Source organism: Nocardiopsis sp. iso_186, from assembly GCF_056173365.1.
In genome coordinates, this window is the sequence record NZ_CM149670.1 from 1206587 (window position 1) to 1263097 (window position 56511).

Sequence of the window (56511 nt, forward strand, 5' to 3'; positions counted from 1 at the left end):
CAGTGCCACGGTCGCCTTCGACATCCTCACCCCCGGCAGCCGGATGGCCGCCGGATTCGTCGAACTGCCGCTGCGCTGCACCACCGACCTGGAGATCACCCTGATCGCCAACCTCATCTCCCTGACCCCCGGGACCGTCACCGTGGCCGTGCGCGCCGAACCCGCCACCCTGTGGGTGCACGGCATGTACGCCCCCGACCCCGACACCTTGCGCGCCGAACTGCGAGCGATGGAGACCCGACTGCTCAGCGCCATGCGGCCCAGCGGCGAAGCGGGCCCCGTCCCGGCGGACGGCCACGGCGAAAGCGGGGCCCGGCCATGATCCTCATCAACATCGCCCTGGCCGCGGTGGTCCTGGCGATGGTCGCCGCCCTCTACCGCATCGCCAAGGGCCCCTCCGATGCCGACCGCGGAGCAGGCGCGGACCTGGTGTTCTTCGGGTTCGTGGCCGTGGTGGCCCTGATCGGCGTGCGCCTGGACACCGACCTCGTCATCGACATCGCACTCGCCTGCGCCCTGATCGGGTTCCTCGCCGCGTTGTCCACCGCCCGCCTGATCACCGGAGGCAAACGATGACCGCGCTCTTCGCCCACCTGGGGACCGGACTCATCACGATCGGCGCCGCCGCGTTCGTCATCGGCGGTCTGGGATTGTTGCGACTTCCCGACTTCTACGCGCGCCTGAGTGCGGTGACCATCGCCGGGGGGACCGGCACCTGCCTGGTACTCGTCGGCCTCCTGCTGCACTACCCGGGCCCCGCCAACGCGCTGAAGATCACCCTGGCGGTCCTCATCCAGCTCGCCACCGCGGCTGTCGGCGGAAACGCGATGGCCAGAGCCGGATACCTCACCAGGACACCGCAGAGCACCGCCACCAAATTCGACGAATTGGCCGCCGGTACGACACGACAGACCCCGCCCCGCCACGATCCCGCCTGCGAGCCGCGCGACCCACTGCCCCCCGCGGCCGACCCCCGCAGCACTCCCGGCTGACACTTCCCCGAAAAACCGGACCTCCCCCGTCATGGAGAACCGCTTCGCGCCCGAACAGCCGCCGATTTCTATCCGCGGTCTTTTCCGCCCGACCGCACCCCCGCTGTTCCCACATCCCAGAAGCCAAGGAGAGGGCGATGGACGACCTCTTGGTGCCAGCACAGGTCCTCACACTGCTCGCCGCGGTGCTGAGCCTGTTTCCCCTGAACCGGGCCATCAAGGCCAGGCGGTTGAGGACCGACCTGCTCCAGACCCCCCACCTGCCCATCGGGTCGCTCGCGACAGCCTGTTCGCGAGAAGGAACGATTCCGGTGGTGGTTGACGGAAACGCCGAACCGGGGCCCCAAGGCATCCTCCACGCACCCCAAAGCGGTCGGGCCTGTGTGTGGTACCGGGTGGAAGTCTGGTCCCACCGGCCCAAAAACGGCCACCCGGGCAATCGCATACACGTCACCCGGACCACCGTCCGCCAGAGCAGCCGCTCCTTCGCCCTTCGCGACCGCACCGGCGAGGTCGCCTGTAGACCAGGTAGAGCGGAGCCTAGACTGACCGGCTCCATCCACCAGGAATTCGTTCCCGACCCCGGCCGTGTCCCCGACGCCCCCCGCCACCTCGGCCCACGCGACCCCGAAAGAACGGAAACGTCCCTCGAACCGGGGAACTCCTACCGGGAACGGGCCGTCAGCCCTGGTGCGCGCCTGCTCGTCAGAGGCCATGCCCGCATCGACGGTGAAACCGTCGTCCTGGAGGGCACCGACGAAGAACCGCTGTTCTTCTCCACCCTCAGCGAGCCCCATCTGCTGGAGGCGAACCAGCGCCGCGAAATAGTGGGCTTCACCCTGTTGCCCGCCACCCTGGTGGTCCTCGCTGCCCTTGCCGTTGGCGGGCAGGAGTGACCTCCTCCGCAAACACGGCACCGGGCCTTTGCTCCGGAAGGGTGGGACGCGGGCCGGTCCCGGTCCAGGGGGCCGCCCGCACCGCTTCCGCGCGAGAACATCGGGGCACGGCGGTCCTGTCATCGGTGGAACCTGCCTGCGGTGCGGCACGGTGACCGCGCAGGTCCGGCCGCTTGACGAACCCCTTGGTGTTTTTTGATGGTTTGCAGGGTTTCGCGAGGGGCAGCGAACAGCACATGAGTGCTGCGAGCGGTGCCAGAGAAGCGGGTGACAAGGCGCAGAAAGCCGGGCGCCAGGCGGGGCGGGCCGGACGTCAGGCCGCCAACAACAAATGGCTGTTACGCCTGGCCAGACTCGGTCTGGCGGCAAAGGGCCTGCTTTACCTGATCATCGGCTACCTGGCGGTGCAGATCGCCTTCGGCAGCTCCGACGAGCAGGCCGACAACTCCGGCGCGCTCCAGATGATCGCCGACAACACCGGCGGCCAGATCGTGCTGTGGGCGGCGGCGCTGGGCATGTTCGGGCTGGCGCTGTGGCAGTTCACCGTGGCGGCCTTCGGCAGCCGGCTCGGCCTGGACAAGGCGAGCAAGCGCGCCCTCGCGGCCGGGCGGGCCCTCACCTACGGCTCGCTGTGCGCCACCATCGTCACCTTCCTCCTCGGCTACAGCCAGCCCAGCTCGCAGGACAGCCAGTCCAAGGAGATGACCGCGACGCTGATGGAGCTGCCCGCCGGGCAGTTCGTGGTCGGCGCCGTCGGCCTCGGTTTCATCGTCGCCGGTGTGGTGATCGCCTGGGGCGGCGCGACCCGAAAGTTCGAGAAGGACCTCGCCGTCGGCGCCATCCCGGCCACCGCGCGCAAGGCCGTCATCGGCCTGGGCGTGGCGGGAACCGTCACCAAGGGCATCATCATCAGCGCGGCCGGCGTCCTCATCGGCTGGGCCGCGGTGACCTTCGACCCCGACAAGGCGCAGGGCCTCGACGGTACGCTGCGCGCGTTGGCCGACACCCCCGCCGGACCGTGGCTGCTGGCCCTTGTCGCCTTCGGTGTCCTGCTCTACGCCCTCTTCTGCTTCTGCCAGTCGCGCTGGGCCCGCGTCTGAGCGTCCGGGCCGGTGCGGGCGCCGCTGTGCCACTGACCGAGGAAGGACGCCACGAAGCCGTCGGCGTGCTCGATCAACTCGCTCGTGGACCGGGCGCCCGGATCGGCCAGTCGGCGCCGCGCCATTCCGGCCAGTGAATCGGCCGTCTCGTTGAGCAGGTGACCGGAGTGGCCTTTCACGGCCGTCACCTGGATTCCGGGGCGTTCGGCCATCGCCTGGCCGAGGCGCACCAGGCTGGGGAGCCTGCCCGCGCGGCGCGGCGCGGCGTCGTAGCCGGCGGGCAGCTCCGGGGTCCCGCCCGACTGCCACAGCCGCAGGTAGCGTCGCGCCACCGCCGAGTCCACCAGGAGGACCGCGGGCGTATCGGCCACCAGGACCTGAAGGAGCAGCGCGACGGCGCGCAACTCCTGGACCAGTACCCGTGAGGGGCCGCTCGGGTCATGGGCGCTCGAACCCCAGGAGCGCATCCCCCATCTCCCATCGGAGGTCACGTACCCCATGCCGGCATGGCGTCCCTTGACGCTGGCGTCGGTGGCGGCGACCAACGGTGTCGTCCCGCTCCACCGCTGCACCCTGCCGTGGTGTCCGCTGAGTGTCCGGGCGGCGCGGCGCGCGCTGATCTCGGCGTCCAGGGCCTCGGCCCGGGCCAGCATCGACTCCGCCGCCGCGAGGTCGCCCACGTGTGCGGCGTCGAAGGCCAGTGCCATCGCCTCGGACACGCTCCTGCGACGCGGTCCGGCGGGGGAGTAGACGACGTGGCCGCGCAGTGCGCGGGCCCGTCCGGCCAGTCGCGGGGGGAGCCGCCCGGCGCACGCGTCGAACTCGTCCGGAGCCACGCCCGCACCACCGTCCCCTCCGCGCCCGGAGAAGAGTCCTTGTCCCTGACTAGGATTTATATGGCCGCACCCCGCGTAGCGCAAGACCTGCGCGCCGTGCATGCGACCAACGGTCCTACCAGTTCGTGGTGATCGCTTCCCCTACCTGGTCGAGATGGTCCAGCATGGTCGCGACCAGTTCCTTGAGATCGGTGCGCCCGGAGCGGCACCAGGCGGTGTGGCCGTTCTGGACGGTGGCGAAGAAGACCGCGGCCACGAGCCCCGGGCGGGGGTCGGTCGCCGGGTCCACCCCGGCGCGCTCGGCGAGCAGGGCCGCCAACTGCTCCTGCCGTTCGTGGCAGTAGCGCAGCTGGGCCGCGAGGAGGTCGGTGTTGGTGTCGATCAGCCGCAGCGCCTCGCCCTGGGCGTGCATCACCGCGGTGTCGGATAGCTCCCATTGGTCGCGCAGCGCGTTGCGCGCGGCGGTGAGCGCGCACTCCTGGAGGGGGCGCGCGCGTACCGCTTGGTAGAGGAGTTCGTCCATGCCCTCCTGGGCGGCCAGGACGAGCTCCTCCTTGGAGCCGAAGTAGCGGAAGAAGGTGCGCTGGGAGACGTCGGCGGACGCGGCGATCTCCTCGGTGGTCGTGGCCTGGTAGCCGCGTTCCCCGAAGAGCCGCATCCCGGCTTCGACCAGGGCTTCCCTGGTGCGGGCCTTCTTGCGTTCGCGCAGCCCCGTGGGCCGGTGTTCGGCGATTGCGGTACCCATGCCGGCCTCCCGGGTGTCACGTGCTTTACCGGGGAGGATACACGCGTGGAACATTGGCGTCATAAGTTGCCAAATGTCAGTGACTGACATACTCTCCATGAGGTTTGCCGGCTCCACGACACCCGCAGGGGGATACATGACGACCACCGCCGCGCCGCCGGTCGCGCAAGCGACGGGCTTGCGTGCCAGCCCGTGGGGGACCCTGGTCGCCATCGCCTTCGGTGTGATGATGGTGGCCCTGGACGGCACGATCGTCGCGGTGGCCAACCCCGCCATCGGTGCGAGCCTGGGGGCCTCCCTCGCCGAGCTCCAGTGGGTCACCCACGGCTACCTGCTCGGCCTCGCGGTCTTCCTCATCACCGCGGGGAGACTGGGCGACCGCTTCGGCCACCGCAAGATGTACCTGGTGGGAACGGTCGGCTTCGTGCTGGCCTCGGTCGCCATCGCCCTGTCCGCCGGTGTCATCATGCTCATCGCGTTTCGCATCCTGCAAGGCGTTTTCGGTGCCCTGCTGCTGCCGTCGGCGATGGGACTGCTGCGCTCGGTCTTCCCCCCGCACAAGCTCGGCCGCGCCTTCGGCGTCTTCGGCAGCCTGATCGGCGCGGCCACCGCGGGCGGCCCCATCATCGGCGGCCTCCTCGTCGGCTCCTTCGGCTGGCAGGCGGTGTTCTACATCAACGTGCCGGTCGGCGCGGTCGCCCTGGGACTGGGGCTGTGGCTGCTCGCGGCCAACCGGCCCACCGATCCCGGGTCCCGGCTGGACGTCCCCGGCATCGTACTGCTCAGCGTCGCGATCTTCGCCCTGGTGTGGGCGCTCGTCGAGGCTCCGGCGGTGGGCTGGACCCACCCCGTCACCCTCGCCTCGCTGGGTGCCGCACTGCTGTTCGGGGCGGCCTTCGTGCTCTGGGAGCGTCGCCCCGCCCATCCGCTGCTGCCGCTCGGGATCTTCGCCAACCCCTCCGTGTCCATCGGCACCGTGCTCATGGTGCTCATGGCCCTGGGCCTCATGGGCTCGCTCTTCTTCATCACCTTCTACCTCCAGGGTGTGCGGGGCATGTCGCCGGCCCAAACCGGTATGCAGCTCATCCCCATGACCGCGATGATGGCGATCACCTCGCCCATCGCCGGGCGGGTGCTGGACCGCTTCGGCGCGCGCATCCCCACGGCGCTGGGGCTCGTGCTGTCGGCACTGGGGATGTTCCTCCTGTCGCGACTCGACGCCGACAGCGGAGTCGCCCACATCTCCATCGGTTTCGTGCTCCTCGGCGTCGGCCTGAGCCTGGTGATGACCGGCGCCACCGCGGCGATCATCGGCAACGCCCCGGTCCGTTTCGCCGGGGTGGCCTCCGCCGTGCAGCAGGCCGCGATGCAATTGGGCGGTTCGCTGGGGACGGCGGTCCTCGGCGCGGTCATGTCGGCGACCATCGTCTCCACCCTCCCCGGGCACTACGCCGCGGCAGGACTGGACGTACCGGCCGGCGAGGAACTGGCCGGGATGCAGAGCCTGGTCGCCCAGGGCGGCGCGGCGCTGCCGGAGGGCGTCGCCCCGGAGACGGCCCAGGCCATCACCCAGGCCAGCAATCTCGCCTTCCTGGACGGAATGCATCTGGCCTTCGGGATCGCCGCCGTCGTGATGACGTTCGCCGCCGTATTGTCGCTGGCGATGCGCTCGGGCACGACCACCGGCGAACCGGCCGTGCACGTCTGACCCCGGGGCCGGACGTCACCGGCCCCGGTCGTAGGCGCTCACCAGGGAGCGCACCCGGGCGGGGGTGGTGGCGCCGTGCAGCGCCGCCAACCGCCCGGGGGAGTCCAGCATCGCGGTCAGTTCCGCCAGCACGGCGCAGTGGCGGTCCCGGTCCACCCCGGCCAGTCCGATCACCAGCCGCACCGGATCGTTCTCGGGGTGACCGAAACGCACTGGGGCGGCCAGCCCGGCCAGTGACAACCCGGTACGCAGCACGGCGCGGCACGGGCGGGCATGGGCCAGCGCGAGGCCGGGGGCGACCACGATGTAGGGCCCGTGCGTCTCGACCACCCGCTGCATGCGCACGATGTAGTCCTCGGTCACCGCCCCGACGGCCATCAGCAGCCCTCCTGCGGCACTGATGGCGTCGCGCCAGTCGGTGGCTTCGACACCGGTGGCGACCGCCCCTTGGCAGAGCAGGCCGGACAGTGTGGTTCGGGCCATGTGTCCCCCTCCCGGCAGCCGGACCGCCCGCGCTCACGGCGTCGCGGGAGGTGATCGGGTCAGGCTAGGCGCAAGAGGGCGATTTCGGCCCGGTCCGCCGCCCTATGGCGGGTCCGGATCGGGTGAAATATCGGTAAGCGTCGCATTACCGCAGGGAGGTACTCATTCCTCACCCTTGGTGATCTTGGCCGCGGTGCGGTCGCGGTGCTCCAGGGTGTTGCTGGTGGTGCGGGCGTGGGCCCGCATCAGCCGCCGGGCGTCGTCGGCGGCGGCGCGTGCGCTCTCGGGCCGGGCGGCCTGGCCGCGCGGCGCGTCGTCGCGGGGCAGGCCGATCCCCTCGGGAAGTCCGGAGCGGCCCACTACGCGCAACTGGGCGTTCTCCTGGGAGACCGAAGGACGGATATCACCGGTGGGGGTCTTCCAGTTGCGCAGCCGATGGTCCAGCCACTCCGGCCCCTGGTAGCCCTCTCCCCGCGCCCAGGGGGCGCCATCGGGCCGCATACTCAACGCGTGCAGCAGGTCGGCGATCGACCAGCCGGCGGAGAAGAACCGCGACGCCTCGTCGCGCAACCTGGAGAACTCCACGCCGTAGAGCGATGCATCACGCCTGCGCAGCAACTCGCACGCCTCGTGGACGTCGCTGCGGGTGTGCACCGGCTGGTTCATCGGATCGGCCGCCGTGCGGGTCAACAGCGCGTCCTCGACGGTCAGGATGACCTCTCCGTCGCGCTTGTCCCAGACGCTGATCCGCTCGCGCGGCCACCCCTGGGACTCGGCAAGAGCAGTGGCGAGCTTGCGCAGGTCAAAGCCGTCACCGGAGGAGATTCGCAACTCCGCCATGGGGTGCCTCCCGACTTCCTCGTCACACCGGTCGGGCCCAGCCTAGGACACCCCGGGGACAAGAACCGGGCCCGCGTGAGCAGGCCGGTTCCTCGGCCTTGTCTTTTGCGTCCGAGTGGATTAGACCGATTCGTGACTGCGTGAACCGGAAAAAGTGGCCGCTGGGGACAGCGGTTGACGACGATGCGGGGTGGACATGGCCGACGGCAGGGTCTGCGGACACCGGTCCGACGTGCTCCCGGAGGTGGGGCTGGTGGACCTGGACGGCGACACGCCCGTTGTGGCGGCGCTGCGGGCGGCGGTCATGCGGCACCGGCTCGGTCCCGGCCAGCACCGCTTCGTGCAGTCACCGGTCAGCACCCTGCCCCGAGCCGACGCCGACCCCAACCGCACCCCCTTCGCGGTCGTGCACGAGGGCGCCGCGGTGGGTTTCGGCATTATCGACCGGGACGGTCAGCTCCGCGAGATCGCCACGGACCCGGTCCACTCCGTGCTCCTGCGCGCCTTCTACATCGCCCCCCGCTGGCAAGGGCGCGGCCTGGGCCGCGCGGCCTGCGTCGCGGTCCCCGCACTGGTGACCGCCATCGTCCCGCACGCCAGGGCCGTGCTGCTCACCGTCAACGAGGCCAACCCGGCCGCCTACCGGACCTATACCGCTGCGGGCTTCGTCAACACCGGCCGCCGCTACCTCGGCGGCGACGCCGGACCCCAACACGTCCTGCAGCACACCATCGGTGGCTGAGAACGGCCCGCGCCGTGCGTCGGGCACCGCGTCGAGCGTGTCCGGCCTCAGACCGCCTACCCGTTCGCGACCGGCCGATAGGGTGTGACCCCGCGGATCGACAGCGGCCCACGCCGCGCAGGTCACGGTTGCGGCTGGTTATCGAGTCCCCCGCGGTTCGGCGTTGCGACCGGGCCCCGCGCCGGACAGGATCGGTCGCACGGTCCGCACCGCCATAGAGCCACCACGAGGAGAGCCGCCTGTGAGTACCACCGCCCACGACCGCGCCCGGGAAGCCGCCGACGCGCTGCGCTCCCGCACCGGTGTGGACTCCTACAAGGTCGCGCTCGTCATGGGTTCGGGCTGGGCCCCGGCCGCCGACCAGTTGGGGGTCGAGGGGGAGGAGTTCGAGGTCAGCGAACTCCCCGGGTTCCTCGCGCCGACCGTGCAGGGGCACAGCGGCAAGGTGCGCAGCATCATGGACGCCCAGGACGGGGCGCTCCTGGCCTTCCTCGGCCGCACCCACCTCTACGAGGGCCACGGCACGGACGCCGTCGTGCACGGGGTGCGAACGGCCGTCGCGGCGGGCGCCACCACCGTCATCCTCACCAATGCCGCGGGGTCCCTCAACACCGACCTCGGGGTCGGCCAACCGGTTCTGATCAGCGACCACCTCAATCTCACCGCGCGGTCGCCGATCGTGGGCGCCAATTTCGTCAACCTCACCGACACCTACGCGATCCAGCTGCGCAAACTCGCCCACGAGGCGGTGCCGGACCTGCCCGAGGGCGTCTACGCCGCCATGCCCGGTCCGCACTACGAGACCCCGGCAGAGATCCGCATGCTCCGCGCGATGGGCGCCGACCTGGTCGGCATGTCCACCGCGCTGGAGGCCATCGCAGCCCGTGAGCTGGGCGCCTCCGTCCTCGGCCTCTCCCTGGTCACCAATGTCGCCGCCGGACTCACCGGCCAGCCGTTGAACCACCAGGAGGTCCTGGACACCGGCCGCGACGCCGCAGCCGATGTCGGCCAGCTCCTCGCGGCCATCGTCGAGCGCATCTGACCCCGGCGCTACTCCCCACACAGAGAAAGGGCGGCACGGCGCGATGACGGTGACCCACCAGCGACAGGCCGAGCAGTGGCTTGCCCAGGACCCCGACCCCGAGACCCGAGCCGAGCTCAAGGCACTTCTCGATGCCGGGGACGGAGCCGAACTGGCCCGTCGGTTCTCCGGGCGCCTGCAGTTCGGCACGGCCGGGCTGCGGGGGGAACTGGGGGCCGGTCCCACTCGGATGAACCGGGTGACCGTCATGCGCGCCGCTGCGGGGCTGGCGTCCTGGCTCCCCGACGGATCGACCGTGGTCGTCGGTCACGACGCCCGGTACCGCTCCGCCGATTTCGCCCACGACACCGCCGCGGTCCTGACGGGGGCCGGTCACCGGGCGCTGCTGCTGCCGGGCCCGCTCCCCACCCCGGTTCTCGCCTACACCGTGCGCGCCCACGGCGCCGATGCGGGCGTCATGGTCACCGCCAGCCACAACCCGCCGCGCGACAACGGGTACAAGGTCTATGTCGGCGGCGCCGCCGACGTGGCCGGCAGCCAGATCGTGCCGCCCGTGGACACCGAGATCTCCGCGGCCATCGACGCCGTGGGGTCGGTGGCCGACCTGCCGCTGCGCACCGACTACACGGTTCTCGGCCCCGAAGCCGTGGACGACTACGTCGCGGCCGTGGCCGCACTGCCGTTGGGAGCGGCCCGCGATCTCCTTGTCACCTACACGGCGATGCACGGGGTGGGCACCGCGGTCCTGCTCGCCGCCTTCGAGCGGGCCGGCTTCGCGCCGCCCCGACTCGTTCCCGAGCAGGCCGATCCCGATCCCGACTTTCCCACGGTGGCCTTCCCCAACCCCGAGGAACCCGGCGCGATGGACCTCGCGCTGGCTGCCGGGCAGCTGCACGGCAGCGACCTGATCCTGGCCAACGACCCCGACGCCGACCGGGTCGCGGTGGCGCTTCCCGGCCACGGCCTGCTCACCGGTGACGAGGTCGGCGGACTGCTCGCCGAGCACGTCCTGGCCCGGACCACGGGCGCCGACCGCCTGGTGGCCGCCAGCATCGTCTCCGCGAGCCTGCTCCCCAAGATCGCCGCCGGCCACGGCGTGCACTTCTCCGAGACCCTGACCGGGTTCAAGTGGCTGGTCCGGGCCGGCGGATACGACGAGCTGGGCCGCCCACTGCGCAACGTCTTCTGCTACGAGGAAGCCCTGGGCTACTGCGTCAGCGGGGACGAGGGCCGCCCCGTCGCCGACAAGGACGGCATCAGCGCCGCACTGGCCCTGGCCTCCTTGGCGGCCGAGGCCAAGCAGGAGGGCCGGACCCTGCTGGACCTCCTGGACGACCAGGCCCGCCGCTACGGACTGCACCTGACCCGTCAGCTTTCGGTCCGGGTCAGCGACCTCGACCTGCTCACCTCGACCATGCGCGGGCTGCGGTCCCGGCCGCCGCTCGCCTTCGGGGAGCTGAGGGTCAACGCGGTGGAGGACTTCGCGGAGGGCAGGGGCGCGCTGCCGCCCACCGACGCCCTGCGCTACCGCCTGAACGGTCCGCTGCGTGCCACGGTCACGCTGCGCCCTTCGGGTACGGAGCCCAAGCTCAAGGCCTACCTGGAGGTGGTCCTGGCCGATCCCGGGGAGGACGTGCCCGCCGCCCGTCGCGCGGCCGAGGTGCGGCTGGAGGCGCTGCACGAGGCAGTGGCCGCCCTCATCCGGGGATGAACTACTCCACCCGTTCGATGACCAATGGGCGGGGCGTGTACGCGCCGCCGATCGTGTAGCTGCCCGCCAGGGACTCCTCGGCCCGCTCGAAGCGGTCGGGGTCGTCGGAGTGCAGGGTGAACAGCGGGTCGCCGGCCCGTACCTCCTCACCCGGTTTGACGTGCAGGGTGATTCCCGCACCGGCCGAGACCGGGTCCTCCTTGCGTGCGCGTCCCGCCCCCAGGCGCCAGGCGGCCACGCCCACCGCGTGCGCGTCCAGCCGGCTCAGGACACCGCTCCCGGAAGCCAGGACCTCGCGGGTCCGCGCGGCCACCGGCAACGGCGCGTCCGGGTCGCCGCCCTGGGCCGCGACCATGCGACGCCAGGAATCCATCGCCGAGCCGTCGCGCAGCGCCTCTGCCGGATCCTTGGCCCCGGCCAGGCCGGCTGCGGCCAGCATCTCCCGTGCCAGTGCCACCGTCAGCTCGACCACGTCGGCGGGGCCGCCCCCGGCGAGCACCTCCAGGGACTCGGTCACCTCCAGCGCGTTGCCCACGGTACGGCCCAAAGGCGTGTCCATCGCGGTCAGCAGGGCCACCGTGCGCACCCCGTGATCGGTGCCGATGTCCACCATGGTGCGCGCCAGTTCGCGCGCGGACTCCCGGTCCTTCATGAACGCGCCCGCCCCCACCTTGACGTCCAGGACCAGCGCACCGGTCCCCTCGGCGAGCTTCTTGGACATGATCGAGCTCGCGATCAGCGGGATGGACTCCACCGTCCCGGTCACATCGCGCAGCGCGTAGAGCTTGCGGTCGGCCGGTGCCAGCCCGGTGCCCGCCGCGCACACCACCCCGCCCACGTCGGCCAGGATGCGCTGCATCTCCGCGGGCGACACCTCGGCGCGCCAGCCCGGGATGGATTCAAGCTTGTCCAGGGTGCCACCGGTGTGCCCCAGCCCGCGCCCCGACAACTGGGGTACGGCCGCGCCGCAGGCGGCCACGGTCGGGGTCAGCGGAAGCGTGATCTTGTCGCCCACGCCGCCGGTGGAGTGCTTGTCGGTGGTCGGTCTGTCCAGACCGGAGAAGTCCAGGCGCTCGCCGGAGGCGAGCATCGCCTCGGTCCAGCGCCCCACCTCCGAGCGGCTCATCCCACGCCACACGATCGCCATGTTCAGCGCCGCCATCTGCTCCTCGGCGACCTCACCACGGGTGTAGGCGTCGATCACCCAGTCGATCTGGTCGTTCGACAGCTCTTTGCCGTCGCGCTTGGTGACGATGATGTCGATGACGTCCATGCGCTACATCAGCCTTTCTCGCGTCGGGGCCCCGCGCAGCGCGCGGTCCTGTCCCCATCAAAAACCGAAGGGCCCTCCCGGTCCGCGCGGCGCGCGGACCGGGAGGGCCCCGTGTCCTGGTCCGATCTCATCGGGGTCGGTCGAGGTCGTCCGGCCCGAACGCCTGCGGGAGGAGTGCGCCCAACGGCAGCACGCCCTCGGGAGTGTCCACCAGGAGCTGTGTCCCGCCGTGCTCGTGGAGCAGCTGGCGGCAGCGTCCGCACGGCATCAGGGCGTTTCCCGCCCCGTCCACGCAGGCGAACGCCACCAGGCGCCCGCCCCCGCCGGCGTGCAGCGCCGAGACCAGGCCGCACTCCGCGCACAGCCCCAACCCGTAGGAGGCGTTCTCCACGTTGCAGCCGACCACCGTGCGTCCGTCGTCCACCAGTGCCGCGGCGCCCACCGGGAAATTCGAGTACGGCGCGTACGCGCCGTGCATCGCGGTCGTCGCCGCGGCGCGCAGCCCCGGCCAGTTGACCTCGTGCGGGCCCGTCACGACTTGCCTCCCGGGCGCCACTGCCGGCCCACGGCCGCGGGGGGCCGTAGCCGCTGGGTGGCCAACGCCATCACCAGCAGGGTCGCGATGTGCGGGCTGTAGGTGACCAGTTCGCGCGGCAGCGTGTCGGTCAGCGCCCACCACACCACCAGCAGGGCCGCGACCCCAAGCGAAACGACCGCGCTCAGCCGCTTGCCGCGGGTGAACTGCCAGATCGCGACCGCCACCAGGACGGCGGCGACCAGCAGCAGCAGCGCGTGCACCGCCGCACCCGAGCCGCGGACCTGGAGGGCGTCGGTGAACCCGAACAGGCCCGCGCCCATCGCCAGACCGCCCGGCCGCCAGTTGCCGAAGATCATCGCGGCCAGGCCGATGTAGCCGCGCCCGCCGGTCTGGCCCTCCTGGTAGATGGAGGAGGACACCATTGCCAGGAACACACCGCCCATCCCGGCGAGACCACCCGAGACCAGCACCGCGACGTACTTGTAGCGGTACACCGAGACACCCAGGGACTCCGCGGCCTCCGGGCTCTCGCCGCACGAGCGCAGCCGCAGTCCGAACGGCGTCTTCCACAGGATGTAGTAGGAAGCCGGGATGAGCAGGATCGCGACCAGGGTCAACAGGGAGATCCCGGTCGTCAGGCCCAGCACGAGCCCGGCCAGGTCCGAGACGAGGAACCAGCGCTTGTCCTCCAGCGGACTCAACAGGCCCGACACGAAGGGCAGGTCCACGAGCGGGAAGCGCGGCAGCGGCGGCGACTGGGCCGCACCGCCGCCCGGCTGGTCCTGGAAGTACAGGATGGACAGGTAGCGCATGGCGCCCACGGCCAGGATGTTGATCGCCACACCGGAGACGATGTGGTCCACCCCGAAGGTCACCGTTGCCACGGCGTGCAGCAGACCGCCGATGACACCGCCCAGGACGCCTGCGACCAGGCCCGCCCACGGGCTGCCGGTGTTGTAGGCGGCGAACGCCCCGGCCCAGGTGCCCAGCACCATCATGCCTTCGAGGCCGATGTTGATGATGCCGGCGCGCTCGGCCCACAGGCCGCCCAGTCCGGCCATCGCGATGGGGATCGCGAAGGCGAGGCTGGCCTGGATCGTGCCCGAGTCGGTCAGCGCGTTCTGCCCGGTGATCACCCGGACGCCCGCCAGCGCCACGAACACGGCGACACCGAGGCTGACCAGGCGCCAGGGGGTGACGACCCGGCGCGGCGGTTTCTTCTCCGGCGTCGCGACTTCTACGGTCTGGCTCATGACGCGGCCACCTTCTCCCGGCCCAGTTCCCTGCCGACTTGGCGCTGTTGGTAGCGACGGCCCCAACGGTGGACCAGTTCGTACACCACGACGATGGTCAGCACCATCGTGGCCTGCGTGACGACGGCGATCTCCTTGGGGATGCCGTCGATGTCCAGGATTTGCGACGACTGGTCGAGGAAGGCCCAGAACAGCGCCGCGGCGGCGATCCCCACCGGGTGGTTGCGGCCCAGCAGCGCGATCGCGATGCCGGTGAAGCCCAGCCCCAGCGGGAAGTCCAGCGCGTAGTAGTGCGACGAGCCCAGCAGCTGCGGCATCCCGACCAGTCCGGCCACCATGCCGGAGATGACCATGGACAGCACGACCATCTTCTTCACGTTGACGCCGCTGGCCTGGGCCGCGGTCGCCGACTGCCCGGTGGCGCGCAGCTCGAACCCGAACCGGGTGCGGTTGAGCATCCACCAGTAGCCCACGCCCACCGCCACAGCGAGCAGGACCAGGCCGAAGATGGGGCGGGTGGCGCCCATGAAACCCGCGGGGATGCCCGGGACCCACCCGGATTCGGCGATGGGCCGGGTCCCGATGTTGTTGGTGCCCAACTCGACGGCGAGCCGGTTGGTGTTGAGCAGGTAGGCGGTCACGCCGGTGGCGATCGCGTTCAGCATGATCGTGGAGATGACCTCCGACACGCCGCGGGTCACCTTCAGCCAGCCGGCGATACCGGCCCAGAAGCCGCCGACGGCGACCGCCACGGTGATGATCACGATCTGGTGCAGGACGGGGGGAAGCACGAACGCGCCGCCCACCGCCGCGGCCAACAACGCGGCGAGCCGGTACTGGCCGTCCACCCCGATGTTGAACAGCTTCATCTTGAAGCCGATGGCCACGGCCACCGCGGACAGGTAGTAGGTGGTGCCGGTGTTGAGGATCTGCACGACGCTGTTGGGCTGGGAGCCGTAGTTCAGCATCCGCTCGAAGGTGTGCAGCACCTCGACGCCGGTGGCCAGGAGGACCAGGGCGGTGATGCCCAGTGCCAGCACACCGGCCGCTGCGACCGCACCGAAGGCCAGCGCCAACTGCGTGGGCAGCCGGCGGTACAGCAGTACCGCCACCGCCCCGCCGGCGGCCGCGCCGACGGGGTAGGCGACCGGTTCGATCAGCCACAGGTCGAGGACGATCGCGGCCAACAGGGCGACCAGGACCGACAGCACCAGCGCGATCGGCGTGACCAGGAGCCGGTGGATGCCGGTCGTGGCGTCCTCGGCATCGGAGCCGACCGCCAGCAGCGGGACGGCGAAGGCCAGTGCCACGCCGATGGCCAGTGCGGCCGGTGCCAGTAAGGCAAGGTCGAGAAGGAAGGTGACGGCGGCGGCGGAGAGGGCCGCGACCGCGATTCCCGCGGGTGCGGGGAGGGATTTGATCATGCTCCTGCCTCGTTTTCCGTGGCCGCGTCGTTGCCGTTCGCGGCCCGCGGGTCCAGCCCGGCACCGGTCATCGCCGAGCCGAGCTGTTCGGGGGTCACCGAACGTGGGTCGGCCTCGGCGACCAGCCTTCCGCGCAGGATCACGTACAGGGTGTCGGACATTCCGATGAGTTCGTCCAGATCGGCGGAGATCAGCAGTACTGCGAGCCCCTGGGCGCGCGCGGCGCGCAGGTGGTCCCAGATGGCGGCCTGGGCACCCACGTCCACACCCCGGGTCGGGTGTGCGGCCACGACGACCTTGGGGGAGCCGCTCATCTCGCGGCCCACGATCAGCTTCTGCTGATTGCCTCCGCTGAGCGCGTCGGCCTGCACGTCGATCCCGGGGGTGCGCACGTCGAACTCCTCGACGATGCGCTGGGTGTCGGCGCGTGCTCCCGCACGGTCGATGAGTGGCCCCTTGGCGTTGGGGCGCTGGGTCTGGTGGCCGAGGACGCGATTCTCCCACAGCGGGGACTCCAACAACAGCCCGTGGCGGTGCCGGTCCTCGGGGACGTAGCCGACCCCGGCCTCGCGGATGGCGCGGGTCTGCCAACCGGTGATGTCGGTACCGTCCAGGGTGATGCGGCCCTTGGCGGCCGGGCGCATCCCCATGACGGCCTCGATCAGCTCGCTCTGGCCGTTGCCCTCGACCCCGGCGATGCCCACGATCTCCCCGGCGCGGATGGCCAGGTTCACGCCGTCCACGACCGTGCGGTCCTGGGCCGACTCCACGGTGACGTCGGCCAGCTCCAGCACCACCCGGTCGGTGACGGTGGACTCGCGCAGCTCGGGGACGGGGAGCTGGCCGCCGACCATGAGAGTGGCCAGTTCGCGGGCGGTGGTGTTGGCCGGGTCCACCGTGGCCACGGTGGTGCCGCGCCGGATGACGGTGATGTCGTCGGCGACCGAGAGCACCTCGTCGAGCTTGTGCGAGATGAAGATGACGGTCAGCCCCTCCTGCTTGAGCTCGCGGAGGTTGTCGAAGAGTTCGTCGACCTCCTGCGGCACCAGGACGGCGGTGGGTTCGTCGAGGATGATGATGCGCGCGCCCCGGTAGAGGACCTTCAGGATCTCCACCCGTTGGCGGTCGCCGACACCCAGGTCCTCCATGAGGCGGCCGGGCTCGACACCGAGTCCGTACTGGGCCGACAGCCGGGTGATCGTGGCGCGGGCCTTGGCGCCGATGCCGTGGAGGTGCTCCGCGCCGAGGACGACGTTCTCCAGGACGGTGAGGTTGTCGGCGAGCATGAAGTGCTGGTGCACCATGCCGATGCCCTGCTTGATGGCTTCCGACGGGGAGTTCAGCTGGACCGTGTTCCCGGCGATGGCGATGGTGCCCTCGTCGGGTTGGTGCATGCCGTACAGCGTCTTCATCAGCGTCAACTTGCCTGCGCCGTTCTCACCCACGATGGCGTGCACTGTCCCCGCGCCGACGGCGATGTTGATGTCGTGGTTGGCCACGACGCCGGGAAACCGCTTGGTGATCCCGTGCAACTCGACGGCGGCGGGAGGTGCGGCCCCGTCGCCGGGATGCGTGCTCATCCGACTCCTAGTTCGTCAAGGTGCGGCCGGCGGCCTTGTGAGCCGGTCCGGGCGCCGGCCGCCCGATGCGGATCCGCGTGGGCGGGGGACCGGTGCCGCCGCCCGGTGGGCAACGGCGAAGCGGCGTCCCGCTGCCGTGAGGGCACATTCCCCTCCACGGGCAGACGGGACGCCGCGATGGCGTTGACGCCGGTGGGTCAGGGGGCGGTCGGAACCGTGATCTCACCGTCGATGATCTGCTGCTTCAGCGCGTCGAGCTCCTCCTGGATGTCGGAGATCTCCTCGCTGTTGGACGTGGCGTAGTCCACGCCGCCGCTGGCGAGGTCGAAGCGCTGGATGCCGCCTTCGGCACTGCCGTCCACGATCCCGCTGACGAACTCGAACACCGCGGTGTCCACACCCTTGAGCGCGGAGGTGACGATGAACGGCTTCTGTGCGTCGGAGGCGCCCTCGTACTGGTCGCTGTTGACGCCGATGAACAGCTTGTCCTTGGCCTCGGCCGCGTTCAGCACGCCGTTGCCCGAGGCGCCGGCCGCGTGGTAGATGACGTCGGCGCCGGCGTCGTACTGGCCCTCGGCGGTGGCCTCACCGCGGGAGGGGTCCTGGAACCCGCCGAAGTCCGGGGGCTGGGTCAGGTAGGCGACCTCGATCGTGATGTCGGGGTTGATCTCCTGGGCGCCGGCGGCGTAGCCGGCCTCGAACTTCTTGATCAGCGGGGTCTCGACGCCGCCGATGAAGCCGATGTGGTCCTCTTCGCTCTTGAGTGCGGCGGCCGCGCCGGCGAGGAAGGACGCCTGCTCCTCGGTGAAGACCAGGCTGGTGACGTTGTCGATGTCCTCGATCTCGGAGTTGACGATCGCGAACTGCACGTCGGGGAACTCCGGGGCGACGGCGCGCACGGGCGCGTCGTAGGCGAAACCGACGGCGATGACGACGTTGTAGCCCTCTTCGGCCATGAGCGCCAGACGCTCTTCCTTGGCCGACTCGGGCTCGCCGTCGGTGGGCTCGAGGTCCTGGGCGTCGGTGATGCCCAGTTCGTCCTTGACCCGCTCCAGGCCGCGGTAGGCGGAGTCGTTGAAGGACTTGTCGCCCTTGCCGCCGATGTCGTAGGCCAGGCCCACGCGGATGTCGGACTCGGCCGTGGCACCGTCTCCGCCGGCGGTGCCCTCGTCAGTGCCGCTTCCGCTGTCACAGGCAGTCATCGCCAGGGCCAAGACCCCGGCTGCCGCCATCGCACCGAGACGGGCGACTGTGTTGCGCTTCACGCTTCCTCCCCTTCGAGCCCGTGACCGGTTCGCGATGCGCGAACCGCCGGGTTATGCAGCCGGACACTATCCGTTTGTGCAAATGCCACCAATCGCCACAGGTGGGTTGTTATGAAGGCGAGAGCGGAGTGAAACGGACGTTACCAATGAGTTGTCGTCCAGCTCACATTTCGGCCTTCATGGCAGGTGGCGGGGGTGGCCGCAACGGCAATTATTGCCAAAGGGGGGATGTGTCCAGGTCGGCGCTCGGGGTGATTAGAAACACCCCATATCGCCACAGTTCGGACATGGGGCCTCGGGGTGGCCACCGAGGAGGCCCCGGGCGGGCCGTGCCGGGGCTCGGCGACGCGCCCGCGGACTGGTCACTCAGGGTGACCAAAGTCGAAGCGTCCGGGAGCTGCGAAGCGTTGCTACCCGGTGTAGTCGGCAGCGGTGCCCGCTCCCCGATCCGGACGATCCAGGAACTCCACCGCGGCCCGTTTGAACGATTGTGCCGACACGGCTGTGCGGTGGTCGCGCCGGGGCACCCGTAGCAGCTCCGCCCCTGCAAGATCCGCCGCCAACCCCTCCGCCCCCGCGGCGATCGGATCGAGCTCCCCGGCCACCAGCAGCACGGGGACGTCCGCCGGGGCGGGGACGGGACGGTAGGGCTCTCGCGCCTGCCCCTTGGCGCAGGCAGCCAGGGCCGTGGGGTCCGCACCGGGCAGGGCGGCCGCCGCGGCGAACACCGCGGCGAAGGGCCCCGCGTCCTCTCCGCCCAGCCGGTCGGGGTCCGTCCCGGCGAAGGCGTCCTCGGGGCCGAAGCCGCCCAGCACGATCCTGCGGACCGACGCGGGGTGGTCCACCGCCAGCTGCCAGGCCAGCCGGGAGCCCATCGAATACGCCACGACGTCGGCGGGTCCGTCGCCCGACTCGGCCAGTACCCGCGCCAGCAGGTCGCCGAGCGATCCGGGGGAGTAGTGGGAAGGGACGTGGGGCTTGGGGGAGCGGCCGTGCCCGGGCAGATCCACTCCGACGAACCGGCGCCCCGTACCTTCCAGCGCCGTCGTCCACCCGGTGCGCACCCAGTTGGCCGCGAAGTCGGAGCCGAATCCGTGCACCAGCAGCACCGTCGGGGCACTCGGCGCGGTGGCACCGCCCACGGTGTAGCGCAGGAGGGGAGCCCCGGTCGCGGGGTCGAGCAGTGTCCGGTCCATGCAGATCCTCACGGGCGGGGCGGGCGGGGGCGGTTCACTCGGACGGCGGTCGCAGACGGACCCGGCGGGTGGGTCGTTCCTCGGTCGGGACGGTCCCCACGATCCCCGCGGATGCCTCGACCTCGAAGGTGACCAGTGCGGCGCCCACCGCCAGCACCTCCCCCTCCGCGGCGTGCAGCCTGGCGACGGTCCCGCTGTGCGGCGAGGGGATCTCCACCGCGGACTTGCTGGTCTCCAGCTCCACCAGGGGCTGGTTGCGCTCGATGTGCTCGCCGGCGCGCACCAGCCATTCCAGGACGGTGGCCTCGACCAGCCCCTCACCGAGATCGGGAAGGGCGAACGTGCGCTCCGCGCCGCCGGGACCCGCGGTTTCGCTCATCGGGACTCCTTGTCGTCACTAACAGGTGGGGCCGACCGGGTCGTGCTCAGAACTCCAGCGTGCGCTGGACCGCGAGCAGGACCCGATCGGCGTTGGGCAGGTACTGCGGTTCCAGCGGCCCCGCCGGATAGGGCACGTCGAACCCGGTGACCCGCTGCACGGGTGCACGCAGGTCCCGGAAGGCGTGCTCCTGGACCAGGGCCGCGATCTCCCCGCCGAGGCCGGCGGTCAAGGGCGCCTCGTGCACCACGACGACCCGCCCGGTACGCCGCACCGACGCGGTCAGTCCCGCGGTGTCGATCGGCTTCAACCAGCGGAGGTCCAGCACCTCCAGTTCCACCCCGTCCTCCGCGGCGAACTCGGCCACCCGCAGGCAGTGGTGCACCATCGCCCCCCACGCCACCAGCGTGGCGTGGCGCCCCTCGCGCACCACCCGGCTCGCCCCGATCGGCAGGTCGGGTTCGGTCAGCGCGCCGGGGGAGCGATTCCAGTAACGGGCCTTGGGCTCCAGGTAGACCACCGGATCGTCGGCACGCACCGACTGCAACAGCAGCCGGTAGGCATCGGCGGGGTCCGAGGGCGAACACACCTTCAACCCGGGGACGTGCGCGAACAGGGCCTCCAGGCTCTCACCGTGGTGCTCGGGGGCCTGGATGCCGCCGAAACTGGGCAGGCGCAGGGTGATCGGCATCGGCGCGGCCCCCCTGGAGCGGTAGTGCATGCGCGCCACCTGGTTGACGATCTGATCGACCGCCGGGTAGGCGAACCCGTCGAACTGCAGTTCCGGGACGGGGCGCCAGCCGTTCATGGCCAGGCCGACGGCCAGCCCGACGATGCCGGACTCCGCCAACGGGGTGTCGAAAACACGCTGGTCGCCGAACTCCGCCTGGAGACCGTCGGTCACCCGGAAGACGCCGCCGAGCCGTCCGACGTCCTCGCCGAAGACGAGCGTCGCGGGGTCCTCGGCGAGAAGAGTGCGCAGCGCCGCGTTGATGGCCTGCTGCATGGAGTGTTCGGAAGCGGTCGCGTCTGCTGACGCGGGGGTGGTCGCGAGCTCGGTCATGACACGCTGCCCTCTCTGGCCGGGGAGTTCGGGCTTGCCGGGGCTGGGGGACGGTTCCGTCCAGAAACGGGGGTCATTGCTCGACCTCGTCGCGCCAGACCCGGTGCTGGCGGCGCAGCTCCTCGGTGGGCTCGCGGTAGACGTGGGCGAACATGTCCGAGCCATCGGGGGGCGGCAGTACGCTCACCTCGTCGCGGACGCGCACGCACTCCGCGCGCACCCGGTCCTCCACATCGGTGAAGAAGTCGGCGTTGGCGTGTTTGTCCCGTTCCAGGGCGCGTCGCATCAGGAGCAGCGGATCGCGTTCGCGCCAGCGCAGTTCCTCGGCCGGATCGCGATAGCGACCGGCGTCATCGGAGGTGGAGTGCGGATTGACCCGGTAGGTCAGCGCCTCGATCACGGTGGGACCGCCACCGGCGCGGGCGCGTTCCAGCGCTGCCCGGGTCGCCTCGAACACCGCGACCACGTCCTGGCCGTCCACGGTGACCCCGGGCATCCCGTATCCGGCACCGCGCGCCGCTATGGAGCCGCCGGCCACCTGGGCGGAGTTGGGCACCGACAGTGCCCACTGGTTGTTCTGGCAGAAGAAGACCACCGGGGAGCCGAAGACCCCCGCGAAGTTCATCGCCTCGTGGACGTCGCCCTCGGAGCTGGCGCCGTCACCGAAGTAGGCGATCGCGCAACCGGGGCCGCCGCGCAGCCGTTCGCCCAGCGCCCAGCCCACCGCGTGGGGGACGGGGCCGCCCACGACGGCGTTGAGGCAGGAGAACCGCGAGGCGATCGGGTCGTAGAGCCCGCCGTGCCACAGGGCACGGTGGCTGGCCAGATAGCCGACCAGGTCCACGCCCATCGTGACGGCCACGGCCAGCTCGCGATAGGTGGGGAAGGCGAAATCGTGTTCGGGGTCCAGGGCTGCGGCGCTGCCGACCTGCGCGGCTTCCTGCCCGTGCAGCGATACGTAGGCGGGGAATACACCCTGGCGCTGGAGGGCGATCGCTTCGCCGTCCAGCATCCGTGCGGCGAGCATGTGGCGATAGAGCGTGCGCAACGTTTCGGGTGCCAGCGTTCCCGCACCGGTTTCGATGCCCTGCGCGGTCTTCTCGGCGTGCATGTCGGGCGACTCCCTCGTGACCGGGGCGAGACGAGCTCTGGTCCGGCGTTGCCGGTATGCATCAGTGTGCGGAAGAGTTGACACTTTCGCTAGATTGCGACCAGGAGTCGATACGTAAAGTTCCTATCTGCTGATTTTCGTTCTTAAATGTCTAAAATATTGGGGAGTGCTGGCGGCTAAACGCAACACTCTGCTCACCCCTTGGCCAACCGTCGAGATCGGGGGTGCAGAGGGGGATGGGGAGGGGGTCGGTCGCCGGGAGGAAAATGCTGCCAGTTCGATTCGACCGACAGGCGGCGGGCGGATCCGTGTGACGAATAAAGGGTGCGCCGAAAATCGCCCCCCGCTGGCGTGAGGGTGAATAAAAATTGCTGGAACTGTGGTGGGTTGAACGAGGGGGATGCCTCTGTTTCGCGAGTGTAAAGAAAAAAGGTCGGCCTTTTCGGGAGCTGCCGATCGGGTCTGCGGTGCCGCTGTCGCCCCGTGCGCTCGGAGGGGGCATGGTTCTGTCGGGCCAGGCCATGGCGGGAGTCGGCCGCCAAGGGTGGTTGACTCCCGTCGGGGCTGATCGCGGGCGGGGCAGAAAATCCGGATGCCCGCCGAAAGAATGAGTACGGTGCGTCACTTTCCGATTCGGGAGAGTGGTGGAACGGTTGTGTGCGGGCGCGTCGGCGGTGTGCCCTGTTTTTGTCGGGAAAGCGCTTCATAATGATTTTTCGTCTCGGCAATTGAGAAGCAAATAGACGCAGCATCAATAATTCTGATATTTCATTACGAGACATCTAGCGGCTTGGAGCGCGGACATGGCCAACGGCGAGCAGCAACGTCCGGGGCGGCTTCCCGACGCCACCGACACCACCATCATCGGCGCGCTCGCCGATGACGCCCGGACCGGCATCACCGAGGTCGCCGCCATGGCGAACGTCTCCCGGGCCACGGCCTACAACCGGATCAAACGGCTCACCGACGACGGGGTGATCCGCGGATACTCGGTGGTCACCGACCACGTGAAGATGGGTCTGGGCGTCACCGCCCTGGTGCTGATCTCGGGCAGTCAGCCCGACTGGCGCGCCAACCGGGAGGTGCTCTCGTCCTACCCGGAGGTCGAGTACTGCTGGTACGTGGTCGGTTCCGCCGATATCGCGCTGCTCGTCCGGGTCGCCGACACCCATCAGCTCCGCGACCTCATTCTCACCCGGCTCCAGGCGCTCCCCGGTGTGACGGCCACCCAGACCCTGACGGTCATCGACGAGGTCGTCCACCGCCCGGTGGTCCGGCCCCCGGAGTAGTCCGAGCCCGCCGGCGGCGGTCGCCGTCCGAAGTTCCGGCGCTCCGGGCGGTCCGCGATAAAAACCGGCACGCATGCTTGTTTTGTCGGACGCGCCGTGTCACCCTCGTGCCCATGACCGGCACGCCACTCCGCATCGGCAACGCCTCAGGGTTCTACGGCGACCGCATCGACGCCGTGCACGAGATGCTCACCGATGGCGAACTCGACGTGCTCACCGGTGATTACCTGGCCGAACTCACCATGCTCATCCTCGGCAGGGACCGTCGCAAAGACCCCGCGCGCGGGTACGCGCGCACCTTCGTCCGCCAGATGGAGGACTGCATGGGCCTCGCCCTGGAGCGGGGGGTCACCATCGTCACCAACGCCGGCGGACTCAATCCCGGCGGGCTGGCCGCCGAACTACGCGCCATCGCAGCCCGCCTGGGATTGCAGCCGCGGATCGCCCACGTCGAGGGCGACGACCTACTGCCCCGGGCCGTGGAACTCGGGTTCGGCCGGCCCCTCACCGCCAACGCCTACCTGGGCGCCTGGGGCATCGCCCACGCACTCGACACCGGGGCCGACATCGTCGTCACCGGCCGCGTCACCGACGCCTCACTCGTCGTGGGACCCGCCGCGGCCCACTTCGGCTGGCGGCGCACCGACTACGACGCCCTCGCCGGCGCGGTCGTGGCCGGACACATCATCGAGTGCGGCGCCCAGGCCACCGGCGGCAACTACGCCCTCTTCACCGACCTCGGCCCCGACCGCGACCTCCGGCATCCGGGTTTTCCCATCGCCGAGGTCCACGCCGACGGTTCCTCCGTCATCACCAAACACCCCTGCACCGGCGGGGCGGTCACCACCGGTACCGTCACCGCCCAACTGCTCTACGAGATCCAGGGGCCCCGCTACGCAGGCCCCGACGTCACCGCCCGCTTCGACACCGTCGAGCTCGCCCAGCAGGGGCCCGACCGGGTCCGCGTCCACCCCGTCCGCGGCGAGGCCCCGCCCCCTGACACCAAGGTCTGTCTCAACCGCATCGGCGGCTGGCGCAACGAAGCCGTCTTCGTGCTCACCGGCCTGGAGATCCCCGCCAAGGCCGCACTCGTGCGCGAACAGTTGGAGACCGCGCTGGGCGCCGACGCCCCAGCCGAACTCCGCTGGACCCTGGCCCGTACCGACCAGCCCGACGCGGCCACCGAACAGCAGGCCAGCGCGCTGCTGCACTGCGAGGCCAAGGACCCCGAACGCGCAGCGGTGGGGCGCCCGTTCACAGCCGCAGCCGTCGAGTTGGCGCTCGCCTCCTATCCGGGCTTCCACGTCCTCGCCCCTCCGGCCGACGCCGCACCCTACGGCGTCTACCACGCCGGCTATCTCGCCTCCGAGCTCGTGGAACAGGTTGTGGTGCTGGCCGACGGCGAGCGTGTCCCCATCGCCGGGCCCCGGGAGACCCGCCCTCTCGCCGAGCTCCCCCAACCCACGCCACCGCCCTACCGGCCCTCTTCTTCCGCCACCCGATCCGTTCCGCTGGGCCGTCTCACCGGCGCCCGCAGCGGGGACAAGGGCGGCTCCGCCACCCTCGGGGTCTGGGCCCGACACGAACGGGCCTGGCCCTGGTTGGCACACACCCTCACCGTCCAGCGGCTGCGCGAACTGCTGCCCGAGACGGCCGAACTGCCGATCCGTCGGCACCTCTTCCCCCGTCTGCACGCGCTCGCCTTCGTGGTTGACGACCTGCTCGGCGAAGGCGCAGCCGCCCGGGCCCGTTTCGACCCACAGGCAAAGGGCCTGGGCGAGTGGCTGCGCGCCCGCCACGTTGACGTCCCTGAGGAGCTCGCCCGGTGACCGTCCTGCGCTCGACCCTCGACCCCACTAGCGGCGACTACGCGGCCAACCGCACCGCCATGCTGGACAAACTCGCCGCACTCGACACCGAGCACGCCAAAGCACTGGCCGGGGGCGGGGAGAAGTACGTGCGCCGCCACCGCGGACGCGGCAAGCTCACCGCCCGCGAACGGATCGAACTCCTCCTCGACCCCGACTCGCCCTTCCTGGAACTGTCGCCGCTGGCCGCATGGGGAAGCGACTATCCGGTCGGCGCCAGCGTGGTCACCGGGGTCGGCGTGGTCGAGGGGGTCGAGTGCGTCATCGTGGCCAGCGACCCGACCGTTCGGGGCGGCTCCAGCAACCCCTGGACCGTCAAGAAGACCTTCCGGGCCATGGACATCGCCGCCCAGAACCGGCTGCCCCTGATCAACCTGGTGGAGTCCGGCGGTGCGGACCTGCCCAGCCAGAAAGAGATCTTCATTCCGGGCGGACGCCTGTTCCGCGACCTCACCCGCCTCTCCGCCGACAAGATCCCCACCATCGCCGTCGTCTTCGGCAACTCCACCGCCGGCGGTGCCTACGTACCGGGGATGAGCGACCACGTCGTACTCGTTGACCGGCGCTCCACGGTCTTTCTGGGCGGTCCGCCCCTGGTCAAGATGGCCACCGGGGAAGACAGCGACGACGAGTCCCTGGGCGGGGCGCGTATGCACGCCCGCGAGTCGGGACTGGCCGACCATCTCGCCGCGGACGAACCCGACGCCATCCGTGTCGCCCGGCGCATCGTCGCCCGACTCGGTAAACGCACGCCTGACCGCCCGCGGCGGCCCGTCCACCCGCCGCGCGCCGACCCCGAGGAGCTGCTCGGCGTGGTCCCCGGTGACCTCAAGGTCCCCTTCGACCCGCGCGAGGTGATCGCCCGTGTCGTGGACGACTCCGACTTCGACGAGGTCAAGCCGCTCTACGGTGCGAGCCTGGTCACGGGGTGGGCCCGCCTGCACGGCTACCCCGTCGGCATCCTCGCCAACGCCCAGGGCGTTCTCTTCAGCGCCGAGGCGCAGAAGGCCGCCCAGTTCGTCCAGCTCGCCAACGCCGCCGACACCCCACTGATCTTCCTGCACAACACCACCGGCTACATGGTGGGCCGCGAATACGAGCGCGGCGGCATCATCAAGCACGGCGCAATGATGATCAACGCCGTCGCGAACAGCGGGGTCCCGCACCTGTCGGTCCTGATGGGCGCCTCCTACGGCGCCGGCCACTACGGCATGTGCGGGCGCGCCTACGACCCCCGCTTCCTCTTCGCCTGGCCCAGCGCCAAGTCCGCTGTCATGGGGCCGGCCCAGTTGGCCGGAGTGCTGTCCATCGTGGCCCGCCGGTCCGCGCTGGCCAAGGGGAACCCCTATGACGACGATGCCGACGCGGCCATGCGCGCCATGGTCGAGGCCCAGGTGGAATCGGAATCCCTGCCGGCCTTCCTGTCCGGCCGGCTCTACGACGACGGAGTCATCGACCCCCGCGACACCCGTACCGTGCTCGGCCTGTGCCTGTCCGCTGTGCACAACGCCCCGGTCCGCGGAGCCGACGGCTTCGGCGTCTTTCGGATGTGACCCCGTTGATGGAGAGCACCGTGCCCACGACCCGTATCGAGACCCTGCTCGTGGCCAACCGCGGCGAGATCGCCCGACGTGTCATCCGCACCTGCCGCGACCTCGGCATCACCACCGTCGCGGTCTACTCCGACGCAGACGCCACCGCCCCGCACGTTGACGAGGCCGATCTGGCCGTGCGCCTCCCCGGCACGGCCCCCGCCGACACCTACCTGCGTGCGGACCTGCTCGTCGCCGCAGCCCGCGCCACCGGCGCCGACGCCCTGCACCCCGGCTACGGTTTCCTCTCCGAGAGCGCGGCCTTCGCCGCCGACGTCCTCGCTGCCGGGGTGACCTGGATCGGGCCTTCACCCGAGGCGATCAGCCGCATGGGCGCCAAGATCGAGGCCAAGCGGCTCCTCGCCGAAGAGGGCCTGCCCGTCCTACGGCGCCACGACCCCCACGAGGTCACCGAAGAACTGCTCCCCGTACTGGTCAAGGCGTCCGCCGGCGGGGGCGGGCGCGGTATCCGCGTGGTCACCGAACTCGCCGGGCTGGAACGGGCCGTGGCATCGGCGGGCGCGGAGGCCGCAGCTGCCTTCGGCGATCCCGCTGTGTTCTGCGAACGCTATGTCCGCCACGGCCGTCACGTCGAGGTCCAGGTTCTCGCCGACACCCACGGCACCGTGTGGACACTGGGCGAACGCGACTGCTCCGTCCAGCGTCGCCACCAGAAGATCATCGAGGAGACCCCCGCACCCGGTCTGCACGACCGGCTGCGCACCGACCTCGCCGCAGCGGCCACGCGAACGGCCCGCTCGGTGGGCTACGTCGGCGCGGGAACCGTGGAGTTCCTGGTCGAACCGGACGGCGCCTTCTGGATCCTGGAAATGAACACCCGGCTCCAGGTGGAGCATCCCGTCACCGAGTGCGTCACCGGGCTGGACCTCGTCGCCTGGCAGGTGCGCGTGGCCGAAGGCGCACGCCTGCCCGCCGACGCCCCTGCCCTGCGCGGCCATGCGGTGGAGGCGCGGCTCTACGCCGAGGACCCCGCTGCCGGCTGGCGGCCCTCCCCGGGGGCCCTGTTCGCCCTGGACGTCCCCGGCGTGCGCGCGGAGTTCGCCCCGCTCCCCGAACCCGGCGTCCGCCTCGACGCCGGAGTGCGCGGCGGCGCGCAGATCACAACCTCCTACGACCCCATGCTGGCAAAGGTGATCGCCTGGGCACCCGACCGAGGTGAGGCGATACGCCGACTCGCCGCGACCCTGCGCCGCACCCGGCTGCACGGCGTCACCACCAACCGCGATCTCCTGGTGCGGATCCTGACCTCGCAGGAGTTCACCGACGCCGAACTGCACACCGGATTTCTCGACGGACCGGTCCTGGCCGACCTCGCCCGACCGCTCGCCGACGCCGCCGCGACCCGGCTGTCGGCGTTGGCCGCCGCGCTGGCCGACGCAGAGGCGAACCGCGAGCGCGCCGAGATCTGGGCCGACGTGCCCTCCGGCTGGCGCAACCTGCCGTCACAACCGCAGGTCAAGGGCTACCGCGACACCACCGGTACCGATATCGAGGTCCGTTACCGACACACCCGTGCCGGCCTTCGTGTCGAGAACCACCCCGGAATCATCCTTGCCGAAGCGTCCCCCCGTCGCGTGGTCCTGATCGAGGACGGAGTGCGTCGCGCCTTCGATGTCACGGCCTACCAGGATCTGACCTGCGTCAACTCCGGGCTCGGAGCCGTCCGCCTGGTCCCCCTCGATCGCTTCCCCGACCCCGCGGCCCGCCTCGACCCGGGCACCCTGCTCGCCCCCATGCCCGGCACCGTGCGCCGGGTGGTCGTCGCAGCCGGCGACACGGTCGAGTTCGGCCAGCCGCTGCTGTGGATGGAGGCCATGAAGATGGAGCACCGCGTCACCGCCCCCGTCGCCGGGGTCGTCAGCGTGCTGGAGGTCGGACCCGGCGCCCAGGTGGAGGCCGGAGCCGTCCTCGCAGTCGTTGACCCCCGCCCTTGACCCGCGGCCACCGCCCGTTTCACGTCACCGGAGCCCAAGGAGCCGACCATGGCCTTCACCGAACCCGCTGAACGCGTCGCCCTTCGCGAGGCCGTCGCCGCCTTCGCGGCCGACTACGGGACCGCCTACTTCCAGTCCCGCGCCAGGGCCGGGGAGTACCTCACCGACCTGTGGCAGGCGGCGGGCCGGTTGGGCTACCTCGGCGTCAACCTGCCCGAGGAGCACGGAGGCGGCGGGGGAGGGATCGCCGACCTCGCGGCGGTACTGGAGGAGCTGAGCGCAGCCGGCTGCCCCACGCTCATGATGGTGGTCTCCCCGGCGATCTGCGGAACCGTGCTGGCGCGTTTCGGCACCTCCGAGCAACAGAGGCGTTGGGTGCCCGCGATCGCCTCCGGCGAGACGATCCTGGCCTTCGCCATCACCGAGCCCGACGCCGGATCCAACTCCCACACCATCACCACCACCGCCCGCCGCGACGGCGACGACTGGCTGCTGACCGGCCGGAAAACCTACATCTCCGGTGTCAACGTCGCCGAGGCGGTGCTCGTCGTGGCCCGCACCGAGGACGCCCGGACCGGGCAGCTCAAACCCGCACTGTTCCTGGTTCCCACCGATGTCCCGGGATTCGAGGCGCGCCGCATCGAGATGGATCTGGTCAGCCCCGACCACCAGTTCGCCCTCTTCCTGGACGACGTACGACTGCCCGCCGACGCGCTTGTGGGCGATCCCGGAAACGGCCTGCGCCAGCTTTTCGCCGGCCTCAACCCCGAGCGCATCATGGCCGCCGCCCTGGCAACGGGAACGGCCCGTGACGCCTTGCAACGGGCCGTCTCCTACGCGCGCCAGCGCCGGGTCTGGGGAGTGCCCATCGGCGCCCATCAGGGGCTTTCCCATCCTCTCGCCCAGATCAAGATCGAACTGGAACTCGCTCGACTGATGACCCAGAAGGCCGCGGCCTGCTACGACGGAGGGGACGACGACGCGGCCGGTGAGGCCGCGAACATGGCCAAGTACGCTGCCGGTGAGGTGGCGGTACGTGCGGTCAACCAGGCGGTGCAGACCCTTGGGGGCAACGGCCTGGCCAGCGAGTACGGTCTCGGGGCGGCCATCGCGACGTCGCGCTTGGCCCGGATCGCCCCGGTCAGCCGGGAGATGGTTCTCAACTTCGTCGCCCAGCACTCCTTGGACCTTCCCCGGTCCTACTGAGCACAGCCGGTTCCACCGCGCAAGACCCCATCCGCAACGCCCGACGCGTGCCGCCACGACACCGAACGCCAGGGACGGAGAGGCAGATGACGGACGCCGCCACCGGGCGCGAACCGCGCCAGGAGCGCAGCCGCGCAACCCGGCACCGGCTGTTGGAGGCCGCACTGGAATGCCTGGCCGATGTCGGGTGGAGCGCCAGCACGGTGGGGAGGGTCGCCGCGCTGGCAGGTGTGTCCCGGGGGGCGGTCCAGCACCACTTCCCCACCAGGGAGGCGTTGTTCACCGCCGCCGTGCGCCACATCAACGGGCGCCGAACCGAGGAGCTGACCCGCCGCGCCGCGGCACTGCCGCACGGTCCCGGCCGCACGGAGGCGGTCGTGCGGATGCTGGTGGAGTCCTACACCGGGCGTGAGTTCGCGGCGGCGGTCCAGCTGTGGGCCGCGGCGGCCAACGACCCGGCCCTGCGTGCCCACGTGCTCCCCTTGGAGGAGGACGTGGGGCGTGAGGCGCACCGCAACGCCCTCGACCTACTGGGCGCCGACGAGTCGCAGCCGGGGGTGCGCGAGTCGGTGCAGGCCACCCTCGACCTGGCCCGCGGCCTGGGCCTCGCCGACCTGCTCACCGACGACCGGGTCCGGCGCACCCGCATCATCGAACAGTGGGCCAGGACCCTCGACGGGGTCCTGGCCCGGACGTGATGCCGGTGCGGGCGCGAGAGTGGGGGCCGCACCGGTGCCGCGTGCCGTCGTGCTGTGCGGCCTTCTCAAAGACGCGCCCGGCTGCCCGGTCGCGGCGGCGGGTCTCCCGGAGCCGACGCGCGCTGGTCACGAGCCGCCGAACAGGCGCCGTCCGCAGTACTTCTTGTGGGCGGCCTGCTTGGACACTCCCAGGGCCGATGCGATCTGCGCCCAGGTGGCGCCGTTCACGCGCGCCCGGCGAACCAGCACCGCCTCCGCCTGCTCGACCTCCGCGCGCAGCTGTGCCAGTGACGCCAGCCCGGCCATCGGGTCGTCGTCGGCCACGTCCTGCGCCAGCACCACCATCTTCTCCGCGCCCATGGGGAAACCGTAGTCAACGGGTGGGGCGTGGTCCATTCCCGGATGCGCCGAGCCCTCGGGGGGCGAAACATCGGGGCCGTCCGTCCCCGGCCGGTAGGCGGCTTTCAGAAAATCTACCTTGTAAAGGTAGGGCTTATCTGGAAATTAGGAGTCGGCGCCGTCGATAGACGAGGGGCAAGCACGTCCCGGGGCGGTTCACCCGAGAACTCCGACCAGCCCCGGCGAGCCCTCTCGGTGTCAACGGTGGTCAAGCTCTCCCTGTCGCACCGGTTCACAGAGTAGGGCGTCGTTGGAGTCGGTCGCCGGCAAGTCGCCGGGACCGCCGTCGGTTTCGACCGGGACGACGCCGGTACCGTCGCGCATGCCGCGCTCGGCCGCCCGGCCCCCTTGCCTTGCGATCGCAGTGTGGCGACGGTAGTTCGGTTCGGTGCCGCCGACACTGCAATCGGCCGATTCCGGCCACCATTTTCGTGCGCCATTCGAGCGATTAATTTTTTGTGGCTCCTGGATTTTTTCCTTCGGGGGGCGTATCTGGACGCGGCCAAGCGGCCTGTCGTGATGGCATTTGGGATATGAATGGTGTGACGTATTCGCCCGGGAAAAGAAAACAAGTGGAAAAAGGGAAAATCGGATTTTCCTGTCTTGTCGTCCTCGTTCTGCTGTCCTCGTTTCTGTTCGGTACGGCTTCCGCGGAAACCGATCCGGCCAACCAGGGGGCCTACACCGTCACTTCCGTCAACGACGGTGTCCGGTCAACCCTGCGTATCACCCTCGAACCCGAAACGGACGGTTCGCTTCCGGAGCTTACCGCTGCCGAGCAGGAACAGATCGATGCACTCCTCGCCGAGTCGAGCGTTGGTGCCGCTCCGCTTGCGGAGGGAGGTGGCGCGGCTCCTCAGGCGCAGACCCTGGCCGGAAAGAAAAAGGGTCCTTTCTTGATGAAATGCGACAAGAATTCGAAATGGTCAGACGGAAACGGCACGCTCAACGCTCGGTTCAACTGTCGGAGCAACGTCATCAACTGGGGGTATGAAATCTCCACGAAGGTGCGTGAAATCATTGCCGGGCAGGTGAACGAGAGGGGGTCAGCTGGTGGAAGAACGGTACGAGGATGCCGAAAGGCGCGCCGCATCTGGTGGGCAAGAACTGCCATTTCCATGGCACGCTCAAGCCGGTGAAGAGCGGTGATGTCGTACAGTTTCAGGATTACATGACATTTCGGGTGAGGGTCGGCGGCACGACCGGTACCGGCTCGATCACCTGGGCGTCCAACGTCAAGGCCGGGAAGTAAGCAATGGATGCGACCGCCACTTCTGTTCGCCGTTGGGCCGAGGACATCCTGGGGCAGCTCGCCCCACCCCCCGGCTGCACGCTCACGGTCGCGGAACCGCCCTTCGGCGGTCCCGCCCCGACCTTCGAGGGAAGCCCGGGGTTCACGTCACGACTGGCGGTCAACTGGGACGCCGATTTGAAAGACCCGCTCCACCTCGACGCCTCGGTCGTCGTGGGGTTCCCCGACGGGTCGGCGGTCGGCGTCGAACTCACCGAGGCCATGACCGAGGCCGAGGCCGTCGTCACCCTCGCCGACCAGCTTCAGGACACCGTCATGGAGCACACCCACGGGGCCCCGGTCCCGCCGTGCCCCGGACACGGCCACCCGGCGGTGGCCGCAGTGGTGGACGGCGTCGCCTCCTGGACGTGCCCCGACGGCGACGGTGCGCACCGGCCCATCCTCACCGGGAGGGGGTAGCCCGCTGACGTGGTCGGTCAGGCTGCCGGGGAGAGGCCGGGGAACCCCGGGCCGGTTGAGTCAGGGCTCCCGGTCCCGTAGTGGTTTGCGGGCCTCGAAGAGCGTTCGGCAGGAGTACGCGACGAACGGGCCTTCGGCCACGATCAGTTCGTGCAGGTCCCGGAGGCGGTCGCGGTACCGCTCGACGGTGAAGCCCGGTACCGTCCAGAGCACCTTGCGCAGGAAGTACACGACCGCGCCCACGTCGAAGAACTCCATCCGCAGCCGTTCCATCGGGACGTCTGCTACCTCCAGCCCCGCCGCGCGGGCCTGCGCGGCCTCCTCCTCGGGGTGGCGCCGGCGGCGTGGTTCCCCGGTGAGCGGTCCCAGGAAGAACTCGGTCAATGCGAAGACCGTCTCCGGTCCCACGTGCTGTGCGAAGTACGTCCCGCCCGGTGTCAGCACCCGGGCGATCTCCGTCCACCACACGCTTGCCGGGTGCCGGCTGGTGACCAGGTCGAACACTCCATCGCCGAAGGGCAACGGAGGTTCGTCGCGCGCCGCGACGACGGCGACGCCGCGCGGCCCCAGGCGTGCGGCGGCCCTGGCGACGTTGGGCGGCCAGGACTCCGTGGCCACCATCACCGGCGGCAGCCGCTCGACGCCGGCCAGGACTTCCCCGCCGCCGGTCTGGATGTCCAGGGCACGCGACGCCGACCGCACGTGCTCGCCCATCAACCTCTGGTAGCCCCACGAAGGACGCTCCTCGGTGGCCCGCCCCTCCAACCAGGAGAAGTCCCAACCGTCCAGACAGGCCGAGTCGGCCTCGGCCACAAGTTCTTCGAAGGTGCGCGACATGACCGCATCATCGCGGCACGAGGGCGCGAAGCCAACCACTTTTGCCCCCGCGGCACCGGGGTGTGCCCGATTCGTTCACGACGGTTCGCTGTCCCCGGGACGCCATCGGTCCCATGCGTGCCAAGCGCAGATCCGACATGGCTCGGGCGTCTGTCCGACTTCCCCCCGTCCCCACCGCCCGCTCCGCGGCCTGATGGACGCGACCGGAATCAGCGCCGGCCTCGACCGGCTCACGCCAGGACAGGAGGACGGCGGCTGGACGGCGGACCGGGCGGTCCGTTCCCCGGCCGGGGGGCTGGACCGGCGCGGGGACGCGATCGTCGGGTCAGCGGGTGGTGTGCAGGCGGAGTTCCGTACAGATGCGGTCCCAGACGGGAGCGGTCGGGTCGATCACCGCGAAGTGGCCGCCGGTGTCCTCGATGACGGTGACCGGATCGGTTGCGGCGATCGCGTCCCGGACGTAGGCGCGGCTGGTCTCCAGCAGGTTCGGGTCGTCGTCCACGCAGCACACCACGACCTGTCGCAGACCCAGGGGAAGCCGGTGCGCAGGGGAGGACTCCTCGTAGATCGCGGATGCCGCGCCGTAGCGGCCGCCGAGGGCAGCCGACACCGCGCCTTCGCTCAGCCATCGTTCGTCGCCCAGCCGCAGGTCGAGTACCCCGGCCAGTGACACCGCCACCGTCGGGCACACCCGCATCTCCCCGTCGGCAACGGCGTCGGCGCATGCCCGCAGCGCCAGTTGCCCTCCGGCCGAATGCCCCAGGACCGCCACCCGGTCCAGGTCCAGCAGCGGTGCCTGTTCCAGGTCGGCGAGTGTGTCCACCGCCGCGGCCACGTCATCGGTCGTCGCCGCCCACCCGTGCTCGTCGGGCCGACGGTATTCGACGTTCCACGTGGCGTACCCGCGCGCGGTCAGGTCCACGGCCGCGGCGTCCATGAGGTCGTACTCCCAGCGCGAACGCCAGTACCCGCCGTGCACCAGCACGGCCACGGGGAACGGGCCCACGCCGTTCGGCAGGCGCAGTTCGGCGCGTTGTTCCCAGTGGTCGCCGTAGTCGACGACCTCGCCGGGAAAGAACCGGTGGTGGTACCAGCTGTCCACCGCGAAGCCGAGGCCGTCCAGTCCGCGCCCGCGGATGTGTGCCCGTACCCCGGCGGACCGGTCGGGGGAGCACTGGCCGAAATCCACCCGCAGTACCTCGGCAGCCCAGCCCCAGCCTCCCGGGCCGGGGTCCACCGAGCCGGGCACCACGATCGCCTCACCGTCGGCGCTCGCGATCACCGACCGGATCTCGCTCGCGTCGCCTGCGACGACCAGTTCGCCACTCAGGCCGCGGGCCTCCAGGGCACGCGCGGTGATCTCCTGCGCGGTCCGGACGTGCGTCAGCGCGTCGGACGCGGCGACGATCGTCAGGTGGGGCGCCGGTGCGTTCATCGTCGGGGCACATCCCATCATGTCGGTGAGGAAGGGGAGCGGCTTACCCGCCGGCGGGCGGGTCGGGCGGGGCCATGCCCGACACCAGGATGGTGACGAGGTCGAGGACCCGGGTGCTCTGGTGCCGGCCCGCCATCGTCTGGACCTGGGCCCGACGCTGTTCGAAGACCGGGTGGTTCACCCGGACGTGGACCAGGCCCTCCGAGGGGGCGGTCTCCGCCCGTAGCGAGCTGGCCAGTGCCACGCCGCCCCCGGCCTTGGCGAACTCGTAGATCGGGGCGAACCTGCCGCATTCGAGGACCGGGCGGATGGTCAGCCGCTCCATCCGCACCGCTGCGTCGAACAGTTCCCGCTGGCTCGTGCCCTCCGAGGAGAGCGCCAGCGGGTGCTCGCACAGTTCGGCGAGGCCCACGGAGGAGCGGCCCGCGAGCGGGTGGTCGGGGCGCACCATCGCGAACAGCGGAACGACGACCGAGTGCTCGACCCGCACGTCGTTCTGCTGCCCGATCGCATAGGTGACGGCGATGTCGGACCTCCCCTCCACCACCTGGCGGGTCGCCTCCTCGCGGGTCACCACGTCCAGCCGGAAGGACACCGTTTCGTGCACGCGGCGCAGGGCGGCCATCGCCTGCGGCACCACACGGTAGGAGAACCCCTCCGTGCAGGCCACGCTGACGGTGCGCGATTCGGTGGTGTCGATGCTGCGGATCTCGGTCAGCAGTGCCGAGGTCTCGATCTCGGTGCGGCGCACGTGCGCGAGCAGCCGGTGCCCGGCATCGGTGAGCGTCATCCCGCGGGTGTGCCGGTCGAACAGGGAGGCGCCGACCTCGGATTCCAGTTTCGCGATCTGGCGGCTCACGGCGGAGGTCGCGATGTGGTGGCGTGCGGCGGCCTCGGTGACGGAGCCGGTGCGGGCCACCTCATGGAAGTAGACGAGAGCGGTGGGCATCAACCGCAGCACGGCGCGCTCCCTCCGCACGAGGCGGGAACCGGGTGTCCGTTCCACGGCAACAAACGCTCTCTTGACACTCGCTTTGCTTTATAAGCAAAGCCGACACCGGAAAACGGTAATGGTGCTGGCCGCGGAAGTGACGTTAGCCTCATGCGACGACTCTAACAGCAGCCGGGGGAAGCGCAGATGGATCGTGGTAGTGCTATCGACTTGGCCAGGCAATACTTTGACTCCGGTCGGTTTTTCACCGAGCTTTCCGCTTTGGTGGCGTATCCCACCGAGAGTCAGAATCGTGACCGGCGCGTTGCCATGGAGGCATACCTGTCTGAGGCGATCGAGCCGATCCTCGACGGCCTGGGATGCGAGACGCGCCTCTTCGCCAACCCCGACGAGGCGGGTGGCCCCTTCCTCGTCGCCACCCGGGTCGAGGACAGGGAGCTGCCCGTTGTCCTCTGTTACGGCCACGCCGACGTCGTCGTCGGACAGCAGGGCCGGTGGAGCGAAGGGCGCGACCCCTGGACGCTCACGGCGGTGGGCGACCGCTGGTACGGAAGAGGGACCGCCGACAACAAGGGGCAGCACCTGATCAATCTCGCGGCGTTGCGGCTGCTGCTCGACGAGCGGGGGAGTCTCGGCTTCAACCTCACGGTGCTGTTGGAGACCGGTGAGGAGATCGGTTCGCCCGGTCTCGCCGAGTTCGCCAGGCAGCACCGGGACCTGCTGGCCGCCGACGTGCTCATCGCCTCCGACGGCCCCCGGCTGCGCGCGGACACCCCCACCCTCTTCCTCGGCGCGCGTGGCGGAGTGACCATCGAATTGGATGCCGACCTGCGTGCCGGCTCCTACCACTCGGGCAACTGGGGCGGACTGCTGCGCAACGCCGCCACCACCGTCACCGGAGCCGTCGCCACCCTGGTGGACGGGCACGGGGTCATCACCTGCCCGGCCCTGCTGCCCGGCGCCCCCTCGGAGACGGTCCGCCGTATGCTCGACGAGGTGCGGATCGGCGGATCACCCGGGGATCCGACCGTCAACGAGGACTGGGCCGACCGTTCCCTCAGCGACGCGGAGCGGGTGTTCGCCTGGAACACGCTGGAGGTCCTCGCCCTGGAGGCCGGCGACGCCGCCAGCCCCGTCAACGCCATCCCGGGCAGGGCCCGCGCCGTGCTGCAACTGCGCTTCGTGGTCGGCACCGACCTGGACGGAGCGGCCGACGCCGTGCGTGCCCACCTGGATTCCCACGGCTATCCGATGGTCGGGGTGCGGGTGCTCCAGTCCTTCCCCGCGAGCCGGACCGAGCCGGACCACCCGTGGGTGCGCTGGGCGATCGCGTCGCTGGAACGCACTGTTGACGGGCCCGTCGCGGTACTGCCCACCATCGGCGGTTCCCTGCCCAACCACGTGTTCACCGACATCCTCGGCCTGCCCACGGTCTGGCTGCCGCACTCCTACCCCGGCTGTCTCCAACACGCCCCCGACGAACACCTGCTCGTCAACGTCGCGCGGCAGGGCCTCGAAATCGCAGCCGGTCTGTTTTACGACCTGGGAACCGCCGACCCCGCGACGCGCCCGCCGCGCCCGGCCGGACGCGCGGGCGCCTCCGACCTCGCCCCCACCGCACCGTGAACCAACGCCGCAGCCCCGGCCCGACCGACAACGGACCCCGGACCGTTGACAGGGAGAGTCCCGTGCCGCCCCACACCCACCCAGTGCCCCCCGCCAGGACGGGGCCGCGTCCGGCGCGCGTCATCGTCGCGGCGACCATCGGAAACACCCTGGAATGGTTCGACATCGCGATCTACGCGCTGTTCGCCATCTACATCGGCCGTAATTTCTTCCCCGCCGCCGACCCCGGCGTCGAACTGGTCCAGACGTTCGGCGTCTTCGGGGTGTCCTACCTGATCCGACCGCTCGGCGGCCTGCTCCTGGGCTCCTACGCCGACCGGAAGGGGCGCAAGAAAGCCCTGGTCCAGACGATCAGGCTCATGGTCGTGGGCACAGCCATGATCGCCTTCATGCCCACCTACGAATCGATCGGGGTGCTCGCGCCCCTGGGCATCATCGTCGCCCGCCTGATCCAGGGATTCGCCGCGGGCGGAGAGTTCGGCGCGGCCACTTCGCTCCTCGTCGAGCAGAACGGCGAACGCCGCGGGTTCCTCGGCAGTTTCCAGTTCGCCAGCCAGGGACTCGCCACCCTGCTCGCAGCCGGGTTCGCCGCGGGGCTCACCGCTGTGCTCTCCGACGCCGACATGACCTCCTGGGGGTGGCGCGTCCCCTTCGTGTTCGGACTTCTCGTCGGACCCGTCGGCTACGTCATCCGCCGCTACGTTCACGAGTCCCCGGCGGTGGCCGGGCGTGACACCGGGAACGCGTCCCCGGTCCGCGAGCTCTTCCGGCAGCACTGGGGCGGACTGCTCATCGCGGGAGGGGTGCTCGTGGTCTCGACCGCGCTCAACTTCATCCTCCAGTACCTGCCGACCTTCGGAATCAGCGAGTTGGGGCTCGCCCCTTCGCTGTCCTATGTGGCGCTGGTCATCACCGGGGCCATCCTCACCGTGGTCACCCCGATCGTCGGAGGGGCCTCCGACCGGTTCGGGCGGCTGAGGATCATGCTTCCCTCCGCCGTCCTGATCGGGGTCAGCGTCGTCCCGTTGTTCATGTGGTTGATCGCGGTGCCCTCCTTCGCGACCCTGGCGGCCATGATGGTTCTCCTCGGCCTGCTCAAAGCGCTGTACTTCGGGGCGCTGCCCTCGGTGATGGCCGACGCCTTTCCCGTCGGGGCGCGGGCGACCGGGTTGTCGTTCAGCTACAACACCACCGTGGCGATATTCGGCGGTTTCACCCCCACCATCGCCGCTGCCCTGATCGCCGCGACCGGCCAGCAGGTCTCCCCGGGGTACTACCTCTTCGCCGTCTCGTTCGTGAGCATCGCCGCTCTGCTGGGCGCGGTGCGCTTCCGCGGAATCCGGTAGCCCCGGGGCAGCGCCGGACAGGTAACGGAAAATACGATCAGTGGCCTGTTGGCCGAAGCGACGAGAAGGGTCGAGGACACCATGACGGTAGAGGCGAATTCCAGATCCCTGGAGAAGGAGATCGTCACCGACTTCAGCTCCCGAATGAGCTACGGCTCCTACCTGGAGCTGGAGACGCTGCTCAGCGCGCAGAACCCGGTGAGCAGGCCCGAGCACCACGACGAGATGCTGTTCATCGTCCAGCACCAGACGACCGAACTGTGGCTCAAGCTCGTCCTGCACGAGCTTCTCGCCGCGCGTGCGGCGTTCGACGCGGACGACATGAGCAAAGCCCTCAAGTGCATCGCGCGGGTCAAGCACATCCAGAAGACCCTGACCGAGCAGTGGTCGGTCCTGGCGACGCTCACCCCCACCGAGTACTCCGAGTTCCGTGGCTTCCTCGGCAACTCCTCGGGATTCCAGTCCCACCAGTACCGCGCCGTGGAGTTCGTCCTCGGGAACAAGAACGAGGGCATGCTCGCGGTTTTCGCGTCCGACCCCGACGCCCACCGGCTGCTCGCCGCGCTTTTGAGCGAACCCAGCCTCTACGATGCCTTCTGGCGCTGCCTGGACCGGCGCGGCTACGAGGTCCCGGCCTCGGCACTGGAACGCGACGTCACCAAGGCATATGTCAGCAACCCGGAGCTGATCGGGCTGATCACCTCGGTCTACACCGACTCCGAGAAGAACTGGGCGGTCTACGAGGCGTTCGAGGAGTTCGTCAACCTGGAAGAGAACTTCCAATTGTGGCGGTTCCGGCACATGCGCACGGTCCTGCGCACCATCGGCATGAAGCGGGGGACCGGGGGCTCCAGCGGAGTCGGTTTCCTCCAGCGCGCGCTGGAACTCACCTTCTTCCCCGAGCTGTTGGAAGCCCGAACCGAAATCGGTGCCTGACCCACCCGTCCGCTTCTCCGGTAGAAACGAGAGCACGATGCCCGACAGCGACCTCACCGCACGCGCCGCCGAACTCGACCGGGCCGACCCGCTCGCCTCCTACCGCCAGTTGTTCGTCGGGGTTGACGACCCCGACGTGGTCGCCTACCTCGACGGCAACTCCCTGGGCCGCCCGCTCAAGGCGAGCGCCGCAGAGGTCTCCGACTTCGTCAGCCACACGTGGGGCTCCCGCCTCATCCGCGCCTGGGACGAGCAATGGTTCGACCTTCCCCTCGCCATTGGTGACCGGCTTGCAGCCGCAGCCCTCGGTGCGGCCGGCGGGCAGACCGTCGTCGGCGACTCCACCACGGTCCTGCTGTACAAGCTGGTCCGCGCAGGACTGGCCCTGCGCCCCGGCCGCACCGAGATCGTCGTCGACCGCGACAACTTCCCCACCGACCGCTACGTCCTGGAGGGGGTCGCAGCCGAGCTCGGCCTGACCCTGCGGTGGATCGAGTCGGACCCGCGAGGTGGTGTGACCCCCGAAGAGGTCCGGGCCGTGGTGGGGCCGCTCACCGCCCTCGTCGTGCTCAGCCACGTCGCCTATCGCTCCGGCTATCTCCTCGACGCCCCCGCTGTCACCGAGGCGGTGCACGAGTCCGGGGCACTGCTCCTGCTGGACCTGTGCCACTCGGTGGGCTCGGTGCCCGTGGACCTGGACGCATGGGGCGTGGATCTCGCGGTGGGCTGCACGTACAAGTACCTCAACGGCGGTCCGGGTTCTCCGGCGTTCGCCTACGTGCGGGCCGAGTACCTGCCCGATTTCGCCCAGCCCATCTGGGGGTGGATGGGGAGCGCTCGGGCGTTCGAAATGGGGCAGGGATATGTGCCTGCGGACGGCATCCGCCGAGTGATCAGCGGAACGCCCGTGGTCTCCGCGATGATCGCGATGCAGGGCACGATCGCGCTCATCGAGGAGGTGGGTATGACGGCGATCCGTGCGAAGTCCGTCGCCCTCACCGAGTTCGCCCTCCGGCTCGTCAACGCGTGGCTGACCCCCTACGGGGTCGAGGTCAGTTCGCCCACCGACGCCGAGCGGCGCGGTGGGCACGTCACGATCGACCACCCGGCCTTCAAAGGCATGGCCGAGCGGTTGTGGGAACGCGGGGTCATCCCCGACTTTCGCCGCCCCCAGGGCCTGCGGCTGGGCCTGAGTCCGCTGAGCACGAGCTTCACCGAGGTGCTGACGGGTGTCGCGGCGATCCGCGACGAGCTCGCCCGGGCCTGAGGGGCATCCGCGCCCGCCGGCCCCGGTACGGCGGGCGCGGACACCGAAACCCTCACGGTTGACTGCCCTGCCGCCCGCCATGGTGCCCGCTCCCGTGATGCCTACCCGGCCGCGACCGGGGCCCCCGCGCCGCGCTGCTCCTCCTGGCGGGCGTCCTCCGCCCCCAGGGCGATGGGGGCTGCCAGCCACTCGTCGTTCAGGCCGAACGCGTTGACCAGGTCCCGGGCGTGCGGACGCAGCCGCTTGCACAGGTCGTTCACGGTCGCGGTGACCGCCTTGGCCCGTGCGGGAGTCAGACGCTCGTGCTCCAGGAACCAGGCGCGATCGGCCTCGATCACCGAGAGTGCGTAGAGATCGCACAGCTGGTTCAGTACCGTGCGCACCCCCTCGTCCTCGGCGCGTTCGATGCCGGCCACGAACGCCTCCAGCACGATCCGGTCCACGTGCGCCCGCCCGGCCAGCAAAACGTGGTCCTGGGCGTCGTTGAACACGTCGAAGGCGTCCACCCCCGGAGCCGAGGAGCGTCGCAGCCGCTTGGCCAACCCTTCCAGGACATGGGCTTCACGGTCCTCCAGCAGCTTGCACTGCCAACCGCGATCCAGCAGATCGGCCTCCTCGCCCCGACCCGGCGCCGCGCTGACCAGACGCTCGATCAGCGACCGGGCGGCGGTGCGCTCGATCACCGTCTCGAAGAACTGGCCCGCCGCGAACCTGGCCATGCCCAGCGTGTCCAGGCTGCCGAACTCGTCGCGGTAGTTGGTGAGCAGGCTCTTGCCCACCAGTTGCAGCAGGACCGTGTTGTCGCCCTCGAACGTCGTGAAGACATCGGAGTCGGCCTTGAGCTGGGGGATGCGATTCTCCGCGAGGTATCCCGCACCCCCGCACGCCTCCCGGCACGTCTGAATGGTGTGCGTGGCGTGCCAGGTTGACACCGCCTTCAGCCCGGCCGCGCGCGACTCCAACTCCCTCTGGTCGTGGTCGCTCAGCGCAGGCCCTTGGGCCCCGTCGTGCAGCGCCGACACCAGTTCCTCCTGCGCGAAGTGCAGGGCGTAACTGGTGGCCAGCGCCGGCAGCAGTCGCCGCTGATGGGCCAGGTAGTCCAGCAGCCGCACCTCACCGTCCCCGCCCGGCCGGTCGAACTGCCGGCGCGCCTCGCCGTAGCGCACCGCGATGGCCAGTGCGGCCTTGGCCGCCGTACCCGCGCCTCCGGCCACGCTGATACGCCCCCTGATAAGGGTGCCCAGCATCGTGAAGAACCGGCGGTTGGGGTTCTCCACCGGACTGGAATAGACACCGTCGGAATCCACGTTCCCGTACCGGTTGAGCAGCGACGTGCGCGGCACCCGCACCCGGTCGAACCAGAAACGCCCGTTGTCCACCCCGTTCAGTCCCGCCTTGGTGCCGCAGTCCTCGATGCGCACACCGGGCATCGCCTCGCCGGCGGCGTCACGCACCGGAACCACCAGCGCGTGCACGCCATGCTCCTGTCCGTCCGTGATGAGCTGTGCGAACACCACCGCCACCCGGCCGTCCCTGGCGGCGTTGCCGATGTAGTCCTTGCGCGCCGCCTCGTCAGGGGTGTGCACCACGAACTCGTCGGTGTCGGGATCGTAAGTGGCCGTGGTGCGCAGCCGCTGCACGTCCGAGCCGTGTCCGGTCTCGGTCATGGCGAAGCAGCCGGGCACCTCGACCGACATCACCTTGGGCAGGTACTCGGCGTGGTGTGCCTCGGTTCCCAGCGCCTGGATCGCGCCGCCGAACAGTCCCCACTGCACGCCGACCTTCACCATCAGCGACATGTCGCACACCAACATCTCGAAGGCGACCACCGACGCCCCGATGTCGTCGGCCCCGCCGTGCGCCGAGGAGAAGCCGTATGTCGGGATCTCCGTCCGCGCCAGCGCGTGCAACTGGTCGGTCACCCTGCTGCGGTGCTCCTCCACTCCGAGCCCGTACACGGGCGCGAAGTCCGGACCGCGCAGCACCTCCCGGGCACGATCGCGGATCGCCCCCCAGCGCCCGTCCAGCAGCCTGCGCATCGCCTGTCCATCGATCCCGCCCGATTCCCGGGGGTCACTCATGTGCTCTCCGATCGTTCTTCCCACCCGTCGTACCACTTCTACTCAACCCGCCTCGAACCCGACACGCCCGGTCCGCGCAAGTGCGCAACGGTCCCTTTCCCTCCCCACGGCCGGGGGTGGCCATCCACGGCCGTGTGGTCCACCTCCTGTGCTGCCGTGGTTCTTCCGGTCAGGACATCTTTGTGTCTGGAGAACGGTGGAAAAGGCAAAAAGCAGGTTCCAATCCAGGGCCACCGGGCAAACCTGAAAAGTACGTTTCCGACGTTGGGAGATCCGCCATGGCCCATCTCAGCGAAACCGACCTCCATGACTACATCCGAGGGATCTGCTTCAAGACCGGTCCGCCAGGAACCGTTGGGGCAGAAACGGAATGGCTGGTCAGTGATGTTTCCAGCCCTGGTGCTCCGGTCGCCATCGACCGCCTCCGATCGCTTCTCGCGGATGTCGGACCACTACCCGCCCGCAGCGTCATCACCTTCGAACCCGGCGGACAGATCGAGCTCAGCTCCCCGCCGCAGGACGGGCCAGGCGAGGCCCACACGGCGCTCAGCGCCGACATCGCCCATATCTCCCCCCGATTGAAGTCCGCCGGGCTGCGCCTGCGCGGACTGGGGCTCGACCCTGACCGGCCACCGGTCAACCAGCTCGCAGTCGCCCGTTACACCGCCATGGACCACTACTTCGCGTCCGGCGGCGACGCAGGGCGCACCATGATGTGCTCCACGGCCTCCCTCCAGGTCTGCCTGGACATCGGGGCCGACACCGGTGACGCCCACCGCCGCTGGCGCCGGGCGCAGCGGCTCGGCCCGTTACTGGTCGCGGCCTTCGCCAACTCGCCGCTGTGGCGTGGCCGTCCCACCGGCTGGCGTTCAACCCGCTGGGCGATCTGGGCGGCTATGGATTCCACCCGAACCAGTCCTATGAGCTGCGACGACCCTGCCCGGACCTGGCTGCGCTACGCCCTCGACGCCCGGGTCATGGCCGTACGCTCCGAACACGACCCCTGGACGGTGGACCCCGGGCTCACCATGCGCCAATGGCTGGCCGGTGCGGGTGCGCGTCCGCTCACCATGGACGACTTCGTCTTCCACCTCAGCACCCTGTTTCCGCCGGTGCGTCCACGCGGCTGGCTCGAACTGCGCATGATCGACGCGCTTCCCCTCCAGTGGTGGGGCGTCGCCGTGGGTGTGGCCAGCGCGCTCATCGACGACCCCATCGCAGCGGGCGTCGCCGAAGAGGCCACCGACAAACTCCTCCAGGGCGGTGACCCCCGCCCCCAGGACTGGCTGCGTGCTGCCCGCGACGCTCTCACCGACCCCGAACTGGCCCGGTGCGCCCGGGTCTGCTTCGAGGCCGCTATCCGGGCACTGCCCGGTATGGGCGCCCCCGAACTCGCCGGGCTCGTGCACGACTACGCCGACCGCTACGTCGAACGCGGCCGGTGTCCGGCAGACGACCTGGTGCCCGTGAAGGAGCTCACATGACCGAGGAGACGAGCAGCGACCGCCTCAAAGAGCGCATCGCCACGGAGCTGGGGCGTGCCCGCGCGCGCAGCAACGGGCTCACCGTCAACGCCCTGGACACGCCGGGACTCCAGGCGCAGCACTCCCCGTTGATGTCCCCGCTGGTCTGGGACCTCGCCCACGTCGGCAACTACGAGGAGCAGTGGCTGGTCCGTGCAGCCGCCGGCCAGGAGGCCCTCCGCCCCGACATCGACCGCCTCTACGACGCGTTCGAGAACCCCAGGGCCGCTCGCGTGCAACTGCCGCTGCTCACCCCGCAGGAGGCGGTGCGCTACAACGCCGATGTCCGCGCGCGGGTGCTGGACTCCCTCGACCGCGCCGACCTCTCCCGCTCCGCCCCATTGCTCGCCGACGGGTTCGTCTACGGCATGGTCATCCAGCACGAGCACCAGCACGACGAGACGATGCTGGCCACCCACCAATTGAGAACCGGTGATCCCGTCCTGGCCGGTCTGCTGACCCCCGGACCGGCCGCGGCCCCGCTCGACCCCGCCGAGGCATGGATCGAACCCGGCCCCTTCACCATGGGCACCGACGACGACCCCTGGTGCCACGACAACGAACGCGGCGCGCACACCGTCAACCTGCCCGGCTACTTCATCGACACCATTCCCGTACGCAACGCCGACTACCTGCAGTTCATGGCTGACGGCGGATACGACCGGCAACACTGGTGGAGTCCCGTCGGGTGGGAGTGGCGCACGCGGTCGGGCAAGCGTGCCCCGGCGTTCTGGCGCCAGGAGGCGGGGGAGTGGACCCGCCGCAGATTCGGTCTGGTCGAACCCGTCCCACCGGAAGAGCCGGTCCAGCACGTCTCCTACCACGAGGCCGATGCCTATGCCCGGTGGGCGGGCAAGCGCCTGCCCACCGAGGCGGAGTGGGAGAAGGCCGCCCGCCACGATCCGGCCACCGGCCGGTCGCGCCGCAATCCGTGGGGCGACCTCGATGCCGGCCCCGATCACGCCAACCTGGGCCAACGCCTGCTGCGCCCCGCGCCTGCCGGGTCCTTCGCCGCTGGGTCCTCGCCACACGGCGTGCACCAGCTCATCGGTGACGTCTGGGAATGGACTTCCACCCCTTTCCAGGCGTACCCGCGCTTTCGCGCCTTCCCCTACCCGGAGTACTCCGAGGTTTTCTTCGGCGGCGATTACAAGGTGCTGCGCGGGGGGTCCTGGGCCACCCACCCCAGCGTCGCCCGTTCGACCTTCCGGAACTGGGACCACCCCATCCGCCGACAGATCTTCGCGGGTCTGCGCTGTGCGAGGGACGCCGAGTGAGGACCGCCCGCAGCCCTCGACCGGACCGCGCCGCGCCGAACGAATCGGAGGTGTCCTGAATGTGCCGGCACCTGGCCTACCTGGGTCCGGCCCGGACCCTGCACGAACTGCTCTACGCCACGCCATACTCCCTGCACACCCAGTCCTACGCCCCCCGTGAACAGCGGCACGGTTCCGTCAACGCCGACGGGTTCGGGGTCGGCTGGTACCACCCCGACCGTGCCGAACCGGTGCGCTACCGCCGTGCCATGCCGATCTGGGCGGACGCCTCCTTCGCGGACGTCGCCCGGGTCACCCGCAGTACCTGCGTCGTGGCTGCCGTACGCGACGCCACCGTCGGTTTCGCCGTGGACGAGTCCTGCGCCCAGCCGCTGCGCGCAGACACCTGGTTGTTCAGCCACAACGGAGCCGTCGCCGACTACGAGGCGGTGGCCGACGTCGTCGGTCTCCCCCTGCCGTCCGGCGCCCTGGAGGCACGCGCGCCCGTGGACTCCGCCCCGCTGTTCGCCATGGCGGTCCGGCTGTGGCGCAAGGGCGAGGAACTGGGGTCGGCCCTGGCCGCGGTCGTCGCCGCGGCCAGGGCCGTCTCGCCGGGGCGCTACAACCTGCTCGCCTCCGACGGGCACACCCTTGCGGCCACCGTCGCCGGCGACACTCTCTACCTGCGCAGCGACGGCGAATCCGTGCTCGTCGCCTCCGAACCCCTGGACGACGCCTCCGGGTGGGAACGCGTCCCCGACAACTCCGTACTCACCGCCTCGGCCACCGGCCACCACGTCGTACCGATCCGCTGACCGCGTCCAACCGGGAGACCTGATGCCCACCGTCGAGACCCACATCACCGCCGCCGACCTGCACGCGGCCCTGCGCCATGACGTCGAGCAGGGGCTCACCACCCGCCCGCGGACCCTGCCACCCAAATGGCTCTACGACGAGCGTGGAAGCGCGCTGTTCGAGCAGATCACCCGGTTGCCCGAGTACTACCCCACCCGCACCGAGCGCGCCATCCTCGCCTCGGCCGCCGTGAACATCGCCGGGCTCGCCCGCGCCGACACCCTCGTCGAACTGGGGTCGGGGTCGGGGGAGAAGACCCGCCTGCTCCTGGACGGGATGCGCGACACCGGGTTGTTGCGCCGCTTCGTCCCGGTGGACGTGAGCGGCGACTTCCTGGAGGAGGCCGCCGGCAAGATCGGCCTGGACTATCCGGGGCTGGCCGTGCACGCCGTCATCGCCGACTTCGACCGCCACGTCGAACAGCTGCCGGTGGACGGACGTCGCATGGTCGCCATGCTGGGGTCCACCATCGGCAACCAGACCCCGGGGCAACGCCACGATTTCCTCAGTGGGCTGCGCGCCACCCTCAAATCCCAGGATTCCCTGTTGCTGGGGGTCAACCTCGTCAAAGGAATCGACCGTCTGCTGGCCGCCTACGACGACCCCGCGGGGGTGACCGCTTCGTTCAACCGCAACGTACTCCGGGTGATCAACAACGAACTCGGCGCCGACTTCCATCCCGGCCGATTCGGTCACATCGCCCGATGGGACGCCGAGCACGAGTGGATGGAGATGCGACTGCGCTCGGACGAACAGCAGCTCGTGCACATCCCCGATCTCGGACTGACCATCGAGTTCGACCGCGGGGAGGAGATGCGCACCGAGATCTCCGCGAAGTTCCGCATCGACGGCGTACGCGCCGAACTGGCGGAGTGCGGGCTCCCCGTCACCCGGGTCTGGACCGACCCGGAAAAGGACTACGCGGTGCTTCTCGCCCGGCCTTCCTGAGCATCGCCAGGATTCGGCCCGATAACATTCCGGTCCACCGTGAACCGGATGCCGTCCGCCTGCGTCCAAAACCAGCGAATCTGTATAAATGGGGGCGGGTAGGCTCGCCGACAGCGGGTATCGCCGGTGCTAAAAGGGCAAGGGAAGCGGGAGAACCTGGTGATCGAACTGGTCGTGGTCGCGCTCATCGTCGGGGTGGTCGTGGGAGTGGTGGTCTATCTGTTGGGTCGATCGAAGAAGGCCACGGTGCCCGCTCCCGCAACGCCACAGCCGAAGGCGCCCGCGGACCCCTTCGCCGAGGTCGGGGGGACCGAGGGCGACCCGCGTTCGCTCAAGGCCGGCGACATGGTGGACTTCGGTGTGGAGCGGAGCTGGATCCGCGGCTCCCTGCGGCTGTCCGAGGGCGGCTCGGTGTGGTCCGAGCACTTCCTGGAGGTGGAGGGCGGCCGTCGCTGGCTGTCGGTGGAGGAGGACCCCGACGTCCAACTCGTGATGTGGACCGGGCGCCCCGACCTCGACCTCGTTCCCGGCCCCAAGCGGCTTGAGGTCAACGGCGTTCAGTACGGTCTCAGCGAGCGCGGTACCGCCTCCTACCGTTCCGAAGGCACCACCGGTCTGCGCGAGCGCGGCGGTATGGACTACGCCGACTACAAGAGCCGCGACGGCCACCACCTCTCCTTCGAGCGCTTCGACCACGGCAGCTGGGAGGCCAGTCTCGGCACCTCGGTGGCACCCGGCTCCTTCACCATCTACCCGGGCAGCTAGACCGTGCGCGCCGCCATCGACGTGCCCTTCACCGACACCAAGGCCGCCGACCTCGCCTGGAGTATCACCCACCCCCTGATCCCGCCGCTGGCCGACCGGGTTCTCTCCCTGGCCGGTGCACGCGTGGAGCTGCGCGTGCTGGGCGCCTCCCACCAGGTGCTCCTGGAACGCGGTGATGTCCGGCTCGTCGAAACGGTGGCCTGTCTGCCCGGACTGCCCGCCGACCTCCCGGCCACGGCCACGCCCGCGGTCCGCGGGGTGGCGCGCCACGACTTCGCCAGCTCGGTCCTGCACCTGACCCCCGACGACTTCACCTGCGCAGTGGCGCGCATCCGCGAGCACCTGGCCGGGCGCCCCGACGCGCTCCTGGCTGTTTTCCCCGGCCACCCCCTCGCGGTGACCGCGCTGCTGGCGCTGGAGGCCGGCCCGGTCGTGCACTGGTGCAGCTGGCACGCCTACCCCCAGACCGGCGAGCTGGTGCGGACCTCTTCCACCACGGTCCTCGCACCCGGCTCCGAGGAAGGACGCTGACCCATGGCACGAGCACGCTCCTCCATCGTGAGCAGAACCGCGCGGGCACGGCGCACCGCCACGGCACTCGCCGTGAGCCTGGCGCTCCTGGCCCTGCCCGCCTGCTCCGAGAACCGACGCACCTGCGGCGACTACCGCAAGGTCGGCAACAACTACCAGTACGATCCGGACCGCGGTACCCACAAGCGAGAGGGCGGCGGCTTCGTCTACGTCGGCGACTGTTCCTCGCGTTCGGGGGGCGGCGGTGGCGGCTTCTGGTACACCGGGGGCGGTGCCAGCGGAAACAACAACGGCAGCGGTAGCGGGGGCATCGGCGGCAGCGGAAGCGGCAACCGCGGCGGCGGACCCGGTTTCGGCAAGTAGCCCCGCCCCTTTTCCACCTTTCCCACCCACGCCCATGAGGATCCTGTGCAACTCCTTCTCGAAGTCATCGCCTGCCTGTCCTACGGACTCGTCGGCACCGCGCTGATGGCCATCGGCTACCTGATCGTGGACGTGCTCACGCCGGGCAAGCTGCACGAACTGATCTGGACCGACCGCAACCGCAACGCCACCCTGATCGTCGTCGCCAACACCCTGGGCGTGTCCATCGTGGTGGCCTCGGCGATCCTGGCAAGCGGGCCCGGTCTGCTGTTCGGCCTGACCAGCACGGCCGCCTACGGTGCGGTGGGGCTGCTGCTGATGGCGCTGTCCTTCTTGCTCATAGACGCGCTCACCCCGGGCAAACTCGGCTCGATCGTCGCTGAGTCGGAGCTGCACCCGGCGGCCTGGGTCAACGCCAGCGCGCACATCGCGGTGGCGATCGTCGTGGCGGCCGCGATCTCCTGATGAGTGATGTGGTCGCCGCCCCGACCGGGGCGGACGAGCCCGCCAAGCCGCGCCTTCCGGTCCGTCCGCGCGTCGCCCGGTTCCTCGTCATGCTCGGGGTGTTCATCTGCGCGGCGTGCGGTCTGGTCTACGAGCTCTCGCTTGTCGCCCTGGGCAGCTACCTGCTCGGCGACACCATCACCCAGGCGTCGGTGGTGCTGTCGGTCATGGTGTTCGCCATGGGTATCGGGTCCTTGGCGTCCAAACGCCTGACCCACCGCCCCGCCTTCTACTTCGCCGTCATCGAAGGACTGCTGTCGCTGATCGGCGGCCTCGCGGTACTGCTGCTGTACGCGGCCTTCGCCTGGTTCTCCCTCTACCAGCCGGCACTGATCGGCATCGCTTTCGTCCTGGGCGCCCTCATCGGCGCCGAGATCCCGCTGCTGATGACGCTCATCCAGCGGATTCGCAAACAGGACGCCGCCAGCGCCGTCGCCGACCTCTTCGCCGCCGACTACGTGGGCGCCCTCATCGGGGGCCTCGCCTTCCCCTTCCTGTTGCTGCCGGTGTTCGGGCTCCCCAGGGGACTGCTGCTGGTCGGTGCGGTCAACGCCGTCATGGGGGTGGCGGTGGTCCTCTGGTTGTTCCGCCGCTCGCTGACCCGGGCCTCCCAGGCCCTGCTCGCCGGAGGGCTGGCACTGGTCCTACTGGTCCTGGGGTCGGCCTTCGCCTTCTCCGAGCAGTTCGAGCTGAGTGCCCGTCAAGCGCTGTACCGCGACCCCATCGTGCTGTCGGAACGCTCCGAGTACCAGGAGATCGTGGTCACCCGGGCGTTCGATGGAACCGACCTGCGTCTCTTCCTCAACGGCGACCTCCAGTTCTCCTCCCTGGACGAGTACCGCTACCACGAGTCGCTGGTCCACCCGGCTATGGCCGAGGCGCACGCCAGCGTGCTCATCCTCGGCGGCGGCGACGGGCTCGGACTGCGCGAAGTGCTGCGCTATCCCGACGTCGAGCGAGTGGTCCTGGTGGACCTGGACCCCGCGGTCGTACGCCTGGCCCGCACCGAACCCGTCATCAGCAGGCTCAACGAAGGGTCGCTGGACGACGACCGGGTGGACGTGGTCAACGCCGACGCCTTCAACTGGCTGCGTGACAACGACGAGCGCTTCGACGTCGTCATCGCCGACCTTCCCGATCCCGACGACGTGGGAACCGCCAAGCTCTACTCGGTGGAGTTCTACACCCTGGCCGAGCGGGCGATGGCCGAGAACGCCCGGATGGTCGTGCAAAGCGGTTCGCCCTACTTCGCAGCCCAGGCGTATTGGAGCGTCGGGCGGACCATCCAGGGGGCGGGCCTGCACACCACCCCCTACAACGTGGACGTGCCCAGTTTCGGGAACTGGGGATTCCACCTCGCCGCCGCCGGGACCGCCCCCGACGTGCGGATGCCCAGCGAGCACCCCGAGACCCGGTTCCTGGACGAGGAGACCCTCGCCGCGGCACAGTCCTTCCCCAAGGACCGCCGCCCCAGCGACACCGACCCGGAGCTGGCCTCGACGCTCCTGCACCCGCGCATCATCGACTACCACCGTGGGGCCTGGCAAGGGTACTGATGTGTGTGAGCGTATGCTCACGCGTCGGAGCGTACGACTGCTGAGCCGCGCGGGTACCCTCGCTCTGACAAGCAGTCCCCGGGACGATCCGGGGCCGCCACCGGTGGATCGGGGAGCACAGATGTCCAGCGGCGCGGTAACGCCACGGACCCGGCAGCGACAGGAGCGCAGCGAGCAGTTGCTCGCCGTCGCCATCGACCTGTTCCGCAGGCACGGCTACCACCAAGTGGGTATGTCCGACATCGCCGCGGGGGCATCCATGTCGGGCCCCGCCCTTTACCGTTATTTCACCGGTAAGGGCGAACTGCTCAGTCGTGCCGTGCGCTCGGCAACGGACGCCTACGTCGCCGTTGAGGCCGACCACGTCCCGGGAAGCCCCGTCGCAAGCGCCTTTCCGTCACTTGCCCTGATGACCGTGGACCGGCGCGACGAGATCGCGCTGAGCCTGCGCGATCACCGCTACCTGGGGGAAACCCAGAAAGCGGAGGGCATTCGCCAGGCCGCGACGTCGTTCGTCTTCTGGCGCACCGAGCTGTGCCGGGAACGCCCCGGGCTCACGGTCGAGGAAGCCGCGGTCCTGGTGGTGGGCGTCTACGGTGTCCTCGGCAGCACGGGGCGCCACCGGGTCCGGATGCCCCGCGCCCGCTACGCCGAACTCCTGGCCCAGGCCGCAGCCCGCGTCCTGCACACCCGGTTCCCGGCCCCCGAGCAGGACTTCCTGCCCGTACTTCAGCCGCTGCAACCGGCCGGTTCGCGACTGGAGGCGGTCACGGCCGAGGCGGCCCGCCTGTTCCGCGAGCGCGGATACCACGGGGTCAGCATGGAGGACATCGGTGCGGCCGCCGGCGTGACCGCCGCCGCCCTGTACAAGCACACCCCCAGCAAAGCGGCCCTGCTCACCGACATGTTCCATTCGGCCTCGGACCGCCTCAACACCGCCACTCGCGAAGCCCTGGTCGGCGTCTCGGATCCGTTGAGCGCCCTGAGCCGGCTCGCCGCGACCCGACTGGGACTGGTCCCGCACTTCAGTGACCTCCTCGCGGTCTACGTGACCGAGAGCGAGAACCTCTCCGACCGCGAACTGGGTCTCCTGCGCCGCCGCCAGCGCGACTATGCCTCGCTGTGGGCCCGATTCATCATGGAGATGCGCCCCCAGGAGGACACCGCGAGCGCCAGGGTCCTGGCCAACTGCGCGATCAACACCATCGACGAATTCGCCAACATCGCCGATGTCACCGCGCGTCCCGCCTTCCGCAACGAGGCAGTGGAGATCGTCCTGCGTGCCATGGGGGTTGTCCCCGCTCCCCGGTAGGAGCCGGGCATCGTCCGTTGACGCCCCCTGCTATGCACCGACCTGGACACATTCGGACGGACGTGACGTAGGGCAGCGTTTCGGTTACTCTGCCCAGCGAATCAAGGGGCGGGAAGCAGCAGACAAGCACCGGCGACCGGAGTCGCAGCGGCTGTCGTGGGTCGGCTCGGCGCCTCATGGCCGCAAGCCGACGCCGTTTTCTCCCGCCTCATGCTCCGATCGTCCGGGAAAGGACATTGATGCGCCCCATCCCCCTTGCGCTGCCCCCCACCCCCGACCGGCGGCGCCGCTTTGCGCTCGGCGTGTCCGTCGTGGCGGTTGCCGCTCTGATCGGGCCAGCGGCTACCCCCGCCGCGGCCGACCCGGTCGCGGGCCCGGTGGCCGACCTGCGCGCCGACATCAGTGCCCTGCTGGACTCACCCGAACTGCAAGGGGCCACGTCCGGTGTCACGGTGCGCAGCCTCGACAGCGGCGAGCTGTTGTACGGCAACGATGCCGCGACCCCGCTGATCCCGGCGTCCAACGCCAAGCTGCTCACCTCCGCCGCCGCGCTCGACGTCCTCGGCCCCGACCACACGTTCCGCACGACCGTCAACGCGGGGGAGGACCCCGGCGACGGAGTGGTCGAGGGCGATCTGATCCTGAGGGGCACGGGTGATCCCACACTGACCGCCACCGTCTTCGACGCTCTCGCCGCGGAGGTCGCCGGCTCGGGAGTCACCCTGGTCACCGGTGATCTTCTCGCCGACGACACCTGGTTCGACGACCAGCGTCTCGGCGCGGACTGGGATCCCACCGACGAGCCCTACTACTACGCTTCGCAGATCTCCGCACTCACCGTCGCGGCCAACAGTGACTTCGACACCGGTGTGGTCAACGCCACCGCCGCACCCGGTGTTCTGCCCGGGCTGGCGGTGGACCCCGAGCTCGTTCCCGCCGGAGCCAACCTCCAGATCGTTGACCAGGCCACCACCGGCGAGCCCGACAGCGTGGCGACGCTGGGGGTGAACCGCGCCCCGGGCACCAACACCTTCGGGTTCACCGGCTCGCTCCCCGCGGGAGGTTCTGCCTTCCAGACCCTGCGCACCGTGCACGAACCCACCGACCACGCGGCCCACCTCTTCGCCGCGGCTCTGGAGGCCGAGGGGGTCGAGATCGCCGGTGAGGTCCGTCGAGGGTCCGCGCCCGGGACCGTCCATCAGCTGGTCGAGCACGAGTCGATGCCGTTGCAGGACCTGCTCGTACCGTTCATGAAGCTCTCCAACAACGGCCATGCCGAGATCCTCGTCAAGGCCATCGGCCACGAGGCCCTCGGAGAGGGCACCTGGGAGGCGGGGCTTGCCGAGGTGGAGGAGGCGATCAACCGTCTTGGCGTCACCACCGACGACCTGGAGTTGACCGACGGCTCCGGCCTCTCCCACACCAACCTCGTTCGGGCCGACCTCATCGACGACCTGCTCACCGAGGCGACGGATCAGCCGTGGTTCGAGGTGTGGAAGACGTCGCTGCCCTTGGCCGGCGAGGCAGACCGCCTGGTCGGCGGCACACTCGCCCAGCGCATGCGCGGCACCGCGGCCGAGGCGAACGTGTACGCCAAGACCGGCAGCCTCACCGGCGCCAGCGCCCTGTCCGGCTACGTCACCACCGCCGACGGTGAGGAACTGGCGTTCTCCATCGTCAACAACGGCTACCCGGGGATCCCGCCGCGCGCCGTCCAGGACGCGATCGCCGTTCGTCTCGCGGAGTTCACCCGCGACGACCAGGTCCGGCCCCTGTCCCGTTCCACCACTCAGTACGAGAACGAGCAGAGTTACACCGGCGACCTTGAGTGCACCTGGTCGGGCGCCTGCTGAGAGCCTTCCCGCCGTTGATCGTGACCCCGCCCACCGGTGACATGGGGGAGAAGGGGGCGAGGGGTCACGATCAACGGAGGACGGGGGCCTGCACCGCGATCAGCAGCAGCCCCACCGACGCAACGGTGAACGGCACGATCCGACGCGGGCTGACGGCCAGGAACGCCAGATGGGTGGGGACCGCCAACCCCACGACCACGACTCCCGGCAACAGTCCGAGCGCACCGAGTCCCAGGGTCAACTCGACCAGGGCGGCCCCGATCGCCGCCGCACGGAGCAGCGGCAGGAACCAGGGGCCCTCCAGGAGTCCGGCCATCACCTGTGGCGAGGGTACGCGGAAGAAGTCGGGGCTGCCTGCGCGCGCCTGGTAGGCCCCGTAAGCGATGTTGTCCGCTAGGACTCGCCCGCTCATGAAATGCGGGGACCCCAGCTTGCGTATCCCCGCCACCAGATAGAGCTGTGCGGCCCCCAGCGACGCCGCAGCCCCTGCCGGGACCGTCCCGGCCACTCCGACGAGAGGGAGACCCAGGCGCAGCACCAGCACCGAGGCCAGCAACGTCATGCACACCGACGTGTAGCGGGCGGTGTCCAAGGCCCCGTCGCGCACCAGCCAGGCAACGCAGGCACAACACAGCGCCAGGGTGGTGTTCTGCGTCCAGGGGGCCGGAACGATAACGGGAGCCAACGCCATCGCCACGGCCAGGAGCAGCCCCAGACGGGCCAGCGCCCATCGCGACCGCAGCCGGCCCGGGTGCGTCCAGCCCGCGCCCGGCCGGTAGACCCGGAGGTCGGGATGGTGCAGCCGGATGGTCCGGCTGTCCAACAGGGTCAGACTCGTTCGCCAGGCCAGAGCCAACGCCAGGCAGTACAGCGCAGTCGTCGTCGCGGTGGCACCGGCCCCCCCGTCGGTCAGGCTCACTCGACCTTCCGCAGTACGCAGGTCAGCGCCGGGATCTCTGCCCCGTGGGCGATCTGGGCCACCCGTAACCGGCGCGACTCCGGATCGTAGGCCACCCGCCAGTTTCCTTTGGAACCGATGATCACGCCGTCGAACGCTGGAACCGGACTCGGAACGCACAGTGCGCGCCGCAACTCGACCGGGTCGAGGAAATGGCCGTCGGGAGACACGTGGAATTTTTCTAGCGGCAGAGGAATCGTTCGATTTTCGACTGTGCTGTAGAGAAAACCTTTGGCCGATCCCGAATACATGCCCCACGCGAACGGTTTCTGTGGATCGGTTCGCACGCCCCAAACAACAGAAAAGACCAACAGGGCAATACCGCCGACGCTCAGGGCAGACACATCAGGGGCCCATCCCGTCATCGCTCGTCCCTTCCGTCACGGTGTTTTCTGGTAGACCGACACGTGGTACAGAGAGTCGTCGGCCAAAGGACGGCCGCTCCAGTCCCCGTACCTGTCCCGCAGGTGCAGGCCGGCCGCCTCGGCCATCAGGTCGAGCTCGCCCGCTCCCGCATAGCGGAAGGGCACGTGAACGTGGTGCACGCCCTCGCCCGTGGTGACGACATAGTGCGACTCGTAGCGCTGGGTGGAACGGTGCACCCGGCGGTACAGCACCACCAGGTCCTCGTTGCCGGTTGGCACCACGTGCCCACCGCTCATTCGCGGACTCTCCAGCGCCTCGGGCAGCGGCGCGTCGAACACGAACAATC

General features: G+C 70.1%; 54 protein-coding genes (2 of these 54 only partly in view). 32 read left to right on the plus strand and 22 right to left on the minus strand.

Annotated features, from left to right (window positions below):
- The 5 genes from AC0VYP_RS05450 to AC0VYP_RS05470 all read left to right on the plus strand — a co-directional run.
- On the plus strand, positions 1–322 hold the 3' portion of the coding sequence (locus AC0VYP_RS05450) for a Na+/H+ antiporter subunit E (RefSeq protein ID WP_475472826.1). Its footprint begins 74 nt before the window's first position; 322 of the gene's 396 nt are visible here — the last part of the coding sequence; its start codon lies off the left edge, out of view; it ends in the stop codon at positions 320–322.
- On the plus strand, positions 319–576 hold the full coding sequence (locus AC0VYP_RS05455; protein ID WP_475472828.1) for an MrpF/PhaF family protein: 258 nt from the start codon (positions 319–321) through the stop codon (positions 574–576). The genes AC0VYP_RS05450 and AC0VYP_RS05455 overlap by 4 nt, the downstream gene beginning before the upstream one ends.
- Positions 573–992: a cation:proton antiporter gene (locus AC0VYP_RS05460; protein WP_475472830.1), complete on the plus strand. Its 420-nt coding sequence runs from the start codon at positions 573–575 to the stop codon at positions 990–992. The genes AC0VYP_RS05455 and AC0VYP_RS05460 overlap by 4 nt, the downstream gene beginning before the upstream one ends.
- Before the next feature lie 137 nt (positions 993–1129).
- Complete coding sequence (locus tag AC0VYP_RS05465; RefSeq protein WP_475472832.1) at positions 1130–1888, plus strand: GIDE domain-containing protein; 759 nt, start codon at positions 1130–1132, stop codon at positions 1886–1888.
- Positions 1889–2124: 236 nt separating this feature from the next.
- The gene (locus AC0VYP_RS05470) at positions 2125–2988 is read left to right on the plus strand and encodes a DUF1206 domain-containing protein (protein ID WP_285759099.1); all 864 of its coding nucleotides are present in this window, start codon (positions 2125–2127) and stop codon (positions 2986–2988) included.
- Here the strand turns inward: AC0VYP_RS05470 and AC0VYP_RS05475 are convergent.
- Positions 2943–3824: an RNase H family protein gene (locus AC0VYP_RS05475; protein WP_475472833.1), complete on the minus strand. Its 882-nt coding sequence runs from the start codon at positions 3822–3824 to the stop codon at positions 2943–2945. The genes AC0VYP_RS05470 and AC0VYP_RS05475 overlap by 46 nt on opposite strands.
- Before the next feature lie 115 nt (positions 3825–3939).
- Complete coding sequence (locus tag AC0VYP_RS05480) at positions 3940–4569, minus strand: TetR/AcrR family transcriptional regulator (RefSeq protein ID WP_285759102.1); 630 nt, start codon at positions 4567–4569, stop codon at positions 3940–3942.
- A gap of 136 nt (positions 4570–4705) precedes the next feature.
- On the opposite strand from AC0VYP_RS05480, the gene AC0VYP_RS05485 reads away from it, so the two are divergent.
- Entirely contained in the window at positions 4706–6277 is a 1572-nt protein-coding gene (locus AC0VYP_RS05485; protein WP_285759103.1) for a DHA2 family efflux MFS transporter permease subunit, read from the plus strand.
- Between the two features lie 15 nt (positions 6278–6292).
- On the opposite strand, the gene AC0VYP_RS05490 is transcribed toward AC0VYP_RS05485, so the two are convergent.
- Both AC0VYP_RS05490 and AC0VYP_RS05495 read right to left on the minus strand, forming a co-directional pair.
- A complete protein-coding gene (locus AC0VYP_RS05490) occupies positions 6293–6760 on the minus strand; it encodes a PTS sugar transporter subunit IIA (RefSeq protein WP_285759105.1) in 468 nt (155 codons plus the stop codon).
- 162 nt (positions 6761–6922) lie between these two features.
- The gene (locus AC0VYP_RS05495; protein WP_285759107.1) at positions 6923–7600 is read right to left on the minus strand and encodes a hypothetical protein; all 678 of its coding nucleotides are present in this window, start codon (positions 7598–7600) and stop codon (positions 6923–6925) included.
- 196 nt (positions 7601–7796) lie between these two features.
- Here AC0VYP_RS05495 and AC0VYP_RS05500 point away from each other — a divergent pair, with 196 nt between their 5' ends.
- The 3 genes from AC0VYP_RS05500 to AC0VYP_RS05510 all read left to right on the plus strand — a co-directional run bounded on the left by AC0VYP_RS05500 (position 7797) and on the right by AC0VYP_RS05510 (position 11095).
- Positions 7797–8342: a GNAT family N-acetyltransferase gene (locus AC0VYP_RS05500; RefSeq protein ID WP_475474166.1), complete on the plus strand. Its 546-nt coding sequence runs from the start codon at positions 7797–7799 to the stop codon at positions 8340–8342.
- A 241-nt stretch (positions 8343–8583) separates the two neighbouring features.
- Positions 8584–9384, plus strand: a complete 801-nt coding sequence (locus tag AC0VYP_RS05505) for a purine-nucleoside phosphorylase (protein ID WP_475472836.1) — start codon at positions 8584–8586, stop codon at positions 9382–9384.
- Positions 9385–9427: 43 nt separating this feature from the next.
- Positions 9428–11095 carry a phospho-sugar mutase gene (locus AC0VYP_RS05510; RefSeq protein ID WP_475472837.1) on the plus strand — a complete coding sequence of 556 codons (1668 nt, stop codon included), beginning with the start codon at positions 9428–9430 and terminating at the stop codon, positions 11093–11095.
- Between the two features lies 1 nt (position 11096).
- Here the strand turns inward: AC0VYP_RS05510 and AC0VYP_RS05515 are convergent, their stop codons facing one another.
- The 10 genes from AC0VYP_RS05515 to AC0VYP_RS05560 form a co-directional block, all read right to left on the minus strand.
- Positions 11097–12368, minus strand: coding sequence for a thymidine phosphorylase (locus AC0VYP_RS05515; protein ID WP_475472839.1), 1272 nt, complete (start codon positions 12366–12368; stop codon positions 11097–11099).
- A gap of 127 nt (positions 12369–12495) precedes the next feature.
- Entirely contained in the window at positions 12496–12903 is a 408-nt protein-coding gene (locus AC0VYP_RS05520) for a cytidine deaminase (protein ID WP_475472840.1), read from the minus strand.
- On the minus strand, positions 12900–14159 hold the full coding sequence (locus AC0VYP_RS05525) for an ABC transporter permease (RefSeq protein WP_475472841.1): 1260 nt from the start codon (positions 14157–14159) through the stop codon (positions 12900–12902). The genes AC0VYP_RS05520 and AC0VYP_RS05525 overlap by 4 nt, the downstream gene beginning before the upstream one ends.
- Positions 14156–15583 carry an ABC transporter permease gene (locus AC0VYP_RS05530; protein ID WP_285759120.1) on the minus strand — a complete coding sequence of 476 codons (1428 nt, stop codon included), beginning with the start codon at positions 15581–15583 and terminating at the stop codon, positions 14156–14158. Before AC0VYP_RS05530 ends, AC0VYP_RS05525 begins: the two co-directional genes overlap by 4 nt.
- On the minus strand, positions 15580–17163 hold the full coding sequence (locus AC0VYP_RS05535) for an ABC transporter ATP-binding protein (protein WP_475472843.1): 1584 nt from the start codon (positions 17161–17163) through the stop codon (positions 15580–15582). Before AC0VYP_RS05535 ends, AC0VYP_RS05530 begins: the two co-directional genes overlap by 4 nt.
- 197 nt (positions 17164–17360) lie before the next feature.
- Entirely contained in the window at positions 17361–18428 is a 1068-nt protein-coding gene (locus AC0VYP_RS05540; protein WP_475472845.1) for a BMP family lipoprotein, read from the minus strand.
- Positions 18429–18838: 410 nt separating this feature from the next.
- Positions 18839–19624: an alpha/beta fold hydrolase gene (locus AC0VYP_RS05545; protein WP_475472847.1), complete on the minus strand. Its 786-nt coding sequence runs from the start codon at positions 19622–19624 to the stop codon at positions 18839–18841.
- Between the two features lie 34 nt (positions 19625–19658).
- Entirely contained in the window at positions 19659–20003 is a 345-nt protein-coding gene (locus AC0VYP_RS05550; RefSeq protein ID WP_285759124.1) for a biotin/lipoyl-containing protein, read from the minus strand.
- A gap of 46 nt (positions 20004–20049) precedes the next feature.
- A complete protein-coding gene (locus AC0VYP_RS05555) occupies positions 20050–21066 on the minus strand; it encodes an alpha-ketoacid dehydrogenase subunit beta (RefSeq protein ID WP_285759125.1) in 1017 nt (338 codons plus the stop codon).
- A 73-nt stretch (positions 21067–21139) separates the two neighbouring features.
- Positions 21140–22177, minus strand: coding sequence for a thiamine pyrophosphate-dependent enzyme (locus tag AC0VYP_RS05560; RefSeq protein WP_432707464.1), 1038 nt, complete (start codon positions 22175–22177; stop codon positions 21140–21142).
- A gap of 803 nt (positions 22178–22980) precedes the next feature.
- On the opposite strand from AC0VYP_RS05560, the gene AC0VYP_RS05565 reads away from it, so the two are divergent.
- The 6 genes from AC0VYP_RS05565 (at position 22981) to AC0VYP_RS05590 (ending at position 30785) form a co-directional block, all read left to right on the plus strand.
- On the plus strand, positions 22981–23466 hold the full coding sequence (locus AC0VYP_RS05565; RefSeq protein ID WP_475472849.1) for an Lrp/AsnC family transcriptional regulator: 486 nt from the start codon (positions 22981–22983) through the stop codon (positions 23464–23466).
- Positions 23467–23579: 113 nt separating this feature from the next.
- Positions 23580–25295 carry an acyclic terpene utilization AtuA family protein gene (locus AC0VYP_RS05570; protein WP_475472851.1) on the plus strand — a complete coding sequence of 572 codons (1716 nt, stop codon included), beginning with the start codon at positions 23580–23582 and terminating at the stop codon, positions 25293–25295.
- The gene (locus AC0VYP_RS05575; RefSeq protein WP_475472853.1) at positions 25292–26887 is read left to right on the plus strand and encodes an acyl-CoA carboxylase subunit beta; all 1596 of its coding nucleotides are present in this window, start codon (positions 25292–25294) and stop codon (positions 26885–26887) included. Before AC0VYP_RS05570 ends, AC0VYP_RS05575 begins: the two co-directional genes overlap by 4 nt.
- A 20-nt stretch (positions 26888–26907) precedes the next feature.
- Positions 26908–28881: an acetyl/propionyl/methylcrotonyl-CoA carboxylase subunit alpha gene (locus AC0VYP_RS05580; RefSeq protein WP_475472855.1), complete on the plus strand. Its 1974-nt coding sequence runs from the start codon at positions 26908–26910 to the stop codon at positions 28879–28881.
- Between the two features lie 48 nt (positions 28882–28929).
- Positions 28930–30087 (plus strand): acyl-CoA dehydrogenase family protein, encoded by a 1158-nt coding sequence (locus AC0VYP_RS05585; protein ID WP_475472857.1) that lies wholly within the window; start codon positions 28930–28932, stop codon positions 30085–30087.
- A gap of 86 nt (positions 30088–30173) precedes the next feature.
- Positions 30174–30785, plus strand: coding sequence for a TetR/AcrR family transcriptional regulator (locus tag AC0VYP_RS05590; protein WP_285759133.1), 612 nt, complete (start codon positions 30174–30176; stop codon positions 30783–30785).
- Between the two features lie 126 nt (positions 30786–30911).
- Here AC0VYP_RS05590 and AC0VYP_RS05595 read toward each other — a convergent pair whose 3' ends face one another.
- Positions 30912–31181: a hypothetical protein gene (locus AC0VYP_RS05595; RefSeq protein WP_432707465.1), complete on the minus strand. Its 270-nt coding sequence runs from the start codon at positions 31179–31181 to the stop codon at positions 30912–30914.
- A gap of 545 nt (positions 31182–31726) precedes the next feature.
- On the opposite strand from AC0VYP_RS05595, the gene AC0VYP_RS05600 reads away from it, so the two are divergent.
- Together AC0VYP_RS05600 and AC0VYP_RS05605 are read left to right on the plus strand one after the other, a co-directional pair.
- On the plus strand, positions 31727–32323 hold the full coding sequence (locus tag AC0VYP_RS05600; protein ID WP_475472859.1) for a hypothetical protein: 597 nt from the start codon (positions 31727–31729) through the stop codon (positions 32321–32323).
- A gap of 116 nt (positions 32324–32439) precedes the next feature.
- Positions 32440–32895, plus strand: coding sequence for a hypothetical protein (locus tag AC0VYP_RS05605; RefSeq protein ID WP_475472861.1), 456 nt, complete (start codon positions 32440–32442; stop codon positions 32893–32895).
- A 60-nt stretch (positions 32896–32955) separates the two neighbouring features.
- On the opposite strand, the gene AC0VYP_RS05610 is transcribed toward AC0VYP_RS05605, so the two are convergent.
- From AC0VYP_RS05610 to AC0VYP_RS05620, 3 genes are all read right to left on the minus strand, one after another.
- Complete coding sequence (locus AC0VYP_RS05610) at positions 32956–33732, minus strand: class I SAM-dependent methyltransferase (protein WP_475472862.1); 777 nt, start codon at positions 33730–33732, stop codon at positions 32956–32958.
- A 325-nt stretch (positions 33733–34057) separates the two neighbouring features.
- Positions 34058–35167 carry an alpha/beta hydrolase gene (locus AC0VYP_RS05615; protein ID WP_285759138.1) on the minus strand — a complete coding sequence of 370 codons (1110 nt, stop codon included), beginning with the start codon at positions 35165–35167 and terminating at the stop codon, positions 34058–34060.
- Positions 35168–35210: 43 nt separating this feature from the next.
- Positions 35211–36173 carry a LysR family transcriptional regulator gene (locus tag AC0VYP_RS05620; RefSeq protein ID WP_475472864.1) on the minus strand — a complete coding sequence of 321 codons (963 nt, stop codon included), beginning with the start codon at positions 36171–36173 and terminating at the stop codon, positions 35211–35213.
- A 132-nt stretch (positions 36174–36305) separates the two neighbouring features.
- Between AC0VYP_RS05620 and AC0VYP_RS05625 the strand changes: the two genes are divergently transcribed.
- From AC0VYP_RS05625 to AC0VYP_RS05640, 4 genes are all read left to right on the plus strand, one after another.
- A complete protein-coding gene (locus AC0VYP_RS05625; protein WP_475472865.1) occupies positions 36306–37745 on the plus strand; it encodes a M20 family metallopeptidase in 1440 nt (479 codons plus the stop codon).
- A gap of 62 nt (positions 37746–37807) precedes the next feature.
- Positions 37808–39091: an MFS transporter gene (locus AC0VYP_RS05630; RefSeq protein WP_475472867.1), complete on the plus strand. Its 1284-nt coding sequence runs from the start codon at positions 37808–37810 to the stop codon at positions 39089–39091.
- 81 nt (positions 39092–39172) lie between these two features.
- The gene (locus tag AC0VYP_RS05635) at positions 39173–40027 is read left to right on the plus strand and encodes a tryptophan 2,3-dioxygenase (protein ID WP_475472868.1); all 855 of its coding nucleotides are present in this window, start codon (positions 39173–39175) and stop codon (positions 40025–40027) included.
- Between the two features lie 37 nt (positions 40028–40064).
- A complete protein-coding gene (locus tag AC0VYP_RS05640) occupies positions 40065–41294 on the plus strand; it encodes a kynureninase (protein ID WP_475472869.1) in 1230 nt (409 codons plus the stop codon).
- A gap of 101 nt (positions 41295–41395) precedes the next feature.
- Here the strand turns inward: AC0VYP_RS05640 and AC0VYP_RS05645 are convergent, their stop codons facing one another.
- On the minus strand, positions 41396–43375 hold the full coding sequence (locus tag AC0VYP_RS05645) for an acyl-CoA dehydrogenase family protein (protein WP_475472871.1): 1980 nt from the start codon (positions 43373–43375) through the stop codon (positions 41396–41398).
- 278 nt (positions 43376–43653) lie between these two features.
- On the opposite strand from AC0VYP_RS05645, the gene egtA reads away from it, so the two are divergent.
- From egtA to dacB, 11 genes are all read left to right on the plus strand, one after another.
- A complete protein-coding gene (gene egtA / locus AC0VYP_RS05650; protein WP_285759149.1) occupies positions 43654–44859 on the plus strand; it encodes an ergothioneine biosynthesis glutamate--cysteine ligase EgtA in 1206 nt (401 codons plus the stop codon).
- Positions 44856–46175 carry an ergothioneine biosynthesis protein EgtB gene (gene egtB / locus AC0VYP_RS05655; RefSeq protein ID WP_475472873.1) on the plus strand — a complete coding sequence of 440 codons (1320 nt, stop codon included), beginning with the start codon at positions 44856–44858 and terminating at the stop codon, positions 46173–46175. The genes egtA and egtB overlap by 4 nt, the downstream gene beginning before the upstream one ends.
- 59 nt (positions 46176–46234) lie before the next feature.
- Entirely contained in the window at positions 46235–46969 is a 735-nt protein-coding gene (egtC, locus tag AC0VYP_RS05660) for an ergothioneine biosynthesis protein EgtC (protein ID WP_475472875.1), read from the plus strand.
- Between the two features lie 22 nt (positions 46970–46991).
- Complete coding sequence (egtD, locus tag AC0VYP_RS05665) at positions 46992–47957, plus strand: L-histidine N(alpha)-methyltransferase (protein WP_475472876.1); 966 nt, start codon at positions 46992–46994, stop codon at positions 47955–47957.
- A gap of 156 nt (positions 47958–48113) precedes the next feature.
- Positions 48114–48722, plus strand: a complete 609-nt coding sequence (locus AC0VYP_RS05670) for a DUF4178 domain-containing protein (protein WP_475474168.1) — start codon at positions 48114–48116, stop codon at positions 48720–48722.
- 3 nt (positions 48723–48725) lie between these two features.
- Positions 48726–49253: a DUF2617 family protein gene (locus tag AC0VYP_RS05675; RefSeq protein WP_285759156.1), complete on the plus strand. Its 528-nt coding sequence runs from the start codon at positions 48726–48728 to the stop codon at positions 49251–49253.
- 3 nt (positions 49254–49256) lie between these two features.
- Entirely contained in the window at positions 49257–49616 is a 360-nt protein-coding gene (locus AC0VYP_RS05680; protein WP_285759158.1) for a hypothetical protein, read from the plus strand.
- Positions 49617–49661: 45 nt separating this feature from the next.
- Positions 49662–50081, plus strand: a complete 420-nt coding sequence (locus AC0VYP_RS05685; protein WP_285759159.1) for a DUF350 domain-containing protein — start codon at positions 49662–49664, stop codon at positions 50079–50081.
- Positions 50081–51676, plus strand: coding sequence for a polyamine aminopropyltransferase (locus AC0VYP_RS05690; RefSeq protein WP_285759160.1), 1596 nt, complete (start codon positions 50081–50083; stop codon positions 51674–51676). The genes AC0VYP_RS05685 and AC0VYP_RS05690 overlap by 1 nt, the downstream gene beginning before the upstream one ends.
- 121 nt (positions 51677–51797) lie before the next feature.
- Entirely contained in the window at positions 51798–52988 is a 1191-nt protein-coding gene (locus tag AC0VYP_RS05695; protein ID WP_285759161.1) for a TetR/AcrR family transcriptional regulator, read from the plus strand.
- A 239-nt stretch (positions 52989–53227) separates the two neighbouring features.
- Positions 53228–54841, plus strand: a complete 1614-nt coding sequence (dacB, locus tag AC0VYP_RS05700; RefSeq protein ID WP_475472879.1) for a D-alanyl-D-alanine carboxypeptidase/D-alanyl-D-alanine endopeptidase — start codon at positions 53228–53230, stop codon at positions 54839–54841.
- A 70-nt stretch (positions 54842–54911) separates the two neighbouring features.
- Here the strand turns inward: dacB and AC0VYP_RS05705 are convergent, their stop codons facing one another.
- The 3 genes in view from AC0VYP_RS05705 to AC0VYP_RS05715 are tightly spaced (at most 36 nt apart) and all read right to left on the minus strand, a layout consistent with a single transcriptional unit that may run on beyond the window.
- Positions 54912–55760 carry a hypothetical protein gene (locus AC0VYP_RS05705; RefSeq protein WP_285759164.1) on the minus strand — a complete coding sequence of 283 codons (849 nt, stop codon included), beginning with the start codon at positions 55758–55760 and terminating at the stop codon, positions 54912–54914.
- Entirely contained in the window at positions 55757–56143 is a 387-nt protein-coding gene (locus AC0VYP_RS05710) for a hypothetical protein (RefSeq protein WP_285759166.1), read from the minus strand. The genes AC0VYP_RS05705 and AC0VYP_RS05710 overlap by 4 nt, the downstream gene beginning before the upstream one ends.
- Before the next feature lie 36 nt (positions 56144–56179).
- Positions 56180–56511 carry the 3' end of a class I SAM-dependent methyltransferase gene (locus tag AC0VYP_RS05715; RefSeq protein ID WP_475472880.1) on the minus strand. Its footprint extends 421 nt past the window's final position, so only the last 332 of its 753 coding nucleotides appear in the window; its start codon lies off the right edge, out of view — the gene reads right to left on this strand; its stop codon occupies positions 56180–56182.

What these genes read in the sequence shown, in the direction of transcription:
- AC0VYP_RS05455 (WP_475472828.1), top strand. Translation starts at nt 319, where the DNA reads ATGATCCTCATCAACATCGCCCTGGCCGCGGTGGTCCTGGCGATGGTC.
- AC0VYP_RS05460 (WP_475472830.1), top strand. Translation starts at nt 573, where the DNA reads ATGACCGCGCTCTTCGCCCACCTGGGGACCGGACTCATCACGATCGGC.
- AC0VYP_RS05465 (WP_475472832.1), top strand. Translation starts at nt 1,130, where the DNA reads ATGGACGACCTCTTGGTGCCAGCACAGGTCCTCACACTGCTCGCCGCG.
- AC0VYP_RS05470 (WP_285759099.1), top strand. Translation starts at nt 2,125, where the DNA reads ATGAGTGCTGCGAGCGGTGCCAGAGAAGCGGGTGACAAGGCGCAGAAA.
- AC0VYP_RS05480 (WP_285759102.1), bottom strand. Translation starts at nt 4,569, where the DNA reads ATGGGTACCGCAATCGCCGAACACCGGCCCACGGGGCTGCGCGAACGC.
- AC0VYP_RS05485 (WP_285759103.1), top strand. Translation starts at nt 4,706, where the DNA reads ATGACGACCACCGCCGCGCCGCCGGTCGCGCAAGCGACGGGCTTGCGT.
- AC0VYP_RS05490 (WP_285759105.1), bottom strand. Translation starts at nt 6,760, where the DNA reads ATGGCCCGAACCACACTGTCCGGCCTGCTCTGCCAAGGGGCGGTCGCC.
- AC0VYP_RS05495 (WP_285759107.1), bottom strand. Translation starts at nt 7,600, where the DNA reads ATGGCGGAGTTGCGAATCTCCTCCGGTGACGGCTTTGACCTGCGCAAG.
- AC0VYP_RS05500 (WP_475474166.1), top strand. Translation starts at nt 7,797, where the DNA reads ATGGCCGACGGCAGGGTCTGCGGACACCGGTCCGACGTGCTCCCGGAG.
- AC0VYP_RS05510 (WP_475472837.1), top strand. Translation starts at nt 9,428, where the DNA reads ATGACGGTGACCCACCAGCGACAGGCCGAGCAGTGGCTTGCCCAGGAC.
- AC0VYP_RS05515 (WP_475472839.1), bottom strand. Translation starts at nt 12,368, where the DNA reads ATGGACGTCATCGACATCATCGTCACCAAGCGCGACGGCAAAGAGCTG.
- AC0VYP_RS05525 (WP_475472841.1), bottom strand. Translation starts at nt 14,159, where the DNA reads ATGAGCCAGACCGTAGAAGTCGCGACGCCGGAGAAGAAACCGCCGCGC.
- AC0VYP_RS05530 (WP_285759120.1), bottom strand. Translation starts at nt 15,583, where the DNA reads ATGATCAAATCCCTCCCCGCACCCGCGGGAATCGCGGTCGCGGCCCTC.
- AC0VYP_RS05535 (WP_475472843.1), bottom strand. Translation starts at nt 17,163, where the DNA reads ATGAGCACGCATCCCGGCGACGGGGCCGCACCTCCCGCCGCCGTCGAG.
- AC0VYP_RS05545 (WP_475472847.1), bottom strand. Translation starts at nt 19,624, where the DNA reads ATGGACCGGACACTGCTCGACCCCGCGACCGGGGCTCCCCTCCTGCGC.
- AC0VYP_RS05550 (WP_285759124.1), bottom strand. Translation starts at nt 20,003, where the DNA reads ATGAGCGAAACCGCGGGTCCCGGCGGCGCGGAGCGCACGTTCGCCCTT.
- AC0VYP_RS05555 (WP_285759125.1), bottom strand. Translation starts at nt 21,066, where the DNA reads ATGACCGAGCTCGCGACCACCCCCGCGTCAGCAGACGCGACCGCTTCC.
- AC0VYP_RS05560 (WP_432707464.1), bottom strand. Translation starts at nt 22,177, where the DNA reads ATGCACGCCGAGAAGACCGCGCAGGGCATCGAAACCGGTGCGGGAACG.
- AC0VYP_RS05565 (WP_475472849.1), top strand. Translation starts at nt 22,981, where the DNA reads ATGGCCAACGGCGAGCAGCAACGTCCGGGGCGGCTTCCCGACGCCACC.
- AC0VYP_RS05570 (WP_475472851.1), top strand. Translation starts at nt 23,580, where the DNA reads ATGACCGGCACGCCACTCCGCATCGGCAACGCCTCAGGGTTCTACGGC.
- AC0VYP_RS05585 (WP_475472857.1), top strand. Translation starts at nt 28,930, where the DNA reads ATGGCCTTCACCGAACCCGCTGAACGCGTCGCCCTTCGCGAGGCCGTC.
- AC0VYP_RS05590 (WP_285759133.1), top strand. Translation starts at nt 30,174, where the DNA reads ATGACGGACGCCGCCACCGGGCGCGAACCGCGCCAGGAGCGCAGCCGC.
- AC0VYP_RS05595 (WP_432707465.1), bottom strand. Translation starts at nt 31,181, where the DNA reads ATGGACCACGCCCCACCCGTTGACTACGGTTTCCCCATGGGCGCGGAG.
- AC0VYP_RS05605 (WP_475472861.1), top strand. Translation starts at nt 32,440, where the DNA reads ATGGATGCGACCGCCACTTCTGTTCGCCGTTGGGCCGAGGACATCCTG.
- AC0VYP_RS05610 (WP_475472862.1), bottom strand. Translation starts at nt 33,732, where the DNA reads ATGTCGCGCACCTTCGAAGAACTTGTGGCCGAGGCCGACTCGGCCTGT.
- AC0VYP_RS05615 (WP_285759138.1), bottom strand. Translation starts at nt 35,167, where the DNA reads ATGAACGCACCGGCGCCCCACCTGACGATCGTCGCCGCGTCCGACGCG.
- AC0VYP_RS05625 (WP_475472865.1), top strand. Translation starts at nt 36,306, where the DNA reads ATGGATCGTGGTAGTGCTATCGACTTGGCCAGGCAATACTTTGACTCC.
- AC0VYP_RS05635 (WP_475472868.1), top strand. Translation starts at nt 39,173, where the DNA reads ATGACGGTAGAGGCGAATTCCAGATCCCTGGAGAAGGAGATCGTCACC.
- AC0VYP_RS05640 (WP_475472869.1), top strand. Translation starts at nt 40,065, where the DNA reads ATGCCCGACAGCGACCTCACCGCACGCGCCGCCGAACTCGACCGGGCC.
- AC0VYP_RS05645 (WP_475472871.1), bottom strand. Translation starts at nt 43,375, where the DNA reads ATGAGTGACCCCCGGGAATCGGGCGGGATCGATGGACAGGCGATGCGC.
- egtA (WP_285759149.1), top strand. Translation starts at nt 43,654, where the DNA reads ATGGCCCATCTCAGCGAAACCGACCTCCATGACTACATCCGAGGGATC.
- egtB (WP_475472873.1), top strand. Translation starts at nt 44,856, where the DNA reads ATGACCGAGGAGACGAGCAGCGACCGCCTCAAAGAGCGCATCGCCACG.
- egtC (WP_475472875.1), top strand. Translation starts at nt 46,235, where the DNA reads ATGTGCCGGCACCTGGCCTACCTGGGTCCGGCCCGGACCCTGCACGAA.
- egtD (WP_475472876.1), top strand. Translation starts at nt 46,992, where the DNA reads ATGCCCACCGTCGAGACCCACATCACCGCCGCCGACCTGCACGCGGCC.
- AC0VYP_RS05680 (WP_285759158.1), top strand. Translation starts at nt 49,257, where the DNA reads ATGGCACGAGCACGCTCCTCCATCGTGAGCAGAACCGCGCGGGCACGG.
- AC0VYP_RS05690 (WP_285759160.1), top strand. Translation starts at nt 50,081, where the DNA reads ATGAGTGATGTGGTCGCCGCCCCGACCGGGGCGGACGAGCCCGCCAAG.
- AC0VYP_RS05695 (WP_285759161.1), top strand. Translation starts at nt 51,798, where the DNA reads ATGTCCAGCGGCGCGGTAACGCCACGGACCCGGCAGCGACAGGAGCGC.
- dacB (WP_475472879.1), top strand. Translation starts at nt 53,228, where the DNA reads ATGCGCCCCATCCCCCTTGCGCTGCCCCCCACCCCCGACCGGCGGCGC.